We start from the raw sequence: 57,671 nt of genomic DNA, 5'->3' as shown, positions 1-57,671 counted from the left end.
AATAAAAACGATTGGGGTCCAATGGATTTCTCTGTATCAGGTCAACCGCAGGGTTACGCGATCGATTTACTGTCCATTATTGAAACGATGTCGGGCATAGATATTGAATTTGTGAATGGCTTCTCATGGAGAGATCTGGCGAATAAATTCAAAGAAGGCGAGTTAGATGCTCTACATTCTATCCAGAATTATTCCAGTAACGGAGTCAAAGGGCTTTATACGGATCCCATTTTTGAACTGCCGTTTTCAGTTGTGACGCGTTCAGATTCAGCACTGGTTTCAAATTATGCGGATTTAGAGTCTAAAAAAGTCGCCATTCTTTCTGGTTGGTCGATCATCGAACAGTTAAAAAAGGATTTCCCAAATATTGAGTTAGTTGAGTTTCCCAGCCTTGAAAGTGCATATGACTCCGTAGAAAAAGGAGAGTGTGATGCGGTTCTTGATGTCAAACCTGTTTTGGCGTTTGCTCTAGAAAGGTATTTTCATACAGGTTTAAGAATCAATAATGTTCTTCAAGATTTAACTGGTCCTTACTCAACAAAGTTCCATATCGCTTTAAGACCCGAACACGCTGCTTTACTCCCTATCATCAATCATGCAATTCGTAATATCACTCCTGAGCAAATATCGGCTTTAGAAGATAAATGGTTTAATCATGGCTCTGCGGATAAAAACCAAATGGTGCCTTACATTGAACTGTATAACATGGCTGAAACGGCAACAGCTAAAGGGGAAATGATCCAAGTCGAGATCAATGGAAACATTAAGCACCTATATTTAAAAGCGATTCCTAGAGACGAGAATAATAGTGAGTACTTTGCTGTTGTCATTCCTGAGAAAGAAATCTATAGCACAGTGACAAAAAGGGTTACGACTTCTATTGGTGTAACGGTTTTTCTCATGTGTTTGACCTTACCTGTTGCTTGGATATTTGGTGCGCCAATCGTAAGACCGATCAAACAGCTAAGAGAAGAAACCAGCAAAATTAAAAAACGCGATTATGACAATGTTGAACTGGTTGAAACGCGGATTAAAGAGGTATGGGAACTCTCTTCTGCTATCCAAGATATGGCGGCAGAGCTTAAACAACATGAACAAACTCAAGAAGAATTTGTTGAAGCGTTTATTAAGCTCATTGCACAAGCTATCGATGATAAATCTCCTTATACTGCAGGGCACTGTAATCGTGTTCCTGAGCTTGGAATGATGCTAGCGGAAGCGGCGGAGAAGTCGAAAAAAGGCTCATTTAAAGACTTTAGTTTTGCAAATGATGAAGAGAGACGTGAATTCAGAATTGCCGCTTGGTTGCATGACTGCGGGAAAATCACGACTCCTGAACATATTGTAGATAAAGGGTCTAAACTAGAAGCGAACTACAACCGTATCCATGAGATCAGAACTCGTTTCGAAGTGTTGTGGCGTGATGCTGAAATCACAGCATTGAAAGGTTTGATAGAAGGTACGGCGAGTAAAGAACAAATCGAATCTGATTTGAAACAAACGCATCAAAAACTGACTAGTGACTTTGAATTCATCGCGACTTCCAACGTGGGAGGAGAATTCATGAGTGATGATAAAGTCGACAAGATTAAACAAATTGCTGATATTACTTGGCTACGAAATTTTGATGATAATTTAGGTTTGTCACCGATTGAAGAAATGTCGCGAAGCAAGGCAAAGCAAGATTATCCAGTAGAAGAGAAACTACTGTCAGATAAATCTGAGCATATTATCCATAGAACAAGAACATCGGATCTCGATCCTAGCTTTAATATCAAAATGGAAATGCCTGAGCATCAATATAACTTGGGTGAAGTCTATAATCTGTCTATTGCACGAGGCACTTTAACGGCTGAAGACAGGTTTAAAATTAATGAGCACATGATCAGTACTATCAAAATGTTAGAGAACTTACCGTTCCCTAAAGAGTTAAGCAGGGTACCTCGTTATGCTTCAACACATCATGAAACACTCAAAGGGACGGGTTATCCACGTAAGCTGACTGCGGAAGACCTATCTGTACCTGAGCGCGTGTTGGTTATCGCCGATATTTTTGAAGCGCTAACCGCTTCAGATAGACCTTATAAGAAAGCGAAACCTATCAGTGTTGCAGTGGATATCATGCACAAAATGGCGCTGGATGAACATATGGATATTGAGTTGTTTAGGTTGTTTCTAACGAGTGGCACACACATTAAATATGCTCAAGAGTACCTAAAACCAGAACAAAATGACCATGTAGATATCGATAAATATCTGGGGTGAAGCTATCAGTGAATACAATCTGAGCAAGGACGCTTGGGTCACTAAAATAAACTTGATGACAATATTGTAATCTATAAGTTTGTTATATATGGTATGTAATTCTGATGAGTTCAGAAGCAGGTTATAACAATATAAACATGGACGTAAGGCTATATGGATAAAGTCTATAGAGAGAATAAAAAAATTTCGATACGGCTTACTGTCGGAGGGATGTTCATCCTTGCGACAATTATTACCGCAATGCTGGCAATATCACTTCAATATTATTTTAATAATAAATTGGCGACAGAAAATACGCTCACCAAATATTCTATTATTGCGAATAATATCAGCGACTATGTGACAGATTCGGACGGTGAAAGTAGTTACACAACACAATTGCTTGCTTCTATATTGAAGGCGACCGACTCAGAGCTTGATCGTGTCACTATGCGAAATATTTTTTCTGATGTACTAAAAAATAACCCTCAAGTTTATAGTGTTTATATTGGTGGGCAGGATGAAAACTTCTATCAACTTATCAATCTCGAATCTTCTCCTATTGTCCGTGAAAAAATTAATGCTGCTCCTCAAGACCGTTGGGTTGTTATTCATATATTTAATGAAGGCGAGAAACGTTTAAAACAAACCCATTTTCTCGATGATCGTTTTGAAGAACGACATATGACCTCTGTCGATAGCAACTACTTCCCAACGGAGCGTCCATGGTATGAAGGCGCATCTAATGAAGTTTATAAAACTCAGCCTTATTTGTTTCAACACTTAAAAATAACAGGTCAAACTTTTTCGATTGAATTACCAAAATACCAACAAGTACTTGGTGTTGATGTGCTGCTATCTTCAATGTCAGACAGAATGAAGTCGATATTAGAAAGTTCAGGACCAACCACAGGCGTTGAAGCTTTTGTATTTAGACGTAATGGCGAAGTAATCGCGACCAACCTTGCACCTGACTATTCTGACAACATGCCAGAAGGGAATGCACTAGAGCTTACTGAAGAACAAAAAGCACTGGTTAGCCGCACACGTTCACTGAAAGTCTCTAACCAAAATGCTTGGGGCCCAATGGATTACGCTATTTCCGGTGAACCAAGAGGTTATGCGGTTGACTTGCTTAGCGAACTATCTAAAAGAACTGGCTTGAAGTTTGAGTTTATCAATGGTTTTACTTGGAATGAACTACTCCAGCAATACACTGACGGTTCGTTAGATATATTGCATTCATTGCAGAATAATAACCAAGGTTATGCGGTAGGGGAATTTAGTGATCCGATTTACCATTTACCCTTCGCACTAGCCGCTAAGAAGTCTTTTGGTGACATTGATTCGTTAAGTCAATTACGTGACAAAAAGTTGGGAATTTTGGCTGGTTGGTCAATTATCCCTAAATTCCGCCGTCTTTATCCAGATATTGAATTGGTTGAGTTCTCGACAGTCAACGGTGTAATTGACGCGCTAAAAGCTGATGAAGTCATTGCTTTCATTGATACCTCTGCTATTTTGCAATCTGCTGTTCAGCAATACTTTCTGACTGATATGAAGGTTAACCAAGGCATTGCTGAGTTAGATAACAATTTCCCAGCGGCTTACCATATTTTGATGCAGTCTCAGGATAAAGAGATTGTAGATATCATCAATTTGGCGATTTCGAATATTACTCCAGAGCAACGCCAGTATTTAGATAACAAATGGTTAAACCTGAAGAATAAACAAGCAAAAGAAGACATGAGACGAGTTCCGTATTTGGAATTGTATGAACTCGCCCACTCAGACTCTACTCATGGGCAACTACTGAAGCGAAACGTATCTGGTGTAAATAAATACATCTACATCAAGCCGACCAGAGATCACGTGAATGGCGAGTATTTTGCTGTGTTGATTGCCGAGAGCGTAGTGTTGGCTCAAGTGATGGATAAAGTAACAAAATCAGTGCTTATTACCGGTGCTTTCTTGTTGTGCTTGCTGCCTTTGGCATGGCGTTTTGGTTCTCCTATTGTTGATCCGATTAAAGACTTAATCGGTCAAACTCAGTTGATCAAAAATCGTCAATACGAAGAGGTGAAACAGTCGGATACCCGTATTTCAGAAATTTGGGAATTGTCGGCTGCGATTGTGGAAATGTCGAAAGAAATCAAGCGTCATGAAGAAGCACAAGAAGCGTTTGTTGAAGCCTTTATTAAACTTATCGCTCAAGCGATCGATGATAAGTCTGCGTACACGGCAGGGCATTGTAATCGAGTGCCTGAACTTGGTCTTATGTTGGCTGAGGCAGCTGAGAAATGTGACTCCGGCATTTTTGAATCCTTCAAGTTTGAAAATGATGACGAACGCCGTGAATTCAGAATTGCAGCTTGGCTACATGACTGTGGCAAGATCACCACACCAGAACATATTGTGGATAAAGGCAGTAAGTTAGAAGCCAATTATAACCGTATCCACGAAGTGAGAACTCGTTTTGAAGTGTTATGGCGTGATGTAGAAATAATTGCTCTTACCAAAAAGCTTGAAGGCATTGAGGCGGTAGAATTGATCGATGCAGAGCTAAAGGCTAAGCAGTTACAGTTGAAAGAGGACTTTGAATTTATCGCTACATCGAATGTTGGTGGTGAGTTCATGAGCAATGACAAGGTGGTTCGAATTAAAGAGATTGCTCAGATCACTTGGGTGAGAAACTTTGATGATGCACTGGGTTTATCCCCAATTGAAGAGCTAAATAAAGTCACGCATTCATCTTTACCTGCTATTGAGCCACTTCTTACAGATAAACCTGAACATATTGTTAAACGTGATCGCCCACTTGAGTTTGATCCTAAACATGGCATCAAAATGGATGTACCGGAACACCTTTATAATATGGGTGAAGTGTATAATTTAAGCATCGCTCGTGGCACGTTAACACCGGAAGATCGCTTTAAAATCAATGAGCATATGCTTAGCACAATCAAGATGCTTGAGAACTTACCATTCCCGAAAGAATTGAGCCGAGTTCCTCGCTATGCTTCAACGCACCATGAAACATTAAAAGGGACAGGTTACCCACGTAAACTAACGGCGGATGATCTTTCTATTCCTGAGCGTATCTTGGTTATCTCTGACATATTTGAGGCGTTAACAGCCGCTGATAGGCCGTATAAGAAAGCCAAACCGATAAGTGTTGCGGTCGATATCATGCATAAAATGGCGCTGGATGAACATTTAGATATTGAGCTTTTCCGTTTATTCTTATCAAGTGGTACTCATGTTCGATATGCACAGGAATATTTGAAGCCAGAGCAAATTGACTTTGTCGATCTTAACAAATATATGGGAGCCGTCGCGAAAGTGAGCTGAGCTCAAACTGCTAGTTAAGACCGGTCTAATTGAGCTTTTACAAGCGCACTTTATCGTGCGCTTTTTTATTGTCTGAGAGTCTCGTATGTATTAGAGCTATAAATGAGAGAAATAATGTGTGCTTTAAGAGCCGTTATGTATTCATGAAGATAAAATGTCACCGCAATATTGTTCAATAAATACGATTTCATCTTAGTTATTGTGGGTAACGAAGTCGGTCAGTGTCGAGTTTAGCTCTCATGCTTAGTTCTTATGCTTAGTCTTGTTCTAATTTTTAGATCCTGACTATTTAAGACTAAGACTAAGACTAAGACTAAGAGCAAGACAGCTATGGTTTGACTGCTTAAGGCGACATCCAGATTACTAATTAACAAGCCAAGGAGTATTAATGGAACAACTTATCATTGCAATGTCAGCTTTTGCTATTGTTGGCGCAATTTCACCAGGTCCTGTTAACTTGGTAGCGACCAGCACAGCTGCAAATTATGGGTTCATGAAAGCGTTAATGTACGTAACAGGGGCAAGCATCGCTTATAGCGCAGTTGTATTTGTATCGGGCCATTTATTGAGTTCTCTAGTTGATTTGATCCCTAACTTAGCGAAAGGCATGCAAATCACAGGCAGTCTATTTCTACTCTACTTAGCGAAACAAATAGCTACCGCTCCTTTCCAAAGTGTTAGCGAAGTAGAGCAAACTAAAGCTCCGAGTTTACTGCATGGTGCGGTGATGCAATGTATCAACCCTAAAGCTTGGTTAGTTGCTATGTCTGGCATTAGCTTATATGTTGTAGGACATGATTCAGTTCAACTTCAACTGGTCATTTTTACGGGGATCTCTCTGGCGGCTTGTTTTATTGGTGTTTCTTCATGGGCTGCTATAGGTCATGTTATTCGCCGATTTTTGCAGTCAGAAAAAAGGCAAAAACGATTTAATCAAACCATGGCAATGCTCTTAGTTGTGTCTATTTCGAGTATTTGGGTTTAACGGTGACAAGGAATAGCGGTGACAGGGAATGGCAAAGGATAATTCAGTTGCGTTTAAACAAAGCTCGTTATTACCTCAAATTGAAATTCGAGTAGCAAGTGATTCGAAGGCTTGTTACGAAGCGCACTCACATGATGAGTTTTCTTTTGGAATAATCAATAGCGGGCAGGCTGCATATACCAACCTCGGAAGCCAACATAGTATTGGCGCAAATGATGTAGTTACAATAAACCCTGCTGATGTCCATTCCTGTAACCCTGAGCAGGGTCACTGGTCTTATTCCATGTTGTTTGTCGATAGTCTTTGGATGGGAAAGGTTCAGCAGCAAATCTTAGATAGCACAAGCCATGACTATTTTGCTTTTGAAAATGACTTTGAAAGGCGCACTGACCTGCAGCGACAATTTCAAGCTTTGTACCGGAGCCTTATTTGTGGAGAAAGTGCACTTGAAGCTGAATATCAATTATTCGAATTTATACGTAAAGGCTTTACGCTTTCAACTAAGTCTAAAAATAGCAAAGTGTTTACCGCTCCTCATCTTTCAAGAGTGAAAGAAAAACTTATTGATAACCTCGACTCTAACTTGTCTTTAACCGACTTATCCCAAGAAATTGGAGTCAGTCAATATCACCTAATTCGAACTTTTAAGCAGTATTACGGCTTATCCCCACATGCGTACTTATTGGATGAAAGGATTAAGCGAGCAAAAGAGATGCTCAAAACCGGACAAACAATTGTCGACACTTCAAATCAATTAGGTTTTTCAGACCAGGCGCATTTTCAACGCAACTTTAAGAAGAGAACTGCTGTTACACCAAGGCTTTATCAATCATTCTTCCAATAAATACACTTTTCATATTCCACTCTTCAACACTACTACCTTAGTCTAAATTGTCGACAATTCACTTGATTGTCGACACTTTTATCGTCTATTTTATATTCAGAAGAACAAATTGTAGACAATGTGAGTAACCAGATAGCTCACAATGAATGGCTAAGTATAAGGTGTTACCCATGAATAGTGCGCTTTCGGTAAATAACGAAACAAACATTCGTCCAAGCGATAAAGAAACTCGTACAAGTGACAAAGAAAGCAATAAGCCTGAATCTCAAAATACCAAATCAGAAAGTCTTACTGAGTATTTAATTGAAGCCATTGTAGGTGGCTCGATTGCCCCAGGAAGTAAAATCTCAGAGCCAGAATTAGCAAAGCGTTTTGAAGTAAGTCGCGGCCCGTTGCGTGAAGCCATTATGCGCGTGGAAGGTTTGGGGCTGATAGAACGAATTCCTCATGTTGGCGCTCGTGTTATTACTTTCTCTCCAGACAAACTGATAGAGCTGTATGCCGTTCGTGAAGCTCTAGAAGGTATGGCAGCGCGACTAGCTGCGCGCCATATCACCCGAGAAGAATTACTTGCGCTTGAAGGGCTATTGTCAACCCACTCACAGCATATTGATGAAGTAGAAGGATCTTCCTATTTTCATCAACACGGCGATTTTGATTTCCATTATCGCATCATCAAAGCCAGTCGAAATACTCAACTTATTTCCTTATTGTGCAATGAGTTATATCACCTTCTTCGAATGTACCGATATCAAGTGCCGCGATCTCAATCTCGCCCAGAGCAAGCGCTTGATGAGCATAAATATATTCTTCAGGCGATCAAAAATGGTGATGAGGAATTAGCAGAAATGCTGATGAGACGGCACATATCAGGAAGTCGAACTCTAATAGAGCAGCAGATCAGCACAGCGTAATGCTAGTCCTGTATCAGCCAGCCCAATTTTTAACTTACCAAAAGAATAAATAGATAAGCAGTATTAACAGGAGAACCAATGATGAGTTTAAGCCCCGGAGCGAAGTTTCGACGTGCAGTTGAAAACAATAACCCACTTCAAGTCGTCGGCACGATTAATCCGTATTGCGCGATGATGGCGAAAAATTTAGGTCATCAAGCGATTTACCTATCGGGAGGAGGAATTGCCAACGCGTCATATGGGCTGCCTGATCTAGGGATCACAACCTTGAATGATGTGCTGGTGGATGTCGAAAGGATCACCAACGCCTGTAATCTTCCACTGCTCGTGGATATTGATACGGGTTTCGGCGGGGCATTTAATATTGCTCGTACCATTAAAGCGATGGAAAAAGCAGGAGCTGCTGCTGTTCACATGGAAGATCAAGTTGCCCAAAAGCGCTGTGGTCATCGCCCGAATAAAGCCATTGTCAGCCAGCAAGAAATGGTGGACCGAGTTAAAGCCGCTGCTGATGCTCGCATTAACCCTGAATTTGTTTTGATGGCAAGAACTGATGCCCTAGCAGTAGAGGGTATTGATAGTGCCATTGAGCGAGCCATTGCTTGTGTGGAAGCGGGGGCAGATATGATCTTCCCTGAGGCGATGAATACTTTAGAGCAGTATGTTCAATTCTCAACATCTCTTGAATCTGCTACAGGAAAGCACGTTCCTATCTTGGCGAATATTACTGAGTTTGGACAAACACCATTATTTAATACTCAGGAGCTGGCGGATTCAAAAGTAGACATGGTGTTGTACCCGCTAAGTGCTTTTAGAGCCATGAATAAAGCGGCTGAAATGGTTTACACCCATTTACTTGAGCAAGGTAACCAAGAAGCTTTGTTAGGGGAAATGCAAACACGAAAAGAGCTGTATCAGCACCTTAACTATCATGACTATGAAGATAAATTAGACCAGCTTTTCAAAAGTGAATAAGGCTGTAGTAAACATAAGAAAACTAAGCTAAGCAGAATAAAAAGAGCTAAGCAGAACAAAAGTAATTATTAAAAATAACCTAATCCAATAACGTGAAAATTTAGTCTTGTGTTACGTGCGCTAGCTAGCGGTTAAATGTGTCGAAACTCATAAATCGCAGTTAAAAAGCAATCGCTCCAAAGAGAGCACACACGCTAAAACAGAAAAGGAGTTCACAATGCCGAATTCTTCTAATAAGAATCAAGCTATAGGTGGCGCAGGTCTTAGAGGTCAAAGCGCTGGAAGTACATCATTATGCACTGTCGGACAATCAGGAACGGGTCTCACTTACCGAGGCTACGATATATCAGACTTAGCGAATAACGCGGAGTTTGAGGAAGTCGCTCATTTACTTTTGAGAGGGCACTTGCCTAATCAAAGTGAGTTAGACGAATACAAAACGGAATTGATTGGCTTAAGGGGCTTACCAACAGAGCTGAAGCAAGCTTTAGAGCTGATACCTGCAAGTGCGCACCCAATGGATGTGATGAGAACAGGTTGCTCTGTACTTGGTAACTTAGAACAAGAGCAGAATTTCACTCAGCAATTAAAAGCCACTGAACGAATGCTAGCGTTATTCCCTGCAATTATTTGCTACTGGTATCGCTTTAGCCACGATGGTGTTCGCATTGAAACAAAAGATCATAGCGAAGCTTGTATAGGTGGCTATTTCTTAAAAATGCTAACGGGCAACTCACCATCAGATTTACATAAAAAAGTCATGCATTGTTCGCTCATTCTCTACGCTGAGCATGAGTTCAATGCATCCACTTTTGCAGCTAGAGTGTGTGCATCGACTTTATCTGATTTGCACTCCTGCATTACAGGAGCAATTGGCACATTGAGAGGTCCATTACATGGCGGAGCAAATGAAGCCGCGATGGATATGATTCAAGGCTGGCTAACACCAGATGAAGCTGAAGCTAATATTCTCAATATGCTAGAAAATAAAGACAAAATTATGGGTTTTGGTCACGCTATTTATCGTGAAAGTGACCCTCGTAATGCGTTGATTAAACGCTGGTCAAAAGAATTGTCAGAAAGCGTAGGTGATACTCATTTGTATGCGGTTTCTGAGCGAGTTGAATCCGTGATGAAACGTGAGAAAGGCTTGTTCTGTAATGCGGACTTCTTCCATGCATCGGCTTATCATTTTATGGATATTCCCACCAAATTATTCACGCCAATTTTTGTGATGAGCAGGCTAACTGGCTGGGCTGCTCATGTGTTCGAACAGCGTGAAAATAACCGAATCATTCGACCAAGTGCTGACTATGACGGCCCTGAACACCAAGAGTGGTTGCCAATCGAAAAGCGATAGTAACCAGTCGAATGGAGCATGTTGTGATTGTCTAAATTAAGGCAATCGACCATTAGGTTAGATTCATGGATGGAATTATGAGTGATTTAAGTACAAATTCTGCGGCATTGAATTATCAATATCGGAAAATACTAAAAGGAACACAACTTGAGTATTTCGATGCAAAAGCTGCCGTTGATGAGATAGAAAAAGGCGCATACGAAACGCTGCCATATACTTCGCGTGTCTTAGCGGAAAATTTAGTACGACGCTGTGAACCAGAAGCATTAGTCGCTTCTTTAAAGCAGTTAATTGAACGTAAACAAGATCTAGATTTTCCTTGGTACCCAGCTCGTGTCGTTTGCCATGACATTTTAGGTCAAACCGCATTGGTTGATTTGGCTGGTCTCCGTGATGCGATTGCAGAACAAGGTGGGGACCCTGCAAAAGTGAATCCGGTAGTAGAGACTCAACTTATTGTTGATCACTCGTTAGCCGTTGAGCATGCGGGTTTTGAGCAAGATGCGTTCGAAAAAAACCGCGCGATAGAAGAAAGACGAAATGAAGACCGTTTTCACTTCATTGAATGGTGCAAAACGGCGTTTGAAAATGTCAGTGTTATCCCTGCTGGCAACGGAATTATGCACCAAATCAATCTGGAGAAAATGTCTCCGGTTGTCCAAGTGAAAAATGGCATAGCATTCCCTGATACCTGTGTAGGAACCGATAGCCATACTCCTCATGTCGATTCATTAGGTGTAATTGCTATTGGTGTAGGTGGTTTAGAAGCCGAAACCGTGATGCTGGGGCGACCATCAATGATGCGCTTACCTGATATTGTTGGCGTAAAATTGGTAGGAAAACGTCAAGCTGGTATCACAGCAACCGATATTGTTTTGGCGATTACTGAGTTTCTGCGTAACGAACGAGTGGTATCCGCATATTTAGAGTTCTTTGGTGAAGGCACAAAAGAATTAACGATTGGTGACCGCGCCACTATTTCAAATATGACGCCTGAATACGGCGCGACGGCAGGTATGTTCTATATTGATGAGCAAACCATTAACTATTTGAAATTGACGGGTCGAGAGCCTGAACAGGTTGAATTAGTTGAAGCTTACGCGAAACAAACTGGGCTATGGGCAAGTGATTTAGAAACTGCCAAATATGAACGTGTTCTTGAGTTTGATTTATCAAGTGTCACACGAACATTGGCAGGGCCTTCTAATCCTCATAGACGCTTACCTACTTCGGAATTGGTTGAGCAAGGGATCGCCAGAAAGCAATCCAATACAGACAAAATTGACGTTGGATTAGAAGCCAAACCGTTATCTACCAATCCTCAATCTACCGAGCATCTGCCTACTCATTTAACTAGCGAACCGCTACCTGATGGCGCGGTGATCATTGCCGCAATTACTTCGTGTACTAATACCAGTAATCCTAGAAACGTGGTTGCTGCAGCATTGCTTGCTAAAAAAGCCAACCAACTTGGGTTAGTTCGTAAACCTTGGGTGAAAACTTCTTTTGCTCCGGGTTCTAAAGTCGCCAAGTTATATCTTGAAGATGCTGGTCTACTCACTGAATTGGAAAAGTTAGGGTTTGGTATTGTCGCGTATGCCTGCACAACTTGTAATGGTATGAGCGGTGCACTTGACCCTAACATTCAAAAAGAAATTGTCGACCGAGATTTGTATTCAACTGCGGTACTTTCGGGTAACAGAAATTTTGATGGCCGAATTCACCCATATGCCAAACAAGCGTTTTTAGCTTCACCACCTTTAGTTGTTGCTTACGCGCTTGCAGGATCGATCCGTTTTGATATTGAACGTGATTCTCTAGGGAAAGATATGAGCGGTCAGGACATTTATCTCAGTGATTTATGGCCAAGTGATGAAGAGATTGACGCGGTGGTGAACCAGCATGTTAAACCCGAACAGTTTAAACAGATCTATATCCAAATGTTTAAACAAGATAATCAGCAAGCCAATTCTAACCCTCTTTATGATTGGCGAGAGATGAGTACCTATATTCGTCGTCCTCCATATTGGGAATCCGCTTTATCAGGCAACCTTGATCTATTAGGTAAACCCAAGCTATTAGGTAAACTCGATCAAGAAAGAAAACAGAATGCTGCTAATGAAAGCAAGAGCATATTGTCGGGAATGCGCCCGCTAGCCGTTCTTGGCGACAATATCACCACTGATCATTTATCACCTTCAAATGCGATCTTAGCGAGCAGCGCTGCGGGTGAATACTTAGCAAAAATGGGCTTGCCTGAGGAAGACTTTAATTCTTACGCCACTCACCGGGGGGATCACTTAACCGCTCAGCGAGCAACCTTTGCCAATCCGAAACTATTCAATGAAATGGTTAAAGAAGATGGACAGGTCGTTCAAGGTTCTTTTGCTCGAATTGAACCTGAAGGCAAAGTGACCCGAATGTGGGAAGCCATTGAAACCTATATGGATAGAAAGCAACCGTTAATCATTGTTGCTGGCGCAGACTATGGGCAAGGGTCTTCCAGAGACTGGGCGGCAAAAGGAGTTCGCTTGGCTGGAGTGGAAGCGATTGTAGCTGAAGGGTTTGAAAGAATTCACCGCACTAATTTAGTTGGGATGGGCGTGATGCCGTTGCAGTTTAAAGAAGGTGTTAATCGCCATACGCTTGAGTTAGATGGCACAGAGCTTTATGACGTGATCGGTGACATTGAACCAAGAGGCGATTTGGTTTTAGTTATTACTAGAAAGAATGGCGAGAAGATCGACCTTCCAGTGACGTGCCGACTAGATACCGCTGACGAAGTTTTAGTTTATAACGCAGGCGGTGTTCTACAACGCTTTGCTCAAGATTTTTTAGCACAATAAGGAGCGGGAAATGATCAAATTTACAGCTCCATCCATTACTGAAAAATCGGACGCTGGTGGTGATATATACTCGCAAAACCTAATGCCACAAGTGAGAGTTCCCGCCACTTATATGCGTGGCGGAACAAGTAAAGGCGTTTTCTTTAACTTAGAAGACTTGCCAGAAGAAGCGCAAATAGCGGGTGAGGCAAGGGACAATTTACTGCTGCGCGTGATAGGTAGCCCTGATCCATATGGTAAGCAAACCGATGGGATGGGTGGGGCAACGTCAAGTACCAGCAAAACGGTCATTGTTTCCAAAAGTACTAAAGCTGAACACGATGTTGATTATCTGTTCGGACAAGTGGCGATTGATAAACCCTTTGTCGATTGGAGTGGAAATTGCGGAAATCTATCCGCGGCAGTCGGTCCATTTGCTATTCATAGTGGTTTGGTTGCTAAAGAGCGCATCCCAAAGAATGGCATCGTCAAGGTTCGAGTATGGCAAGTCAATATAGAGAAAACCATCATCATCCATGTGCCAATTCATGAGGGAGTGGTACAGGAAACTGGTGGTTTTGAATTAGATGGCGTTACATTTCCAGCGGCAGAAATCCAAGTGGATTTTGTAAAACCTGCAGATGAAAGTGGCTCTATGTTTCCAACGGGTAACTTAATTGATGAACTAGAAGTGCCAGAGCTTGGAGTCATTAATGCGACGCTGATTAATTCAGGAATACCGACCATTTTCATTAACGCTGAAGATCTTGGCTATCAAGGAACAGAGTTACAAGAAGACATCAATTTTGATGAAAAAGCACTGACCATGTTTGAAAGTATTCGCGCTCATGGTGCATTAAAGATGGGGCTAATAGAGCAACTTTCTGATGCAAAAACAAGGCAGCATACGCCTAAGGTCGCGTTTGTGGCTCCGCCTAAACAATATATTTCTTCAAGTGGGAAAGCCGTGAATGCCTCTGAGGTTAATTTGCTTGTTCGTGCACTCTCAATGGGGAAATTACATCACGCAATGATGGGGACTGCGGCTGTCGCGATTGCTTCTGCTGCGGTAATTCCAGGTACAGTTGTCAGCGAAGCAGTTGGTGATGATGTAAAAGATTACGTCACGTTTGGTCATCCATCAGGCACGTTGAAAGTAGGGGCGCATGCTCTTGAAAATGACAACGGATGGGGGGTTGAGAAAGTGATGATGAGCCGAAGTGCTCGCATATTAATGGAAGGTTGGGTTCGAGTCCCATTTTAGTCTCTGTTTTAAGAGATGAATTGAGCATGGAGAGACATCATGTCTGCTTACTTAAAAGAGTATCAATGGGCTCAAACGCAGCCTGAATCATTTTGGCAATCACAATCAGAAAACATAGATTGGTTTGAGAAGCCAAAAACAACGTTATTTTTAGATGAAAATGGTATCGAACGCTGGTTCGCGGATGGTGTCATGAATACAGCTTGGCTGGCTTTGGATTACCATTGCGAGAATGGTCGCGGTAGTAATGTTGCGATCATTTACGACTCGCCGGTTACTCAGACAAAACAAACATTCACGTACTTTGAATTGCGAGATCAAGTCGCAAAACTGGCCGGAATGCTTACTCAGCAAGGTGTTGAAAAAGGTGACAGGGTCATTATTTACATGCCTATGATTCCTCAAGCGGCAATGGCAATGTTGGCTTGCGCAAGAATAGGGGCGATTCATTCGGTCGTTTTTGGTGGTTTCGCGCCTAATGAACTTGCGGTTCGGATCGAAGATGCGGAACCCAAAGTTATTATGACCGCGTCATGCGGTATTGAAATAAACAAGGTGTTGCCATATAAGCCATTGGTTGATAAAGCCATTATGGATAGCCGATGGAAGCCCGAAAAAGTAGTGGTTTTCCAAAGAGAGCAAGCGAAAGCTGAATTGAACAATGAGCGTGATTTAGATTGGGAACAAGAAGTAGAAAAAGCTTCCCCTCATACTTGTGTTCCTGTCGCCGCGACTGATCCTCTCTATATTTTGTATACATCAGGCACTACAGGTAAACCTAAAGGCGTGGTTCGAGACAACGGCGGACATGCAGTTGCGATGAAATATTCAATGCAGACAATCTACGATATGCCACAAGACGGTGTCTTTTGGGCTGCATCAGATGTTGGTTGGGTTGTTGGGCATTCTTACATCGTTTATGCCCCTTTGATTCATGGCTGCACAACGCTTTTATTTGAGGGGAAACCAGTAAGAACACCTGATCCAGGTGCATTTTGGCGAGTGTGTGAAGAATATAGCGTTGATGTTCTTTTTTCTGCGCCGACGGCTTTTAGAGCGATTAAGAAAGAAGACCCAGAAGGAAAGCTACTGAAGCATTATGACTTGTCTAAGCTGAAGTCTATTTTCATGGCTGGTGAGCGTTTAGACCCTCCAACATTGGAGTGGGTGGAAGCACATAGTGGTAAGCCTGTCATTGATCACTGGTGGCAAACTGAAACAGGTTGGGCTATCGCAGGCAATCCCATTGGCTTAGAAAAGATGGCGATTAAATCTGGTTCTGCGACCAAACCTATTCCAGGTTACCAGGTTGAAGTGCTGGATGAGCTTGGTGAAAAATTAGACGTGAATAAGCAAGGTTTTGTTGCACTGAAAAGACCACTTCCTCCAGGGTGCTTACCAACAGTGTGGCGGAATCACGACCGTTTCGAGTCAGGATATCTTAGCCAATTTGAAGGCTACTATGTTTCAGGTGATGGTGGGTATTTTGATGAGGAAGGTTACCTGTTCATCATGGGTCGAATTGATGACGTGATAAACGTGGCAGGACATCGATTATCGACAGGTGAGATGGAAGAAATTGTTGGTGCTCACCCAGCCATAGCCGAATGTGCGGTTGTGGGTGTGCATGATGAATTGAAAGGCCAATTGCCACTTGGTTTCGTTGTGCTCAAAGATGGTGTGAAAGTGGATGACTTGCAACTTGAAGGGGAGCTTGTTGGCAAAGTCAGAAACGAAATTGGTGCTGTCGCTTGTTTTAAGCATGCACTGGTAGTGGAAAGGTTACCTAAAACACGCTCGGGTAAAATTTTGAGAAGAACCATACGTCAAATTGCAGATGGTGAGCAATACGTTGTGCCTTCAACAATTGATGACCCTTCAAGCTTGAATGAAATTGAGAATAGGCTGCGTAAGTAGCTTGTTTTAAATAACATGCTCTTTATTAAAACGGTCGCCAGCAGTGCGACCGTTTTCTTCATAAACTCTTAAGACTCTAAACGAAAAAATGCTCTAAAGGAAAACAGCTAATTGCTTGTTTAGAAACGCTGTATCAGTACACTACAATCTACTTACGTATTTATCTGATTTAAGAAGTTTATTTGTATGGATCTCACCCTACGTGCCGCTCAACATAAAGATTTAGAGCAGCTAAATGAATTGATGTTTGAGTTGCACCATCATCACCACTTAGCAAGCCCTGAACATTTCAAAACCGCAGAAGAAATTGAGCAGGAAAAAAGCATTGCTCGATACTTAGACGATCCGGAATGCATTGTTTACGTCGCTTTAAAAGGGGAATTGATTGTGGGGTTTGTGACTGGGCACTTTTGTGAACTCATTTCTACAGTGAGCAAGCCAGTACAGATGGGAAGTATTGATGAGCTTTATGTCTTACCGGATTACAGAAAAGAGTCCATTGCTGAATCTCTTTTTGAAAAGCTAGAGCGTACATTTGACGATTATGGTGTTCAGCAAGTCTTTGTCGAAGTCTGGGATTTTAATTCACCTGCCAAGCACTTTTATCAAAAAATGGGGTTCATTCCTCATATTCAATGGATGAGAAAGTCGTTGCGTTAAACATAAAGAGCCACGTACAGTTTATTTTATTACACTCGGTTTGTTTTCTATTTCTTTGTTGGTGAATGTATTGTTTTCTCGTTTTTGTTTCATAATTTTACTTTCTCTTTTTAGTGCGTTTTCCGTTACTGCAGATGACTTGCTTCCCGATCATATCAAAGGCGCACTTTGTTTAGTCCGCGCCGATAATCAGATACTCATTGTTGATGAGCTCATTACAGGGCAGCTGTCTCTTCCTGGAGGAACCATCACTCCTGGTGAGCCAGCATCAATTGCAGCCCAACGTGAAACTTGGGAAGAAGCCGGGCTGGCTGTGACTGTTGGTCATGTTTTAGGTTACACCGACGGCGCAGTTGTTTTTGATTGTGTCTCAGACTCTGAAATTATTAGTTTTCAACATAGAAATGAGCTGGGCGGTTTTGAGCTTCCTATCTGGTTCGCACCTCATTATGGGGTAGAAGTAAGCAGAGCAATGCTTATTGAACCAAATGCTATCGTCCCAGAGCAATATCGATACCCTGATGAATGGGGAAGAGTGTCTGAAATGTTTGGTAACGCGAGTGAGCAGCCAGTGACTTATGTTGATGAGCTTATTGGAGCAGCACCAAAAATTCACCAAGCTGAGTTGAGCGGAATCAAAGGGTTTCAAACGGTCATTCAATCACTACCGGCTGCGGTTTCTAACTTGATTTTATCTACCGACCAGTTATTAAAACCTTGGTTGTTTATTGTTGTTATTCCAATGGTTGCTTGGTATTTCGGTCGATCGTTCGCTTTAAAGTTTGGATTTACTTTAGTAGCCGTTACATTGCTAAGCTTGATCGCACATCAAGGTTTTGGTTTTCCTAGACCTCATGCTTATATCCCGTCTTTAAAACTGGTGGACAGTACTGGTTATAGTTTTCCAAGCTTAGTGGCAACTTTATGGGTGAGCTTGGGTTCATTAGTTATTTGGAAATTGAAAAAGCTATCAGATACAAAAGCATGGATTTATTTAGCAGTAGGTTTAGTTTGGATCACCATCTTTAAAACCTATTCTGGCAGTTCATTTCTAAGTGACATAGCAATGGGTGCCATTTTAGGTGGTTTAGGTACGTGGCATATTGTGCGGTTAGATAGCAAGCCTGACGTTAATGTCAGTGAGTTACTAAGTTCTAAGGCTATCTGGTGGGGGCTTACATTGCTAACAGTGATATTGACCGTTATATGGCCGTTGCCTACGTTTACTTTTTGGCTAGCGATGCTGATAACTATTTCTGGCACTATAACCCTACTTAAAGGGCAATTGCTGGCTAAAGCTGTCCCGTTTAATTTTATGATTGGGGTTATCGCTTTATTGTTACTGATTAACTTCTTGATAAGCGTTGCTGGTGGTTACATTGCTTATAGCGGCATTGGGTCGTTAATTGTTGAAACAGTGAGGTTTCCTTTACTCATCTTAATTGGATGTGTCGCAGTGAAAGCAAGTAATAAAACTGTCTAGAACCGAAATCTAGTTGTGTTTATTGATAAGAAACCGAATGTAATATGCATTCGGTTTTTTGGTTCTGTTTCCACTGAACGGCTTTATCTGAAGAGAATTTATTAAAGTTGGTAGCAACTTAAAAGCTGAGGGATGACGGCTTGTGGCGAGTAATCTTGTTTTATGGTGCGTTGAGCATTTTCGCCTATCTGACTTCTTTCTTCTTCTGCTAACGCAAACCAAGCAACCAGCAATTGGTGCATTTCTGATTCATCATGTGCAATAAAGCCATTGTTCTCATGATGGATAAGGCTAGGTAAATTTCCTACCGCCATTGCTATAACAGGAATACCACGTGCCATTGCTTCTAGAGCCGCCATTGGCAAACCCTCATACCGGGATGGAATAACCAACACATCTATTTGTGACCACACTTTACTCATATCAGTTTGATGACCATGGAATATAAGGTTGTCTGGCTTCTGGTTTTGTAAGGCGTTACGCTCTGGACCATCTCCAAACAAATGGAATGAGTACTCAGGAGATAATGACGCAAGCGTAAGAAAGCGATCTGCGGCTTTTTCATGGCTTAATCGCCCGACAAAACCAATTTGTTTTCTATGATGCTTTCTTTGTTGCTGGTTACTGGCAAGTTCGGACGAGGGAAGAGTAACGAAATTATTCAAGAGTGATGATTTGCTTGGCACTTTTTGCTGAATTTTATGGCTTACTACAAGGGAATGATTGGATAGAAAGCTAGAGTAACGGTCAATGAAGTCATAGAGCCAGACTTTTCCTTTAGGTGTTTCACCTGCGTGATAAGTTGATAATTGTTTGAGCTTACTTTTGGCGAACAGTTTGCCCCATTTGCTTATCAGACTCGCTTTGTAGCCATGCGCGTGAATTAAGCTTGGGCAGTATTTATCACAGGCTGATTTTAATTGATGGAATGAAGAAGTGTATTGAGGTGATAAATCAGCTAAATAAGAGTAGGGGACGTTGATTTCATTCAATTTAGCTATGATTGCCGGCTCTGGTGAATATTGAGTCAGCAGAACGACGCGAACCGATTTTTTGAAGGTTAATAGTCCTTGGGCGAGTTCTAATACGTGAGCTTCAATGCCTCCGAATATTTGGCTGTCTAAGAACAGCCAGATTTCATTAATATGAATGGAATGGGAATTAGCTTCGCTGTGTTCAGCATTTTTTCTATCAGAGTTGTTCGGTGCGGATTCAAGTTCAGCTTCCAATGCAGAACGATTATGTGAGCTCAAACTGGAATGAGCCCCTACATTGGAGTGAGTGTCTGATTCTAAATTAGGCTTGGCTGAGCTCATCGTCAGATTCCCAAGCTTGCTTCTTACGATAAACCGTTGATGGACTCAGTTCTAATAACACTGCAGCATTCAATACATTCCCATCACAGTGGTGGATCGCATTTTGAATCGCTTCTCTTTCTATTTTCCACATAGGACGTATTTGTCCATTCGGAGTCATCAAAATATTAGACGCTGTTCCTGTAACGCTATCTCCTGAATGTTGTGGTGTATCTGCGGTGGCTGAATTAGAACCTTGAAACCCCTGTTCTGAATTGCCTATTTGCAAAGAACTGTTTTCTTGTGAAGAGCTATCTGTTTGTGAAGAGTTGTCTGTTTGTGAAGAGTTATGTGCTTGTAAAGTGTTATTGTTTTTTAAAACGTCGTTCTCTTGCAAAGAATTATGCGCTTGTACTGGTTCGGTAACACTTGCTGTTGGCTCAGGTATCGCCTGAGCTACAGACTTCACTTCAGAGGTAACCGCAGAACTTAGTTTAGGCGTAGAGCTTGTTTTCACGCGATTGATAGGCGGTGGAATCATGTCTTTTGAGACACTGCTTTCATTGTTCAAAACCACGATGTTGCGAATGACATTTTGTAATTGACGCACATTACCAGGCCAAGGGTAACGCTTTAGAATTGATTGCGTTTCTTTATCTATCGACTTGAATTTCTTCTTGTCTTGCTTAGCGTAAACTTTCAGAAAGTGGCTAGCCAGCGTGACTATGTCGCTTCCTCTATCACGAAGTGGCGGCATTTCAATTGGCACCACATGTACGCGATAATACAAATCTTCACGGAAACGACCTTCTTCTACTTCAACAAGAGGATCGCGGTTCGTTGCACAGATAATTCGAACATCAACTTTTAACTCACGGCTTCCACCTAGTGGAGTGAAAGTGCCTGTTTGTAGGAATCGGAGCAGTTTCTTTTGCATCTCCAATTCCATTTCGCATAACTCATCAAGGAAAAGCGTTCCTCCGTGAGCTTGCATTGCAGCACCTTTGCGGTCTGTCGTTGCGCCAGTAAATGCCCCTTTTACATGACCAAAGATCTCACTCTCCATCAGATCTCTTGGTATTGCACCGCAGTTAATCGCAACAAATGGCTTATCTCTGCGCTGACTTTCTTGGTGAATGGCTTCTGCACACACTTCTTTACCGGTACCACTTTCACCATTGATGAAAACGCTGGCAGTCGTTGGGGCTACAGCATCAATGGTTTTATATACCGCTTGCATCGGTAAACAAGAACCAATGAAGTTATGAAATTTTTGGCGGTCGAATTTAGTTTGAATGTCGTCTACGAGATGTTCTAGTTTTGCTCGTTTTAGATGAAGAGCAACAGAGGTTTTTAGGCGATCAGCTTGAATAGGTTTTTCTAGGAAATCTTCAGCACCACGCTGAATGAGACTCACGGCAATATCTACAGAACCATGAGCAGTCGCGATGATCACCGCAGTAGGAATTTCACTTTCTGATATCCAGTCGAGTACTTCTTCGCCCGGCATATCAGGCAATTTGAGATCTAAAATGACCAGTTGAGGAGCGTGCCTTTCAATGAAGGTTTTCGCTTCTTTTCCGGTCTCTACGTGGAAGATGTCATAGGGTTCATCTTTGACGTACTGCTTATATAATATGGCAAGGGACGTTGAGTCTTCTACTAATAGTACTTTTGGACGCATTGACAATTCCTTTGAAACTTATCCTAACCAACCAATAGCATAGTGACCTTTGCTCATCAATGCATAACCACTTTATATGTTAGCTTGCGCATAGTTTGCTTAACACTGTTTCTTATATAGATAAAAATAAGGATGAAAGAGTCTATCTGTTTGAAATGTCAGTACTAAGTGGCAGGCTATTGCACTTAAGAAGAGAAGCCTTCATTTTTCCGTATAATCAGCGCATTAATAGACTCGTCGGCTAATGTTTTGAGCTCTTCAACAAGCGGAAATGCCGTGGAATATTGTTTTTCAAGACACAAGCGTTCAATTTTTCTGGCCGCTAAGGATAAAGCATGGTTACCGAGTGCGAGTGAAGTACTGCCAAGAGTATGAGTCTCAAACTCTAAAGTTTCTTGGTCTTTATTTTGGGCTGCTTGAACGATGTTTTCCAACCGGGTGGTTGATTCTTCAACATAATGCTCAATAAGCATAGGAATGATTTCTGCTGAGGTGTCGATGATCATTTGCTGCAGAATTTGCTCATCAACCAATTCAGCTGATCTTTCGATACTTAAGCCAGTTTCGGTTTGAGCTAAAGGGTGTTGTTTACTTTCTTGGTTAAAATTATTCAATGTAAATTCCTTCTATCATTGATATTTTTCTAATGTTTACTGACTCTTATTATTCTATGAGTATGCGACTTTTTCAGTAATTGTGAAGATCTTGTTGTAAATTAAATGGGTAAATTGAGAAATTCATTTCTGACTAGTTTACTTATTAAACTGGTGCGTACTTTTCTTGGAAGAAACCAAGCTTTGTTGATTTGGCGAGTAAGCTCTTGAGAAAAGCTAGGGGTATGTTTCATATTCATGATTGCACCCATCAAGTTAATAGAAGTGCCTGATAATAATGACTTAGCTTGTTCTAAATGATGAGTTGATGTTTCGCCATAAGCAACGACTAATAAGGTTGTATCACAGGCACTTGCTACACTTTGGGCTGGAATATTGCCTTTATTGATATTTAAGATAGGGGAAGTATCAACAATCACTCGATCATAATTCCCTAACCATTGGCTTATAACTTTAGACAAGGTTGTCGGATCTTTATAGGCAAGTTGTGTTGACGCTTGGCGTGGGGCTGGAACACCAACAAACATGCGGTTTGTTTCAACATGTTCAATTAAGTGTTCGCCATCAGGCTCGTGCAGCACATTTACGTCTTTAAATGCTGGGTTGAATAAGTTTAAGTCAACATACAAGGTAGAGTGACCAGCAAGCAGGTAACGCTCTGCTAATGCCGCGGCTACAGAGGTTACGCCGTCACCTGAATGGCATGCCGTGACACAAATTGATTTATGCTCATTTAACTCAGAAGCAAGGTAAAGCTGCTCAATTTCAGCATGGGTTGCAGATATAGTCATTACAATGCCCCTATTAGTACGATGGTGGTGGTTAACCTTAGAATGTCTTCTAGACCAACGCGTGCTTTTTCAAGAAAGCTGTCACGACGGTCTGGAATGAATATCGTATCTCCTGCACGAAGCACTGGAAGGTGATAGATGTTTGCTGTTTTACTGAATTCAATAAGGTCAAAAGTACGAGCTTGACCTTGGCAGCAAGACATATTGACTACTGTTATTTTCTCAAGGTAAGCATTTTCTCTAGGGCCGCCAGCCTCCGCTAAAATATCCAGTACGGTCATGTTGTCATTAAATACGTATCGACCAGGGTTATTGACGGCTCCTAGTACTCGGACTGTCGATTCTTTTGAGCGGTCTAGCCAATTTTTGTCTTTTTCCGGGATGTAGATGGTGTCGCCGGTTGTCACATTTGGAAGTAAAGATTCATCGCCTGTTTCGAAATACAGTGACAAGTTTAATTTGCTAACTTTTGAATAGCTCTTATCTCGATGAGTGATTCGAATATTGTGTATATCTGCATCTTTTGTTGGTCCGTCTGCGGCTGATAATATATCGAGGAAGTGCATGTCTTTGGTAAATCGGTAACGACCCGGAGCGTTGACTTGACCAAATATGTAGATTGAAGCATCAGAACTTTGACGTACCCATTGAGATTTATTGTCAGACGGATCTTGTGGTAAATCATGTACTCGAATGATTGCACCTGCATTAACAAACGGCAGTTGATCTCTTGGAGCGCCATTTCGGATGTAATCATCAAGATTGAAAACGGTTAACTTTCTGCTGGTGACAACTTCGATTTTTGTGGTGTCTGCTCGTAAAGTCGGGCCGCCAACATGTGCAAGTAAGTCCATCAAGTCCATTTCATCTGACCATTCTATTCTTCCAGGTCTTACAACTTCCCCAATCACATTCACTGCTCTATCTGGTGAGATTTTTAACCATGACTTCTCATTCATGTCTGTTTTTTCAGGAACGAAAATCGCGTCACCGGCTTGAATACCAGGAGGGTTCGCGCCTTTTAAACCTTCAGTGTATGCGGTTAAGTCGAATTTCAGCACGCGACCATTGGCTTTGATGACACGAATTTGGCGAGACTCAGCAAACCGTGTTGGACCACCAGCATTTGCAAGGATATCCATGAAGGTTGCGCCTTTTTTTCCTTCATAAGCACCCGGTTCAGCAACCTCGCCCATGATATAAACCGTGTTTGCACCAGACTTAATTTCTTCTTCCTGCTTAGGAACAAAAATGGTTGAACCCGGAAGTAGAGTTGGCAGTAAGCTTGTATCACCACTATCTAAGTACTGTTTTAGATTGAATAGAGTGGGCGTGTTGTTCGAAATAACGCGAATTTGCTCAACACCTGCATAGCGAGTCACGCCACCTGAACGCATCAACACATCAACAAGATCTGTTTTTTCATTGAATGAAAATGAGCCAGGTGCATTAACCTCACCAAAGACTTTGATAGAACTTCGAGAATCGGCACTGTCACCTGAATTGGCAAGTTTAGATGCATCAAATTCTTGTTCGATATTCCCAACTAAAGGGGAGGCTGGTACAAATAAAGAGTCTAATGACTGTAACTCAGGTAAAACATCATCATTGCCTGAATCTAGAAAACGTTTGTAATTGAATTCTTTTTTTACTGCTCCACGCTTTAGCAATAGTTTATCTAATTGTGCACCAGCACGTAGCCCTCCAGCAGCATGTAGAGCCATTTGAATACTTGAGCCTTGTGCCAATGTATATTCACCAGGCTGCTCTACATAGCCTTGAACAGAAATTAAAATTTGTTGTTCTTTAACAAAAACAGAGGCGTTAGAAAGATCTCGAAAAGTAGTGCTTAGAGCGTCTAATACGACACGGTTAAGTTGCTCGTTATCGTAACCTGCAACAAAAATTCCGCCTACTTCAGGTAAGGTGATTCGACCTCGTTTATCAACTTGGAAACCTTTGTTTAGCGTTGATTCACCTGGAACATTTACTTGAATTAAATCACCAACTTGAACGGCATCAGAAAATAGGTCTGAATTTTGGCTAGTAGGGTTTGTATTCTCAGTGTTCGCTAAAGCGGCAGTTACGAAGAGTGCATTGACCAAAATTAGTCCGACAAGTGCCCACTTAGACAACGCTATGACATTAAGGCGTGAGATGTTCGATGGTATGCTCATAGTGCGCCTCCCATGTTATTCAAATTTTCTTGTGAAATGACTTCAATACTGACACGACGATTAGTTAATTGAATACCTTCAGTTTGACCTTCAAAAAGAGGGACGGTTTCACCTAAAGATACGGTATCAATACGCTGTGGGCTCAGCCCAAAAATGGTGAGGTATCGCTCAACTTGTTTAGCTCTGCCCAGAGCGAGCTTGTCGTTATAATCTTCTTCGCCAGTAGAGTCTGAATGCCCGGTAACAACCAGAGTTAATTCTTTATGTTCTTTTAAGATATTTGCGGCTTCTGCAAGCTTTCCCATGTATTTAGGGTTCACTTCCGTTGAATTAAGCGCAAATTGATTATCGACATTTAGAAGCTCATAAAGCTTTTCAATAACCGATAATTGAAGTCTAAATTGAGACTCATTTTTAGGCGGCGCGCAGCGTGTTTGTGAAGTCACATAATCGAGTTGTACTTCGAGTTCGTTAAGGCGCTTACGCTGGATAACAATGTCGTTAGCGGCATCAAGTAACAAGCCACCTTGCAGCTCTCTTGCTATACGATTTTGTTTTTCTATCGCTTGAACAACGGCGGCAGGAAAACACCAACGAGCCCCTTCTCGAATTAGGGAATCTAAATGTAACTTGGTCAGTTGCCAGTCAAAACGTAAACCATGCTCTGGGCCAAGTGGCTCATCAGGCATAACAGGTGAAAAATCTGAATTTTGATAGTTGATAGAGTCATAGCTTTCAGCAAGCCCTCCTGTCCCTTGTTGCGGGTAGCTCGTACACCCAACAACAAGAATAGAGAGAGGAATAGCTAGGTAGCGGTTTAATTTATTCATGCCAACGTCCTTGTTACTATTTTTATTATTATGTTCGAGTGTTTGAGCTGCTTGTTTAATTTTTAAGGTAATGAAAAACAAAGCATCTTAAGTATAGGAAACTAATTGAATAATTAATTGCAGTTACTTTTAGAGTTAACTGGAATAGCATGACCAATTCTAAGTAACTTCATGATTTCTAAGGGTTGTCCCTTAACATTTTCAAGGCGCATATTTCTTTCACGCTCTGTTAAACGCTTGAACATATAAACAATTGCACCCACACCTGATGAATCTAAAAACTCCACCTGGCTAAAATCAATTTCAATTTCAGGGTGACTATCATTTGAGATCACGTCATCAATGTCGGTTTGTACATCACGGCTTCCAATTGCATCTAAGTTTCCGAAAATTGAAAGAGTTAAAGTTGTGTTGTTGAGTTCAATCTTACGTAATTCCATAATTCTATCTCCATGTTTGCTTATGTTTACAAGAGCAGAATATGTGCCAATATTTAAACCTTTAAATATCAATAGCTTAAATAAGTTAAGTTACTCCTTCTCATATTGAGAAATATCCAATTATCAAATTGAGAACGATAAAAGGGTGAGTAGGTGGGGTATCCGCTCAATTAATTAAGAGCTTGAAATGCAAAGTGGAATAAGAATGAAGGCTGGATCGCAATACGATCTATTGATCTAGTGAATGAAAAGTGAAAGGTGTTAAAACAAAGTCCCTGCTTAAGGAGCTTTTTATGAAATTAACCCAACTTGCCATTGCTACTTGCTTGTCGTTTCCGAGTTATGCAAGTCAATCTTATCTACCGCCAGAAAGCTTGGTTTTAGCGAATCAATATGAGCAAGGGGTTAATGTTGATGAGTATTGGAAAAGTGAAAAGCTTGACGGTGTAAGAGCTGTTTGGGATGGCGCTCATTTGTATACACGAAATGGAAATAGAATCTACGCGCCAAGTTGGTTTACACAGAACTTGCCAAATGTCCGGCTAGAAGGTGAATTGTGGGCAGGTCGTGGAAAATTTCACATTGTACAGTCTACCGTTCTTGATCAAACCCCAGATGATGATGCATGGAAAACGATCGATTTAATGTTGTTTGATATGCCAGGGGCTGCGGGAGACTACCAGAAACGTTATTACAATATTTTGCATTGGGTGGCAGTGATTAATGAAGATCACATCAAATACGTAACCCATACTCCTATATCTAGTGAAAAAGTCTTATTTCAGCACTTAGATAATATTGGTAGTGAAGAAGGTGAAGGTTTGATGTTGAGGAAAGTTTCAAGTCGCTACCAAGCAGGGCGCAGTAATGATCTACTGAAATTGAAGCAGCACCATGATGCAGAAGCCGTTATTCTTGGTTATAAAGGTGGAACAGGTAAGTACAAAGGGATGATGGGTTCAGTGCTGGTTAAAACAGATGAAGGTGCGGAGTTTTACATTGGAAGTGGTTTCACTGATGATCTGAGGTTATCACCACCAGAAATTGGGTCGACAATTACTTTTAGATACAACGGCTTTACGCAAAATGGCATCCCTAAATTTGCTCGGTTTGTAAGACAAAGAAACGATTATTAAAAGAGCCCTGCAAATGCAGAGCTCCTTTAGAATAGATAAGCTTTAGACGATCAATCTGATTCGTTTTAGCTTAACCTAAGTAATAATGACAACAACTAGCGCGAACCGAATTCCAGCTGTACATTGTCGTCTTGTTTGTGCATCCAATGAAGGCGAACGCCAAGCATTGCTGCTGCTGAAGACAGCCCCACAATAAATCCAATCCAGAAGCCATGCGCGCCCATAGGCTCTACAATCCAATCGGTCATGCCTAAAATGTAGCCAAGCGGTAAACCAATTAACCAGTATGCAATGAATGTTCGGTTGAAGATCGCTCGCATGTCTTTATAGCCACGTAATGCACCAGCTGCGATAACTTGTATTGCATCAGTACATTGGTAAATAGCTGCAAACAATAGAAGCTGCATAGCAATGGTTATTACGGCTTGGTTGTCGGTGTAAAGCAGAGCAATGTTTTCACTGAATATAACAGTAAGAGCAGCGGTAACAAATGATGTTGCTAAACCGACCAGAATTCCTACATGGGTTGCAATTCTTGCACCTTCAATATTACTTTCACCTAGTTTATGACCTACACGAATACTCACAGCAGTACCGATGCTCATAGGTAACATGAAGATTAAAGATGAGAAGTTAATCGCCACTTGGTGTGCTGCCACTATGAGCGAGCCTAAAGGAGCGACCAGAAGGGCAACAACTGCAAATAAAGTGACTTCAAAGAAGATGGAAGCAGCTACAGGAAAACCAAGTTTGAATAATCGAACTTGAGCTTTGAGCTGAGGTTTATGGAACTCACCGAAAACATTAACCTTCGCTAAACGTTTTGAAGTCACGACATACAGCAGTAACAAAGCAAACATGATCCAATAAACAATAGCCGTGGCAACACCGCAACCCACACCACCAAGAGCCGGTGCGCCTAATTTACCGTAAACAAACATCCAGTTAAGTGGAATGTTAATTAGCAAACCAAGAAAACCAATGACCATTGCAGGCTTTGTGAGTGATAAGCCGTCCGTTAGGCTGCGTAAAGTCTGAAATAGTAGGAATGCCGGCACTGCAAACATAACGGCATCCATATACCCGTTTGTTTTGTCTGCCATGGCAGTTTCAACATTCATCATTTCCAAAATATATTGCGTCTGAAATAGAACCCCAATAATTGGAATGGAGATCAGCAGCGCCAGCATAATGCCTTGCTGTATTTCAAAAGGTATCTTTACTTGGCGACCAGAACCGTTCAGCTGAGCAACAACAGGGACAAGAGCCATTAATAGACCGACACCAAATAATATGGAAGGTAGCCAAATACTTGCTGCAATAGATACTGCGGCCATATCGATAGCACTTACGCCACCTGCCATGACGGTATCGACAAAGCTCATCCCTGTTTGAGCAACAGAGGCGATTAAAACAGGGGTTGCGAGTTTGACTAAATTTGAGGCTTCTTGTTTGTAACGATGCACAAATAACTCCAATAACGTGAAATGGGGTAGGTGAGCGAAGGAGTTAGACGTTCAGAACGAACGAGGTTTAACTGATCTTTAGGCTTCCACTAGGATGAATGATAAAGAAATGTCACAATAACTGCTATGAAAAACTGTTCATTCATCAAGTTTGATAGGAATATTATGTTTACAGGTATTGTACAAGGCGTTGCGACTGTTGTTACTATTGATAAAAAAGACAAATTCCAAACTCATATTATAGAACTCAATGGCGAGCTTGCAGAAGGTTTAGCGATTGGTGCTTCTGTTGCACATAATGGTTGCTGTCTCACCGTCACAAAAATAAACGAGAGCCGTATTTCATTTGATCTTATGCAAGCGACTCTTGCTTTAACTAACTTAGGTGAAGTTAATGTGGGTGATAATGTAAACGTTGAACGAGCAGCAAAGTTTGGTGATGAAATTGGAGGCCACAACATGTCAGGGCACATAGCACTGACGGCGACTATTCAAAATATTATCAAAACAGAAAATAACCGCACCATATGGTTTGAATTACCAGAAGCTTCAATGAAGTATGTCTTAACTAAAGGCTATATTGGTATTGATGGCTGTTCTTTAACGATTGGTGAAGTGGAAGACAATCGCTTTTCAGTACATTTAATCCCTGAAACTCTGAATAGAACATTATTTGGGAAAAGAGAAGTAGGCGAGCGAGTTAATATTGAATTTGACCCTCAAACTCAAGCAATCGTTGATACCGTAGAAAGAGTATTAGCAGCTAAAGGCAGCGTGTAGACCTTCTACATGGTCAGTTTTCTGAAATGAATTATGCATAGGCTGACATTTCAGATAGAAGAAATGCAGTGGATCAAAAAAGAGCACCGATGTGCTCTTTTTACTAAAGTTAACTTTTTACGTTGTGTCTAAAATCAAAAGACCTGTTCATCGTCAGCATCAATGGTTAAGTTGATTCGGTCATTTAACTCATCAACTTGCATATCTAAGTGAATCGCTCGACAACACGCGGGGCAATCATCATAAAAATCCTGACTGCCGTTAGAAGCATCTAAAGTAATTCCAATTGAATGTCCGCAATGTGGGCAATTGACTCTTTTCTCAGTGTAATTATGCATAGAGTACTTCCTCTTACTAACTCGTATTCTTGTACAATATTTAGTGAAAAATTCATGCTGCTAATCGCTACTGTATCTTGTAATTTTTAAGCTAAGACCTGTTTTAGTAACGTTCATTTTGACTACTCGCAGTTCATCGTTAAGCAACTAAAAAGCTTGAATCCTCTCGATACAGGCTTCAGTTTGAGCAAGATAATGACCACCAAACTGATTACAATGATTCAGTAGATGATAAAGATTATAGATCCCTTTTCGTTCACTATAGCCTAAATCTAAAGGCGCGATACTTTCATAACCTAAGTAGAAGTCTGGTTGGAAGCCTTCGAATAGCTCTGTCATGGCAATATCACATTCCCGATCTCCCCAATAACAAGCAGGGTCATAGCAAATTGGACCAAAAGCAGAGTTAGCTACGTTTCCATGCCATAAATCACCATGCAGTAAAGAAGGACGCGGACAGTGCCCAGATAAGCGAGTTTGGATCATATCGACCATTTCATCGATTCTGCCGAACTCCATCCCTTTTTCTTTAAGTAACTGCAATTGATAGCCGATGCGTTGCTCTGCAAAAAATCGTGACCACTTTTTATGCCAAGGATTGGGTTGCAGGGTGCTGCCAATAAAGTTGTCTTGGTCACAGCCAAATTCTTTTTGTTCTCCCCATTGGTGTAATTTGGCGAGTTGGACACCGAAGTCGAAGCTGTTTTTATCCGTTTCTAAAGGCTTGGTTGGTAAATAATTTAATATGATAAACGAGGCTTCTTTCGTTGTGCCTATGTGAACAAGTTCAGGAACAAACACAGTATTGGTTGTTCTGAGTAAACGAAGGTTCTCTGCTTCAATTTCAAATTTAGAGATGAAGTCACGTTGATTTACTTTTACAAAGTAACGTTCATGCCCATCACTGATCATGTAACAGTCATTAATGTCCCCACCAGGGACTTTAACCCGTTCAGTAATTTGAAAGTTAAATAAGAGCGTATTTGAAAGTTGTTGAGAAATGGCCTGCCACATAGGAAATCCTCAATTTGATTATGGTCTCTACAAGTCAGTTTAGGATAAAAAAGAGGAGTTTATCGACACGTTGGTCAATGTTCTTTAGTCTGCTTTCGTCGATAGATAACAATTTCATATAAATGTGATTACGGTCTCTAAACTGTTGTGTGATAAAGCATCATCGAATTTCATCATTTTATATGAGGTAATTAAGCCTGTGGTTTTGTGCTCGAGGGCTTTAAAGTACGTAGAGTGGTAAGTTGAATTAACCTCTCAAAGATGATCTTGATCACTGGTGGTCTGTGTAAAAGGGAATTTAATTTGATATGCTCGACCTTAAATCTTAGATAAATACCGTATATTTATCGTCCTTTATTCATTCTGGTCTAAATTTGCGCATATTACCGTCATTTGTGTTATTAAAGTGCGAATTTTTATAATAAGTAGATGACAAATTCCCATGTTGACTTAATATTACTGATAACAGAATGAATCAATATTTTTTGACAATAATGTCAAACGGAGAAGTATAGTGGTTGTAGAAACCGATGGTTACTTAGCTTTAATCGAGCACCTGTCGTTTAACTTAGATGTATTTGCTTCTGAGACGGGTGATACGGGTACTGAAAGTATTGAAGATATCATTACTGACATGATATCAACGAACATCATGGCAATCTTCGAGCAGAACCCTGAGCTACATTCTAGTGTGCGTTTCAAGTTGTTAAAAGAAGCGGATTCAGTCGTTGCAGATTTAGGTGAAGTACTAGCTGGTGTTTGGAATAAGAAAGCAACAAATCCTCAAATTGAATTTTTAGATGAGTACATTGCTTTAGTTAAAAACTTATTTGATACAGCCGTGGCGAAGTACGACTAATCCACATTTAGAATAATGAAATAATAGAAGCTGACGTGATGTGTGTTTTAAATAATTAATACATATCCATCAGCGAAGTAAGGCGGGTTTACACTCGCCTGAATTGCCAAAACTTTGAAGCCCAATATGGGTTATCCAATCTCGATATAATCACTCCCTTTGATGTCGAAGCATGCAAGAACTGATTCATCCCTAAATAAATGCCCACATGGTTGGTTTTGGGTGAAGTTTTGAAAAATACCAAGTCTCCGTTTTTCACTTCTTTGTAGCTTATCTTAATCCCTTCTCTACTTTGTTCATTGGTTGTTCTGGGGACACTTTGTTTAGTCACATTAAAAACCGCAACTTGAACAAATGCAGAGCAATCTATCCCGCGAAAAGATTCACCCCCAAATCGATAAGGAACGCCTTTCCACTCATCATAAACTTCTAGGTAAGCTTGAGTTATATGAGAATCAGATGAGTGCAGTTGCTGTTTATTTGAGTTGTCGATGTTTGAAGGTGCGGAACTACAAGCACTGAGAGCAAAAATACTGGCGATTACAATAACTCTTTGGATTAACTGCATTTGTCACTCTTTTGAAAAATAAATGAAATATATCTGTCATCTGCAACTTCTAGTATACGACTTAAATTAAGGGTTCTCCTTTACTTCGTCAAACTGGATTCAAAATGACCGACACACAAGCTGCTAGAAAAAGTCTCACTACGCGTCACTCCTTCTCATTAATCAATACTATTAGCGTCGTCTTTCTCTTAATCATCTTACTTGTATCTTTTCTATCATTTGCAAGTATCCGGGGAGTAGAACGGATAGGTAAACATTTTGATAGCTTATCTGAACAGGCATTGCCCCTAGCGCTAAACAACGCAGAACTGACTCAAGGAGTGTTGGAGCAAGTTAAATTACTCTCGTATACGACTCAAACGACAGACCTTAATGAACTCGCACGAGTTGAAAGTTCAATAAACCAGATTTCAGAACAATCGAACGATGTCATTCAAGAACTCTTTACCATTGCTCAAGCCTTTCCTGAAGCGATAACACCCGAACAAAAACAAGCCATATACGATGATGTTAATCAGCTTCAATTGCATGCTTCAAACGTCATATCTAGGCAAATTGAAATTCAAGCCCGACAGACAGAAATTGATAAAAATGTAGCAGGATTTCGGTACGGCTTAAGTTCCATAGGACCTGAGATGAGCCGAATTAGTTCTTTTCTGGTTCAAGATAACCCGGAAGCATTGGACGCTGCGAATCGATTCTCTGCTAGTGCCACTGCGATGAAAGGGCTGTTTCTTGTTCTTATGATGCAAACTGAATTAGAGAAAGCAGAACTTGAATATAAAGAGATGCGTAACCGAAAAGCCAGCGTAAATTTGGCGTTTGATGACTTTAAAGAATGGCATCCAGATATTGTGGAGTTTGCGAGTTTAACCGCACCATATGACATGGTTAATCAAGGGTTTAGCAACGAAGGTGTTTTAAAGCAAATTTTAAGAAAGTTAGGTTTAGTGCAGCAACAGAAAACAGAGTTAACGCAAATCATCACCTTAGCCAATTCTTTAATTGAGACTCTAAATGAAATTTCTTATACCGCGTCAACATTAATTAACCAAAGTGAACAAGTGGTTAATAGCACAATCAGTAATATTAATAAGACCTTGTTAATCAGTGGGATAGTCATCGCAAGTATTGTGTTTATCTCTTGGCTTGTACTAAGGCAATGGACGAATAAAGGGCTGAATAATATTGTTCGACAGCTTAACTTACTGGCTAATCATGATTTTTCTAAAAAAGCCGCTATCGTGGGTCCTAGAGAGTTGCAGTACATTGCAACCAAACTGAACACCGTGGTTATTTCAACATCCGAATCGGTGACTTCGGTAACACGAAACTGTGAAACTCTCTATCAAACCGCAGAAGTCAGCCATGATGCAGCAGCACAAACCAATTCAAGCTTGCTTCAGCAAAATGAGTCTTTGCAAAACATGATTGCCACCATTACGCAATTAGAAGCCTCAATAGGCGAAATTGCGACGATTACTAATGCTTCAAATGAAGATGCTGCTTTAGCGGCGGCTGAGTCAACAAAAGGCAGTGAAGTTGTAGGGCTAAATCAGCAGCGATTGCAAGCTTTAGAGCAATCGCTGAGTTTAAATGAAGTTTCAATGCATGAACTGGATAGCCAGGTTAAACAGATTAGAGAAATGGTCGACATGATCAGTGGCATTGCTGAAAGCACCAATTTACTTGCATTAAATGCGGCTATTGAAGCGGCTAGGGCGGGGGAACAAGGGCGTGGATTTGCGGTTGTGGCTGATGAAGTAAGGAAACTAGCTAGTGATACTTCGCAGCAAACGACTAATATCCGAGAAATGATGAACGAATTGGTTTCTGCTGCCGATAAATCACGAACTTCTGTTACAGAATCACGTAAAGAAATGGCAAGTGCCCTACAAACCAGTGGTGATGTTCAACAAGCATTTGGTCAAATTGAATATGCGGTTGAACAGATTCGTGGGCGTGTTGAACAAATTATGGTGGCTACTGAAGAACAGGCAAGAGCAACGACTGATGTGACCAGTTCAATCACAAGAATTTCGGATCAAGGTGAGCTAACGAAGCATCAGTTAGAGTCTATGGTTGGAAGCTCTCAGCAAGTAGCGCAAATTGCAGGAAATCAGCAAGTTCTACTTCATAAATATGTCTTAGTTTAATGACTAGTGCGTACTAACAAGATTTTACGAACATGGTCGTACTTACAAGCAGGTTACTATTCATGAATTAGCAGATTACGATTAATGTATTGAATAATAACTAAAGTACCTCGCGGATTTTAATAGAAAAGAGTACAACTTTACTTATCAATAGGTTGTACTCTTTTTTATCTATTCATTTACATCACTTTGGTGCAGATGAATCTGCTTCAGAGGCTGTAGGGAATTTGCTGAAAGGCTGACGTAACATTTTATCTAACCTTTGCTCACTACCTTGTGTTATCTCAGGGATTCCAATAATTACACCGTTATGCCCAAGTTTTGGTTGTGCTCTATAGGTGCGAAACATCACATCCCAAATTGATAAAAAGAAACCGAAATTGGAGTGGGTTTCTTTAACGATGATAGAGTGGTGCACGCGGTGCATATCTGGAGTGACAACTATTTTTCTTAGAAATGCATCCAACTTTAGAGGCAGCTTTCCATTGCTGTGATTAAACATTGCACTCGCATTCAGTAAAATTTCAAAGATAACCACTGCGATAGGTGGCACGCCGAGGCTAATTACGATGACGATTTTAATCAGCATAGACAAAATCATCTCAATCGGGTGAAAGCGCGTACCTGTAGTCACATCAATATCTAAATCTGCATGATGTACACGGTGTAAACGCCATAACCAAGGAATGCGATGGAAGACTAAATGTTGCAGATAGATCGCTAAATCTAGCAATACCACACATATGATTAAGCTTAACCCTAAAGGGATTGGTACAAGGTTGAACAGCCCCCAACCATGTTCAGAAGCAATGATAGCAGCCTGAAACGCAGCAATAGGGATAAGAGCAGCGATTAACACGCTGTTTAGCGCAACGAGAGCAAAATTGTTACTCCAGCGGTACCATTTTTTTTGAGTTAATTCCTTTCTTGGAAAGCGGTATTCCCATAGCGCACAAAGGATGAAAACCACGACAAAACAAAGTAACCGAAGATGAGATGGGTCTTGCATAACTAATCCTTTTTTCATTCTATGGCTACTCTATCATTCTGTATGTACTCTAAGTACAATCACGACAATTTTTTAGAACAATAACTGCCTTTCATGAGAATCCACGCTTTTCACCGTTTATACCAACATCGTTTATCACTTTCTACTAAGCCATTTAAAGCGCGTGGATGTAAAGTCGTTCGTTGCCAATATTGCCAAATAGTCGAAACCAATTGTATTTGTGACTATCAGCCAGATGTCGAGACTAAAGTCGCAGCAATGTTGCTTGTGTCTGACAATGAAGTGATGAAGCCAAGTAATACTGGTGGGTTAATTGCCGACGTTGTTAAAGATAGCTACGTTTATCAGTGGCATCGCACAGAACCAAGCAAAGAGATGTTGGATATCCTGAATAGCGATAAGTACCAACCGGTCATCGTGTTTCCTGAAGATTATACCGATGATAAATCACGTGTGGTGGCTGACTTAACCCAAGCCCGAGATCCAAACAAAACGCTGTTGCTGATTTTTATTGATGGCAGTTGGCGTGAAGCTCGTAAGATCTTTCGTCGTTCTGACTATCTTCAAAATTTACCTGTGCTTTCTATTGAGCCTGAATCTGTCTCACAATATATGATGCGAAAATCAGATAACGAACAGCACCTTTCAACGGCTGAAGTCGCGAGCCTTGTGTTAAAGCAAGCTGGTGAGAATAACGCAGCAACGACTTTGCAACTCTGGTTTGAAGCTTTTAGAGAAAGCTACATGCTAAGTAAGACTCGTTATAAGTCTGATCAAACAAGACCTAGCTTAAAATCTTACATTGAACACTGTAAAAGCGAGACGTCACTCTAATCTTTTGCGTCAATGTGCTGCCTTGTTGTGCAAACGATATCATTCGACAAATAAACTGGATTTAAATCACGGTTTGTAGGGTGAGGGATGTGGATAATGCATTTAATATTAATTTTAACCCCTTATTTAGGGAAGAATTTGGAGATATTTCATGTATTACGGCTTCGATGTCGGTGGCACTAAAATTGAATTTGGCGCTTTTAATGAGAAACTAGAACGTGTAGCAACAGAGCGAGTTCCGACTCCAACTGATGACTACCAGCTATTAATCGATACTATAGCGGGTCTTGTAGAAAAATATGACGCTGAATTTTCTTGCAAAGGTAAAGTTGGTTTAGGTCTTCCAGGTATGGAAGATGCTGACAGTGGCACAATGCTGGTGGTGAATGTACCTGCATCTACAGGTAAACCGCTACGTAAAGATTTAGAAGCAAAAATCGGTCGTCTAGTTAAGATTGAAAATGATGCAAACTGTTTTGCTCTTTCTGAAGCTTGGGATGATGAACTTAAAGATGAGCCTTCTGTTGCTGGCCTAATTTTAGGTACTGGCTTCGGAGGCGGACTTGTTTTCGAAGGTAAAGTTTTTTCTGGTCGTAACCACGTTGCTGGTGAGCTTGGTCATATGCGCTTGCCTTTAGATGCTTGGCTTCACCTTGGAGAAAATGCACCGCTACTAGGTTGTGGCTGTGGTAAGAAGGGGTGTTTAGATAGTTATTTGTCTGGACGAGGCTTTGAGCTAATTTATGAGCACTACTTCGGTGAGAAGAAGAAAGCGATTGACATTATTCAAGCTCACGCTCAAGGCGATGCAAATGCGGTTGAACATGTAGAACGCTTCATGGAGCTTCTAGCCATTTGCTTTGCAAACTTGTTCACTGCTTTAGACCCACATGTGGTTGCACTTGGTGGCGGTTTATCAAACTTCGAGTTGATTTACGAAGAGATGCCTAAACGTATTCCTAAGCACCTTCTATCAGTAGCGAAATGCCCTAAAATTATCAAAGCAAAACATGGTGATTCAGGTGGTGTTCGTGGTGCTGCATTCTTAAACATCGCTTAATCTTTTGCTTTACGTGTTTCAATGTGTAGGCAAAGAAAGCTGAAAGATGATGTTTTAGAAGAGTAAACTAAGACTTTAGATAAATAAAAAGGTTGATGCATGAAGCATCAACCTTTTTTAGTTGTATTAAGAGCATGAGTCAGAGACTAACGATCTTTCTTCTTTTTACCTACGCCAAGGTTATCTTTTTGCTTAAGTGTTAACTTAGTAAAGCCTAACTTGCGGAAGTAATTATCTTGGTAGTTTCGAACGGCTTTCGTATCAGAAATTAGCTCTAACTGCTGTTCAGTCTTTAAGTACTCAGATATATCAATGCCTTCTGCTTCAGCTACGGCTTCTTGAATGTTTCTGTGTTCTTGATATGAAAACAACAATTCTTTGTCTTCATCTTTATACGTATATAAAATTGTGCGAGCCATTGTTTATGCTCTCCAATAGAGTCAGTGCTTTGCGCGCACTCTACCTAAATTTTGGAATAGGCTCAAGTGAACTTGAGATTTTTGCCACACGATATTTGGTTGTATATCAATACTCACCAACTTACGGTATGATATGTTGCCAGTATCACGGCTCTTTAGTTATCAATATAAGAAAGCGAACAAAGCTATAATGAATAACACACTCTATTCTCACATTCTTGGCATTATTACGCGCTCACAAAACCTTCCGGGAATTGAGGGGCTGCAAGAAATAAAAACTAAGATCCAGCAAGCGTGCGAGCAATACGATCAAGATATTCCTAAGGTAATCTCAATATTACTTAAAGCCTACACTGCAGATCGCCAAAGTCAGTTGGATGAAGCCATGTCTGGCTATATTGAGTGCCTAGATGCGCTTCATAAAGATGATGTTCAACTGAAAGTGTTTGTGAATGGTTTGTTGGCGTCACTCTATGTCGATATAGAGGATCTTCATTCAGCGTATAAACATTATGAAATAGTCTTAAAAGATTTGCACAAGGTAGATGACAATATCAGTGCGCTTATTTACTGCAATATGAGTGATATGTATTTAAGCCTTGAGAAATTTGATAAAGCGATAGAGTTTGCAGAAAAAGGGGTGACTACCGCTTTGAATGCAAATCGCCAGTTAGGTTGCGCAGTTAGCCTACTCAATTTAGGGTATTCATATGCTCATATTGGCCAGTCACAGAAGGCAATAGAGGCAATTAATGAAGCAAAAGTCATCGCAGATAAATTAGATGATAAACGAACATTAGCATTAAGCTTAGGCTATATGGCACAAGCAATGTGCCTTGATGAGCAATATGATAAACGCATAATCCTAAACCACTTTGAACTCGCAGAGCATAACTACCAACAAATAAAAGACAGTCATAACCGATTAGAAAACTTGTTGCTTTGGGCTAAATTCTTAGAGAAAAACAATGACATGGATAAGGCGAAAAGAATCAACGAGTTCGTCAGTGAAAATTTCGATTTAAAAGCAAATTATTCATTTTATAGCATCCATGCTAAAACTCTGAGCAAACTGAAGCAAAGTGAAAAAGAGTTGGAAGATGTTGTAGCCATTCAATCTGCGCATATCAATTATGCTGAGCAAATATTAAAAGGCTATACGCAACGACAGACCGAATTGATGGTTACGAATGTTGATCAGATACAAATTAATCAACAGAAAGATATTTTAGAGCAAATGCAAAAGTATATGGGTGCGATAACTGAAATCGGTCAGTTTATGGCTACAGCCCCTGATCTGTACGCTGTTCTCCCTGAAATACTAGTGAAAATAAATACAATTCTTCCTACATTTGAGTTTGGTATCGCGCTTTATGATAAACAAACTGATATTTTAGATTACCGATACTTTGTAGATACGTCTGGATTGGTTGAGAATTTAACGGTTGCTTGCCAAGATCACCAAACGGTGGGTACGTACGTTATTCAAAACAAGGCAACAGTGCACTTAAACACAGTGACTGATGACTCTCTTGCTCCTTATGTCGATCAATCCACAAGAACTGAAGAAGACTTTGTCGTTTTAAATGACTCCCCAGTGACTAATTCAATTCTGTTGACGCCTATTTTGTTGAAGGAAGAAGTGATTGGTTTACTGTCTGTTCAGCATCACTTGTCTAGTCAATACCAGCAACATCATCGATATTTAATTGAGCACTTAGCGAGCTTTATAGCGGTTTCACTAGAAAACCAGAAGCAAAGAAAGAAGCTTGAAGATGCGAATAGAACGTTAGAAAAGTTATCTCAAACGGATCCATTAACGGGTCTTTATAATCGTTACCAATTAGGTAAGTTAGCAGGGAAGTTGGTCCATAGTTCAACCCAAGAACGTAAGATGCTAGCCGTGTTAATGATCGATATTGATGAATACAAAAAATACAATGACACCCACGGGCACCTTCAGGGAGATGAAGCGTTAACATCGCTTAGCTTTCTAATGAACGAGATTTTTTGCGATGAAAATGATTACTTATTCCGTTATGGCGGAGATGAGTTTATGGTTATCTGCTCTGGGCAAAACTCTTATTCCATCAAGAACAAAGTAGAAGTGTTACGACAAGCCTTCTATGACATGAACCTATCAAATCCAAATTCTGTTTTATCCGATAGATTAAGTCTCTCAATCGGAGGAGCTAATGTTTTGTTTGAGAAAGAGAGTTGTGCAAGGCGTTCTAAAACAGAGAGTTTCAAAATGGTTTGTGACCAAGCCGATAAGCAATTATATAAAGTGAAGGTATCTGGCAGAGATGGTGTATTACTTGTTGAAAGCACTGTTTAGGTGGGTTCAATGAATTGAAGGTACTCATTTAAAGTAAGGATTTGAAGAGTAAAAAGTTGTTCAGGATTGTATTAAAAAAGCGGAGCCCCATTACGTGGTTCCGCTTTTTATTTAAGACTAAATACGGCCTTGAAGCGGAATAATCGTGACTTTTTCACCTACTTTGACGGTATCGACTGACGGTGAGATCTCAATCAAGCAGTTAGCTTCGCTCATCGAGCGTAAGATTCCAGAACCTTGCTTGCCGGTTGTTTTCACTTCAAGAACACCAGATTCGTTCATGGTAAAGAAACCACGGCTAAATTCAGTTCTACTTTGTCTTGAACGTAACTGCTCGGTGGCAATTGCGTTGGCTTTAACGGGAATCCAATCAAGCTGCCCTTGAAGTTTACGAATGGCAGGCTCTACAAAATTGATGAAAGAAACCATAACGGCTACTGGATTACCCGGCAAACCAAAGAATGGTTTATTTTCTATTTTCCCGTAAGCGAGTGGGCGACCTGGTCGCATGTTGATACGCCAGAAATTAATTTCACCTAATTTGTCGAGTGCAAGTTTGATGTAATCAGCATCGCCAACAGAAACACCGCCGGAGGTCAGTACCATATCTGTCTCTAATGAAGCGCTGTGCAACACTTCCATCATTTTTTGCTCATCATCTTCAATAATGCCGTAATCAACAATCTCACAGCCTAGCTTTTGCAGCATGCCCATAATGGTGTAACGGTTAGAATCGTAGATAGAATTAGGTTGTTGTTCATTACCTGGATCTTGAACTTCATCACCAGTAGAGAAAATACCCACTTTGACTTGTCTGCGAACTGAACATTCGCCAAAGCCAAGTGATGCCATCATTCCCATTTCTGCTGCTTCAATTCGAGTGCCAGCAGTGAAAACAGGTTGACCAATACTAAGGTCTTCGCCAGCCATACGAACATTTTGTCCGTGAGATACTTTAGCGTCAGGGAAACTGACTACACCGTCTTTGTCGATGGCTTGCTCACGCATCACAACGGTATCGGCACTTAAAGGGGTAGGTGCGCCTGTCATGATTTTTACAGCTTGACCGAGTTGCAATTCTTCATCAAAGCTATGACCAGCCATGACTTCTGCCACAATCGTATAGCTCTCACGATCTAAGTCATCACCTCGAATCGCATAACCGTCCATTGCTGAGTTAGTATGCTGAGGTACATTAATCGGCGATACAATATCTGAAGCTAACACTCGACCATAAGCTTGGCTAATCGCGACATTTTCGGTGAGACTTACGTTACTGATAGTCTCTAAAATTTTCTCTTGCCCTTGTGGAACACTAAGCCCAGCAGGAGAGAAAGAATCACAGCAAACGATCGGCTCAGAAGACGATTTTTCTGAGCATAACAGAGTTTTGTTTGAGTCTTCTTCAGGCTGAGTAATTTTCGAAGAATCAGCTTTAGAAATTTTGTCTAACTTAAAATCTTCCGCATATTGAATGACAAAATCCCGAATTGAATTTAGATCATTGATCGACATTTGAGGCAGGGAAGATTCCACTGTGGTGTCGGTTGCAATGGCGATGATGTTGCTATCGTTTGGATAAAGCCAAGGCTTGCCGACTTCATGGCGGTTAAGCTCAATCTTAGGGAAGGCAATATTCTTACAGCCTTCAACTAAAATAAGGTCAAGCTTAGTGATATCAAAGCGAGTAAGTAGGTAGTCAAACTCAGCTTCTGCATTTGGTGTTTCTGTCATTAAAACATGGCGATTACGTGAAGCAATAAGCATTTGGTTTGCACCTGCTTTACGTAATCGATAACTGTCTTTACCTGGCTTATCAACATCAAAATCATGGTGTGCGTGCTTTAAAACACCCACTCTTAAACCTGCCTCTGTCAATAAAGGCAGTAAGACTTCAAGTAGTGTGGTTTTTCCAGTACCGCTGTAAGCAGCAAAACCAAGTAGAGGCAGGTTAGGGCGTTGTTTTGAATCATTCATTATTGGAGAGTTCCAAAGTGTTGTAGTTCTTCTGGCGTATTGAGATTAACAAAGCAGTTCGGAGAGTCGCTGAAATCTACAAACTCAGTCACACAATCTTTGTAAAGTAGAATGATCTTTCGATCACCACGTAGAAGAAACGCTTCTAATTTAGGAAGTACGCGTTTATGAAATAACGTAAAGACAGGCTGTTTGAACTCGCCATCATGAGCGACCAAAATATCGGTGTCTTCTTTGACTTGTGAACAAAAACGCTCGACTAAATCGCTGTTAATTTGAGGGCTATCGCAAGGTACGAAACCGACCCAATCAGTATCTGCTGCCTGTAAGCCCGCGTGAATTCCGCCAAGTGGACCAGGGTAATCTGGGAATGAATCTGAGACGACAGCTGCAAACTCTTGGTAGCGTTCAATATTACGATTCGCATTGATCATAATAGAATCTGTCTGCACCGACAGTTTATCCATTACGTATTGAATCAGTGGTTGGCCGTTTAACTCTACGAGCCCTTTATCTTTTCCACCCATGCGGCTAGCTTGTCCGCCAGCTAAAATAACCCAACTTGTTTGTGCGGGAAGCAACATAAAGATTCTCTTGTGCTTGTTTGAGTTCACGCTATTTTCTAATAGCTTAATGATGATCGTGAACGGCAATTCCAAGCATGATCATTTATATATGAATTTACACTGCTCGGAATGTTGTACTTGTATTAATACTAAACCGTTCTGAATTGGCTGATCCTAACATAGATGAAGGTTCAGAGACGACTTGCAATAATGGTGATTCAGTCAAGGAATTGTCCCTAATCCACCATTGTTTTTTACATAAGTCTGTCAGAGCATTAGTTTGGTGACTCGTTATGACTAAGCTTGCACCTCTTTGTAAGAGATCCTCTGCCATAATGACTAACCTTTCAATCGACTCTTTATCTAATGAAGCGCTAGGTTCATCCATTAATAGAATAGAAGGTTTTAATATCCAAGCTCGTGCCATGGCAACACGCTGGCGCTCGCCACCAGATAAGACAGATATATGCTCGTCAGCAAGAGTTTCTAAGCCTACCATTCTTAGCGCATTGATAATTTGTGCTCGCTTATCTTTTGGGCTCTCTTTCGAATAACGAATACCGTAACCTACATTCTGATAAACCGTCCCATCAAACAAGTAAGGCGTTTGGTGGAGGTAGATAACGTCTTTGAATTTTGCCCTTGGAAATAGAGTATGTCGCCATGTTGTATTGGTTGTTGCTATTTTCCCTGATGACGGTTTAGTCAACCCAGATAAGATCTTGAGCAGGGTGGTTTTACCAACGCCATTATCACCCTTAAGGTAAATGGCGTCATTAGGACCAATCGTTAATTCCGGGATATGGAATAAAACACGCTCTTTATAGCGCATTGAAACTTGCTGCGTTGTTATCGTAATACTCATACAGCGTTCCTAAGTTCTCAAATAACCTTTTCCTCTCACGCTGGAGAGAAAAAAGTTAAGGGCTAAAGCTAAAGCAAGCAACACCATGCCTAATGCAACACCTTGTGCGAAAGCGCCTTTATGGCTTTCCATCGCGATTGCTGTTGGAATATTCCGAGTCATACCCATGATGTTTCCGCCTACCATCATCGAACAGCCTACTTCAGTAACTATTCGAGAAAAGGCTGCTATCACCGCCGCTAATAAAGGAAAACGAGTTTCCCAAATCAGCGTGCTTGCCACGCGGAATGTAGAAACCCCAAGCGTTCTAGCGGTTTCTACTGCGCGGCGATCACTAGCTTGTAGAGCGCCATGCATCATGGAAACTAAGATCGGAAAGCAAATCAGCATTTGGCCCAAAACCATTGCTTGTTGAGTGAAAAGCATTTGCCAATCCCCCAAAGGTCCAGAACGCGATAGCATCATGTACAACAACAAGCCAATGACCACTGTTGGTATGGCTTGTAGAGTATTGATGATAGACAGCATTGCCCACTTTCCAGGGAAGTTGGTGTAAGCCAATATGAATGCCATCACGACAGCTGGAATGATCACTAAAGAAATGGAAGAAAGTGACACGCTAAAAGAAACCGCCACAATCTTCCAAAGTTCATGATCAAAGCTAACTAACAGGTTCAGCGCATCAAGCGTGGTTTGCCATAAGGTCATATTTAGTCAGCACTTGCAGTAAACAGCTGCTTACCATGTAGCTTAAATTCATTAATTAACTTTTGACCTTTAGGGTTAACTAGCCAGTCACTGAATACTTTTGCTGATTGGTAATTGATGGTTGGGTATCGTTCTGGGTTCACGAGAATGACTTGATAGGGATTGAAGAGATTTTTATCACCTTGGAAAAGAACCGACAGCTCTAATTTATTTTGGTAAGCAAGCCAAGTACCACGATCTGTCATCGTGTAACCTTGCATTTCAGACGCCATATTCAATGTCGGTCCCATACCCTGACCAACAGAGCGGTAACCACCGAAGTTAGGTTCCATTTTCGTTTGTGCCCAAATCCCCATTTCTTTTTTATGAGTGCCCGAATCATCACCACGTGAAACGAACATTGCATTGTTATTTGCGATGGATTTGAATACTTCAGCTACAGATTGCTGTGAGTGAATCTTAGCTGGGTCCGCTTGAGGTCCGACAATAACGAAATCGTTATACATGAGCTTACGAGGGAGTACACCATAGCCCTTTTCTACAAAGTTGGCTTCAGCTTTAGGAGCGTGAGTCATAACTAAATCAACATCACCGTTTTGTCCCATGCGTAGCGATTTGCCCGTACCCGCTGCGATGACATCCACTTTAATGCCTGAATCTTTTTCAAATTTAGGCAGTAAGAAATCAAGAAGACCAGAGTGATAAGTACTGGTAGTGGTAGCAAGTTTGATGTGCTGGGCGTCTTCTGCGCTGGTTGCGGTATAGCTAACGATAGATAGCGCGGCAATAGTAAGGGGGAGTGCTTTCATTATTTTGTCCATTTAATGCTAGAAACTGACGATATAAAACAAGATGATTATAACCATAAGATCTACAAGGTTATGTGCGATGTCTTGTGCTTTGTAATTTTTATAAATATAACCAATTGCATGACTGGTTTATCTCTAACAAGCAATCTTGATGCCATAAGTAAACGACTGACCAAACTGTGTAAATTAGCCTCTATTGGGGTAATTATGCCGATTAAATTATGACATAGGACAAAATGTCGCATATTGAACCTGTTGTACTTATTTTTAGTTGGTACACTCTGTCCCATTCTAAGTTAACAGCGTATTCATCATGTCTCTTCAACATCAGAAAGCACCTCATTCAATTTCAAATTCTCAAAATTTTGCCCAATACCAAGCCTTTTCGGTTTTGGTCGTTGATGATGAAGTTGGGATGCAAACCATTTTGAAAAAGGCACTAGGCAAGTTTTTTGGCCGGGTGGAAAGTGCAGGCTCGGTAGAAGAAGCAGAAGAATTACGATGTAAAGAGCATTTCGATTTGATCGTGTTAGATATCAATCTACCTGGACGTTCAGGCATTGAATGGGAAGAAGCATTTAATGACTCGGATAAGCGTGCGGATGTTATTTTCATGACAGGATACGCAGATTTGGAAATGACGATTTCAGCGTTGAAACTCGGTGCCTCAGACTTCATTTTAAAGCCGTTTAACCTTGAACAAATGATTCAAGCGGTTTTACGTTGTATGGATAAACGCTTAGAACAAAGAATGCAATATGCTTTAAAACGAGATGTTAGCAGACACATTACTACCGAGATCATCGGTAGCTCTGACAAAACTAAACAGTTGAAACAGTTAATTACTCAATTTGCTCCTTCAAGAGCATCCGTTTTGATTGAGGGTGATTCAGGCACGGGTAAGGAACTTGTTGCGCGAGGCGTACATGAAGTGAGTAAACGTTCAGGTCCGTTTGTGCCAATCAACTGTGGGGCAATTGCGCCAGAGTTACTAGAAAGTGAGTTGTTTGGCCATACATCTGGTGCTTTTACTGGCGCTAAAAAGAATCGAGAAGGTCTATTTAGAGTCGCAAGTGGCGGCACTTTATTTTTAGATGAGATTGGTGAAATGCCTTTAGCAATGCAAGCTGCTTTGTTAAGAGTGCTGGAGCAAAGAACGATTCGACCAGTCGGCAGTGAGAAGGAAATATCAGTCGATGTAAGAGTCGTTGCAGCAACAAACCGAAACCTGCAAGAAGAAGTGGCACAAGGGAACTTTAGGCGTGATCTTTTCTACCGTTTGAATGTACTGAAAATTGATGTGTCACCACTAAAAGAAAGAACTTCAGATTTGCTTGAGCTTGTGTCGTACTTTACTCGCATGCTTGCTGCTGAGTTAGCAATGCCGGAACCCAACTGGGCGCATGAAGATATTTTAGCCATGAATGAATACGATTGGCCAGGCAATATTCGTGAGCTAAAGAACTTGATTGAAAGATGTATCTTGTTAGGTAAACCACCAGCCCATTATTGGAGAGAGTTAAACGGCGAGTCCACTCCTACGCATGTTTCAGTGACGGTGTCACATGGTGCTGAACTACCTAACATGACTAACCAAGACTGTGCGGAAGGTTACCCAAATAACTGGACTCTAAAAGAAGTGGAAAAGGCGCATATTGAGCAGTTAGTCAGCCATCATGATGGTAATAAATCAGCAGCAGCACGTGAACTCGGTGTTGCACGCAAAACATTAGAGCGTAAATACAAAGAATGGTACCTCGAAGGTTCTGAATATGCTGACTAGCCAGAAAATATTCCGCCTATTAAATCTGGGGAAATGGAAGTTTCGATTTAAAACAATGGTGCGTTACCGCCTTTTATTTCTGACATCCGCGCCTATTATCCTAACTTTATGTGCTTTGGTTGCTATTACCTTGTATTGGTCTGTGCATTATACATGGCAAGGCGCTTTGGTTGATGTGTCTGAACGCCTTGATGTCGCAGATAACAGTATTCACCTGATACAAAAGCAGCAAGCCTACAATGTAAAGTCATTTGCGGAGTCTTATGACTTTCGAACAAACTTGAATGAGCTGTTAAGTTCAGATGAAACCAGTTCTAGTGATGTCAGCTCAAAAGCTGTCAATCAAAGTGGAACAAGAGAAAATAGCAAAGGCGATGAAATAACAAAATCTGAGGGGTTTGCTCAGTGGGTATCCTATAATAAATCACGTTATGAACTGGATTTTCTTGATTGGCGAAGCGTTAGAACCATCGAAGATAAATGGAAATTTCTGGATCTGACGCGAAAAGAGTCATTTTTTGATGTACTTAATGAAGAAGAGCTTGATGGATTAGATGTTGATTTAGCCAAGCGTGCTGAAGTGCCATTATTAAACGGTAATAGCGTAGAAAAAAGAGGGCTTGTTAGCCGTACTGTGCTTACGATTAGAAATGAGCATGACGACATTATAGGATTCCTAGACGGTGGGATCTTACTCAATAATAGTACTGGTTTAGTCGACCAAATACGCAACTTAATTTACCCAGTCAGTGAAGGTTCGATGCGCCGAACGGGCACGGTGACTGTTTTTCTGGATGATTTACGAGTAAGTACCAATGTCCCATTGAGCAGTGATGATAAAGCAGGTAGGGCGATTGGAACTAGAGTGTCTCACGATGTCCACAACAAAGTTTTGAATCAAGGTGAAGAGTGGCTTGATAGAGCGTATGTTTATGATGCTTGGTATATCACGGCTTATCAACCGATCCACGATCAATACAATAATGTCATTGGGATGTTGTACACGGGGTATTTGATCTGGCCTTTGATCGAAACTTACCTAACCAACTTAGGTGAGATAAGCATTACGATCGTTATGCTGCTGCTCGTATCTGGTTTGATCGTTTATCGTGGAGCTCGTGATCTCTTTAATCCAATAGAGCGCATTCATAAAGTAGTGAAGTTAGTTCACATGGGGCAAGAAAAACGAATTGGAGCACTCGGGCTGGATGATCAACATGAATTGACTCAGCTCGCTAAACAGTTCGACAAAATGTTGGATCAACTCTATCAACGCAACCAGGAAATTCAGCAGGCTGCCATCCAGCTGGAATGTAAGGTCAACGCAAGAACTGCCAGCCTAAAAGAAAAAACAGAACAGCTAGAGCATCATATTACGTTGTTGAATCAAGCTCGAGATACGCTGGTGGTGAATGAACGTTTAGCCGCTTTAGGTGAGTTAACTGCCGGAATTGCCCATGAGATAAATAACCCAACAGCAGTTATTTTGGGCAATGTAGAACTAATGAAGTTTGAACTAGGAAGCGACACAAATCGAGTTGAAGAAGAAATCACTGCCATAATGGAACAGATTGATCGAATCAGGAACATTACCCGCAGTTTACTGCAATACAGTCGACATGGAGGGGTACAAGATGAAGTCACATGGCAACATATAAACCCTATTGTTGATGAGAGCATCACTCTTGTTAAAACTGGCGCTAAAAAGAAAGGGATAACTTATGTCTCCGATCTAAAAGCGAAAACATCAGTAGAAATTAACCGCAACCAACTTTTGCAAATTTTAGTGAATCTACAAATGAATGCCATTCACGCAATGGATGGAAAAGGGTCACTGACTGTTTCAAGTGAGGATTGGGTCGAAGGCGGTGTCGCATGTGGGGCGATTATTCATGTAGAAGATCAAGGTTGCGGGATTAAACCAGAACAACTTAAACGTATTTTCTCTCCATTTTATACAACAAAACGAGATGGTACTGGCCTTGGTTTGTCTGTTTCTCAAAGTATTCTGAGCCAAACTGGTGGCGAGATTAAGGTTGAATCTGAAGTTGGGAAAGGCAGTCGATTCAGTGTGTATCTCCCTAAAAAAGCAGAACCACAGCTATTAGTCTCTAATTTGTGAGTAATTAGTAAAATTAAATAATGATAAGTTTGTAGGGTAAGCTTTGTAATCTAAGTTCTCAGGAACGTAGGTTGACGAGCTTATCCTTTTGCTTATGTAACGCTATGTATATTTCCAAATATTGATTCATATCCTCTGGGTTTTATAATTTTTTGTTAGATTGATTCCAAATTATAACTAAATATGAACGACGTCAGATATGAAACTAAGCAACCTTTCTATTAAATCCAAGCTACAGTCCATTGTATTTTTGTCTGTTATCCTACTTGTTATAGCTTGTGCTTATAACCTTTTTGTCCAACGGGCTTCTTCTCTAGAAGAGCGAGAAAGTAAGTTGAGTGCTCAAGTGGAAGCCTCAGTTAGCTTGGCTCAACATTACTACTCTCAACGTAATGTAATCGGCGAAGATGCAGCCAAACAGCAAGCTCTACAAGCCATTAAATCCATTCGTTATGACAGTTCAAACTACTTTTGGATTTTGAATCAAGAGCTACAAGTCGTTATGCACCCTTTAAAACCGGAATTAAACGGTAAGAATGCCAATAATTTTAAAGATGGGGCAGGCAAGTTTCATTGGCGTGAGATGGTGACCATCGCTAAAACACCAGAGCAGAAAGGCTTTCTTACTTATCAATGGAAAAGCCCAAAAGGCGAGCTAAAAGATAAAATATCTTACGTGCAGCTTTTCCCTGAGTGGAATTGGATCATTGGCTCAGGCATTTTAGTTGCTGATATCCAAGAGTCTTTCTATGCCTTAGCCATTAAGGAAGCCTTGGTTGCTACTTTCTTTGTTGGACTGCTAGCGGCGATGGGCTATGTCGTATCTCATAATATTCTCACCCCATTAAATCGACTGATTGAAAATACCCATAAAATTGCCGATGGCGATCTCCGTGTCCGTATGAATATGTCACGCAAAGATGAACTCGGTGATATGAGTAATCAAATTGATAAAATGCTGGATAAACTTCAAGGGACGTTACGTGCTGCGAATGAATCTGCAGTTCAATCTAGCACTATGGCAAGTAACATCGCACAAGCGAGTGAAGAGGCGGCGACGAGCGTTAACTCCCAACATGCGCAACTTGAACAGTTATCAGCGGCAATGACTGAAATGAGCGCAACAATCTCTGATGTGGCAAACAATGCAGAGAACACCTCTGAAAGTACTAACCGAGTTGTGGAACATGCTCAGCGTAATGATCAGAATATGCGCGTAACATCAGAAACGATTTCTCATGTATCTGAAAACATTTCGACAGCCAATGAACTGGTACAAGACCTGCAATCGGGCGTCGCAGAAATAAGCCAAGTAGTGGGTGTTATCCGAGAAGTATCAGAACAGACAAACCTTCTGGCGTTGAACGCCGCTATTGAAGCGGCGAGAGCTGGTGAACAAGGGCGAGGTTTTGCAGTAGTGGCGGATGAAGTTCGTAACCTTGCAAGCCGAACTCAAAATTCAACTAGTGAAGTTCAAACTACCATTGAGAAGCTGACCAAACAGGCTGAACGTACTTACAGCGCGATGCAAAGCAGTAATGAAAAAGTCGATCAAAGTGTTGAAGTGTCTGATAAAACTCGCCAGCAGTTAGATGTAATTGTTGATGAATTAAATAACGCCAATGACATGGTTTCACAAATCGCTGCAGCATCTGAGCAGCAAAGTGCGGTAGCAACTGAAATGAATGAGAACGTGACTGGTATTCATCTGGCTGCCAATGAAGTTTTACAGGCTTCTCAATCTTTGGCTGAAGACAGCCAGCAAATGGCAAACACAACAGAGCACTTAGCTGATCAACTTAAATACTTTAAGGTTTAAGCTTCTAAACTAAACAGTAAGCTGGAAGCTTAAAGGTAAAGCAACATTTAAACGCCTATTAAAATAGGAATTCTAAAATGAAAACACTCTGTCTTGCAGAGTGTTTTTTGTTTAATGGGATTCTAGGATGAAGATGTTTGTTCAATAATCAACTCACGCAACCACTTATGGCTCGGATCATTGTCAAAGTGTTTATGCCATAGCAATGCGCAGCCACCATCTTTTAATTCTAGAGGGAGTTTCTTTGCAACCAGTTCATCACTGCTTGAAAAAGCTTTGACTGAAGAGGCTGGGCAACACATAAACAAATCACTTTTTGCACAAAGCTTCATCGCACTGTTTATATCAGACATATTGACGGCAGTATTAATCTGTTTGTGATCTAAAGAGAGCACTTCGTTGAGTAGCCATCGTTCCATCCCTCCAATTTTTAGCTCTATATGCCGATAACGTAAGAAGGTGTCTAAGTTCCAATCTTCTTTTAGCGCGGGGTGATCTTTTCTCATCAGACACCGAGAACTGTCCTGAACTAACTCCACATAATTCAATTCATTCGGAATATTCAGATAGTGTTTTTCACTTCGATTATCCCACTCGAAAATCCCTAAGCCAAAGTCGACTTCACGCCTTAACAATCGATTAATACTGTTGTCGCTCCAAAGCTGATTATGCACCTTAATACTTGGGGCTTGTTCTATGAGTGAAGGCATAAAGTCTAAAAAGATAGATGAATAGGCGGTTTCACATAAATCAAACTGGAAAGTCCGTTTACTCTGTTTAGGCTCGAAGTCTAACGGAATAGACAATTGGTCCAATTGTTTCAGGATTTCAAAGACTTTTGGGGCAAGTGATAACGCTTTAGGTGTCGGGTTTAAATGAGTCGCTTGTCTTTCAAAGAGTGGGTCATCAAATGTCTCTCTTAACTTAGCCAGTTGCTTGCTCACAGCTGAAGGGCTTTTATACAAACGTTCTGCCGCAGCAGTTACGCTTTGCTCTTCAAGTAAAACGGCCATTACGCGCAATAAATTGGCATCAAAATTCTTCATGAAAAACCTTTATAGCTACAACCTTCATCGCTACATGTCTTGATAGTTCACCTGGTGATAGCTTACTGGCAGATAGTCCACTGACTGATCGTTTACTTGCCTTCATTAACTTGTACTCACGGCTATTTTCGGTGGAATGATATTGTGCTTTTTGAACTCTTTCATCACTCGTAAAGTGATGTCAGTTTCGAATAGCTTCTCGTAAGCGGTATCTACTACATAAGCTTTACATGTTAGCTGAATCGCTAAGTAATTATCGGTAATGGTCTGCTTAACTAATACTGTCACAGGTTTGGGTAAGTGTATGTAGCGGCTAGAAGAAGCGGCTTCTTGAATCAAGTCCCGAGCTAGGGTGATGTCTTCATTCATTCCGACATAAAATGGAATGACCACCTGCATATCTAAGGCGCCATAGTTACCGCTGGTGGTCACCTCATTTAAGAATTTATTGTTTGGAATGGTAATGATGTCATCATTTAGTGTACGCATTCTCACTGATCGCAAACCAATCGTGATGATGTCACCATAGTTGCCTTCAAACGTCACTCGATCACCAACTTGGAAAGGTCTATCAATCATTACGGTTAAACCAGCAATGAATGAAGCAGCGAGATCTTTTAATGCAAAGCCGACCGAAACCGCTAAAGTACCGCCTATAAGCGCGAGGATTTGATCATTAATCCGAAAGCTCATCATAAAGACCACAAGCCCAGCCGTCATATAGATGAAGAATTGTAGGAATGATTGAATCTTCTGTAGCATCATTCTGTACTGAGCGAATTGACTGCCAATGCTTTTCACCATTGAATCCATAAATTTAATTAGGATCCATGTGGCGCCAATCACGAGCACCGAAAGTAATACGCCGCTCCAACGAATTAGACTCGCAAATTGTTGAATGTTATCTACATTGGCTACTTCTTCTGTTGCAGATGCATTGGCTATCAACAGTAGATTCGTCAGTAAGAAAAGTGAGATTACGCTAACTAGATTTTTCATTTTACTTCACCAATAAATGCTGGCGATCTAACACATTCGTGATGTGTCGGAACCAATGGTCGGATACTTTTGCTCTGTCTTCTGTCCATTCAATGTACCCGCGGCTTTGGAAATAACGCAAAGTCCCCGTCACTTCAGAAATGGTTAACTGGGTGCATTCTGATAGCTCATCAGGGGAAGCAATTTCTAATTGAACGATGGAACGTAAAACAGCCAACATAGGCTTTGGCATTTTTTCAAGCTCCTCTGATTCAGGAGCGTGGAATAAACGAACGAGCACTTGGTTAGTTTCTTTATTTCGATTTAGGGAAAAGCGAAAAAACCTAAGGGCAACGGTTGGATTTCCATCCGAGTAGTGCCAAAGAATACGATAAAAGCCTTGTTTGGCTCTCTCTTCTTCTGTTATGTCTTCTTGGTCCCATTGTTTCGGGACGACTAAACCATCAAAGCTGATCGTGTGCGCTTCATTTTGGTTGATTCGGCTATTCAGCAGGTCTTGTACTTGGGCTTCACTCCATTTAGGAAGAAATGATACCCAGTCAAACAGCAGTCTTTCGCCTCTTGCCCGATCGACAAATCGCCAACTGGATTTTTCAATGGCTATCACAGCACGGTGGTTTTTTCTTGAACGTCGGATTAGGTTGGTTAAACGAATAAGTGCGGCTAATCCTCCAACCATTGGTTTTACAAGCCTTTGACCATTATCAACGGCAATAAGGTAGGTGGTTTGACTGCTTCTCAAATGTGCTAGCACTTGTATCTCAGTGGCGTCTTCTTCTAGTCCAATACTCACTGCGAAATGAGCCAGTAATTCGTTGTAACCAGAGTGAGGGCAATTCAAATAAACAGGCTCTGCATTTTTCACTTTAAACAGCATTTGCTTTAAGAATGTCGTTGTTCCAACGCCTCGTTCTCCGGATAAAACGCACAGCGCGGGTGAGTCTGTTAACAGATATTTGGAAAGCTGTTTGAGTTCCGCTTCGGCATAGTTAATCAATTCACTATCGTGAGTCCCAGGTAGAACGTAATCAAAGGCGGCATCTCCTTTAACGCGAGCTAATTGATGATTGTCAGAAGAATTGCTTTTTTGCTTTGCAACCTCAATTTTGAATAAGTACGCGAGTGCTTGGCTGAAGAAAGTGAAGTTAGATAGATTAGAAATGATACGATGTTTTAGGATATGAGTAACGACCCAACAAGCACCAATTGCGGTTGCAAGGATATTCAGGATAAACACATCTTTCTTACTGATAGTCCACTGAACCCACCAAGGTCGTTCAGGGATATTCATGATGGATTCGAATACTTTCTTTCGCCAGATCCTAAGGGCTGAAATAGTGACAAGTACAAACCAAAAGAATAAGGCGCTATAGATCCAATAGTAAATCGTCCCTTTCCCTAGAGTACGTATCGAGATTTGTACAATCACACCCGCGATAATAGCGCTCCAAACGTAACGTCTGATAGTAGATAGACGTAATGCGATGGTCTCTTTACTTGATGAGCGGCTATTACGAAAAGCAAATTCAAGGATGAAGGAAATAGCGATGGAACCACCTAGCACCCACCATGTGAATATTTCTAGGAATATAAGGTGTTGTAAACTTGGTATTCCAGATAAGACCCGTAAAGATAAAGTGATCGCAATTAACCAAGCAAGCGCTTTATGGGCACGGCTTAAATACCAAATGGCTCTAATGAATATTGAAGGTTTCGGGTTTGGGTCTAACACCGTTTCTTTGAAGAGTTGTATAATTTTCTGGCTGTTGGTGAGCCACCACATTAGTGCGAGATAAATGAAGAAGACTTTGGTACCTGTCCAAATAACAGGAATTGGAGATATGAAAAGGTCATCGACGAGAGACTTAAAACTGCGTAACTGAAAATATAACCAGTACTCTGTGTTTAATTGGGTTAATGCCCATTCTTGTTTAAATTGCGTTACCCCGTATGGACCAAACCCTGTCGTTTTATCTCGGGTGGCATTATCAGCTAACTCTAAAAGTCGCTGTTTACTCTTGTTAATACTATTCAGTGTTAAGTAACTGGATTCCACATCAAACCAAGCTTTCTCACGTTGCTCTGCTTTTAGTAGCTTATCTTCTGTATTACTGGTGACAAAAGTGGATAAGTGGTCGGCAAAAATATTGATTTGATTACGCTGTTCGTTTTCTACCGCAATAAGAAGTTGAGAGACTTTTCTTTGGTCACTAAGGGACATGAATAATGGGTCAGGAATGGTGCTTACTTCACTATGTATCTTAATGGCAGATTCATTAATGTTTGGCGATATTTCTTGTTCATATTGCCAACCTACGGCGTGGCTATTGAATGAAGCAATAATGACTCCAAGAAATACCATTTTCCTAAGCCATAATTGTAGAATTGAAGACATACACACCACTTATAACATCCTGATTAGATTGACTTAGTGTAGTTTGTTTATTGGCATTAATCCTTACAAATCGTACATTGTATTAACAAGGCAGGTTTAAGTGATGTTTTATGCATCAATATGAGTGGTGTTTCTATAAATGTAATCTAAAGTTAACTGTGACAAGCTTCAAACTAATGTAGGTTAGTTACTCGCGTGAATATCTTGAAAACTAATCGGCTTTTTATCGCAATCAATGCTTGAAGTTAAGGCTCTGAACAAGTACCGTTGCGACGTTTTTGACATAATTAAGGTAAAGGCATTGATCTCCACAGCAAACATCACTCAACAATTCGGCGCTAAGCCACTTTTCGAAAATATTTCAGTTAAGTTCGGTGAAGGTAACCGCTACGGTTTAATCGGCGCGAATGGCTGTGGTAAATCGACGTTCATGAAAATTCTATCTGGTGAGTTAGAGCCTACAGGCGGTAACGTAAGTTACGATCCTAACGAACGAGTAGCAAAACTAAACCAAGATCAGTTTGCTTATGAAGAATTCACAGTAATTGATACTGTTATCATGGGGCACAAAGAGCTTTGGGAAATCAAAGTAGAGCGTGACCGCATTTACTCATTAGCTGAAATGAGTGAAGAAGATGGCATGAAAGTCGCTGACCTTGAAGTTCAGTTTGCTGAAATGGACGGTTACATGGCTGAAGCTAAAGCCGGCGAACTGCTTCTTGCTGTTGGTATTCCTGAAGAGCAGCATTTCGGTCTGATGAGCGAAGTTGCACCTGGTTGGAAACTTCGTGTTCTATTGTCTCAAGTACTGTTTGCAGACCCGCATATCATGCTTCTTGACGAACCAACGAACAACCTGGACATGGACACTATCAAGTGGTTGGAAGATACGTTAAACCAACGTAACTGCACAATGATCATCATTTCGCATGACCGTCACTTCCTAAACTCTGTTTGTACACACATGGCTGACCTTGATTACGGCGAACTTCGTCTATTCCCTGGTAACTACGATGAGTACATGACTGCTGCGACTCAAGCTCGTGAACGTCTACTGTCTGATAACGCTAAGAAGAAAGCACAAATTGCTGAACTTCAAACGTTCGTGTCTCGTTTCTCTGCTAACGCATCTAAAGCGAAACAAGCGACGTCTCGTGCTAAACAAATCGACAAGATTCAACTAGATGAAGTTAAAGCGTCTAGCCGTCAAAACCCATTCATCCGTTTTGAACAGTCTAAAGAACTATTCCGTAACGCGCTTGTGGTTGAAAACCTAGCTCAAGGTTTTGAAGAAGACCTATACAACAAGTTCGATGCGATTTTCGAAGTCGGTGAGCGTGTTGCTATTATCGGCGAAAACGGCGTAGGTAAAACAACGCTACTGAACACTCTTGCAGGCGCTCTAGAAGCTCGCGAAGGTGAGTTCAAGTGGTCTGAAAACTCAAACATCGGTTACTACGCTCAAGATCACGCGCATGATTTTGAAGAAGATCTAAACCTGTTTGATTGGATGAGCCAATGGCGTCAGGAAGGCGAAGACGAGCAAGTGGTTCGTGGCTTCCTAGGTCGTATGCTGTTTGGTCAAGATGACATTAAGAAATCTGTAAAGGTTATTTCTGGTGGTGAGCAAGGTCGTATGCTTCTTGGTAAGATCATGATGCATAAACCAAACATCCTTCTTATGGATGAGCCAACAAACCACATGGATATGGAATCTATCGAAGCGCTTAACTTGGCTCTTGAGAACTACAAAGGCACATTGTTCTTTGTATCTCACGACCGTGTATTCGTAGACTCACTAGCAACTCGTATTCTTGAAATCAAAGATGGCAAGATCAACGATTTCCGTGGTACATACGCAGAGCTTCTTAAAACTCGCGCTTAACTGTAGTTAGTCGTAGTCTTTTACTTTCGGCATGAATGTAAGTTACGAATAAATGAAAGGCTCCTAA

Annotated in this window: 43 protein-coding genes and 2 pseudogenes (1 of these 45 only partly in view); 23 read left to right on the top strand and 22 right to left on the bottom strand. The window is 41.0% G+C overall.

The features are described from left to right. The 12 genes from F0226_RS06275 to F0226_RS06220 all read left to right on the top strand — a co-directional run. Nucleotides 1-2,265, top strand: partial view of an HD domain-containing phosphohydrolase gene (locus tag F0226_RS06275; RefSeq protein ID WP_171734842.1) — the 3' portion only. 894 nt of this gene lie to the left of the window's left edge; only the last 2,265 of its 3,159 coding nucleotides appear in the window; its start codon lies beyond the left edge, outside the window; it ends in the stop codon at nt 2,263-2,265. 153 nt (nt 2,266-2,418) lie between these two features. Continuing rightward, nucleotides 2,419-5,595 (top strand): HD domain-containing phosphohydrolase, encoded by a 3,177-nt coding sequence (locus tag F0226_RS06270; RefSeq protein WP_171734841.1) that lies wholly within the window; start codon nt 2,419-2,421, stop codon nt 5,593-5,595. Nucleotides 5,596-5,983: 388 nt separating this feature from the next. Next, nucleotides 5,984-6,580: a LysE family translocator gene (locus F0226_RS06265; RefSeq protein ID WP_171734840.1), complete on the top strand. Its 597-nt coding sequence runs from the start codon at nt 5,984-5,986 to the stop codon at nt 6,578-6,580. Between the two features lie 28 nt (nt 6,581-6,608). Next, nucleotides 6,609-7,424: an AraC family transcriptional regulator gene (locus F0226_RS06260; protein WP_171734839.1), complete on the top strand. Its 816-nt coding sequence runs from the start codon at nt 6,609-6,611 to the stop codon at nt 7,422-7,424. A 170-nt stretch (nt 7,425-7,594) separates the two neighbouring features. Then, nucleotides 7,595-8,338, top strand: a complete 744-nt coding sequence (locus F0226_RS06255; RefSeq protein ID WP_171734838.1) for a GntR family transcriptional regulator — start codon at nt 7,595-7,597, stop codon at nt 8,336-8,338. 81 nt (nt 8,339-8,419) lie between these two features. Further along, nucleotides 8,420-9,313, top strand: a complete 894-nt coding sequence (prpB, locus tag F0226_RS06250) for a methylisocitrate lyase (RefSeq protein ID WP_171734852.1) — start codon at nt 8,420-8,422, stop codon at nt 9,311-9,313. Nucleotides 9,314-9,530: 217 nt separating this feature from the next. Then, nucleotides 9,531-10,673, top strand: a complete 1,143-nt coding sequence (gene prpC / locus F0226_RS06245; protein ID WP_171734837.1) for a 2-methylcitrate synthase — start codon at nt 9,531-9,533, stop codon at nt 10,671-10,673. 77 nt (nt 10,674-10,750) lie between these two features. Continuing rightward, on the top strand, nt 10,751-13,519 hold the full coding sequence (gene acnD, locus F0226_RS06240; protein ID WP_171734836.1) for a Fe/S-dependent 2-methylisocitrate dehydratase AcnD: 2,769 nt from the start codon (nt 10,751-10,753) through the stop codon (nt 13,517-13,519). 82 nt (nt 13,520-13,601) lie between these two features. Beyond that, nucleotides 13,602-14,762 (top strand): 2-methylaconitate cis-trans isomerase PrpF, encoded by a 1,161-nt coding sequence (gene prpF / locus F0226_RS06235; RefSeq protein ID WP_171734851.1) that lies wholly within the window; start codon nt 13,602-13,604, stop codon nt 14,760-14,762. A gap of 39 nt (nt 14,763-14,801) precedes the next feature. Next, nucleotides 14,802-16,679 (top strand): propionyl-CoA synthetase, encoded by a 1,878-nt coding sequence (locus F0226_RS06230; RefSeq protein ID WP_171734835.1) that lies wholly within the window; start codon nt 14,802-14,804, stop codon nt 16,677-16,679. A 186-nt stretch (nt 16,680-16,865) separates the two neighbouring features. Continuing rightward, entirely contained in the window at nt 16,866-17,339 is a 474-nt protein-coding gene (locus F0226_RS06225; protein ID WP_171734834.1) for a GNAT family N-acetyltransferase, read from the top strand. Nucleotides 17,340-17,409: 70 nt separating this feature from the next. After that, nucleotides 17,410-18,822, top strand: coding sequence for a phosphatase PAP2 family protein (locus tag F0226_RS06220; protein ID WP_171734833.1), 1,413 nt, complete (start codon nt 17,410-17,412; stop codon nt 18,820-18,822). A gap of 101 nt (nt 18,823-18,923) precedes the next feature. On the opposite strand, the gene F0226_RS06215 is transcribed toward F0226_RS06220, so the two are convergent. From F0226_RS06215 to F0226_RS06180, 8 genes and pseudogenes are all read right to left on the bottom strand, one after another. Beyond that, the gene (locus F0226_RS06215; RefSeq protein ID WP_171734832.1) at nt 18,924-20,138 is read right to left on the bottom strand and encodes a glycosyltransferase family 4 protein; all 1,215 of its coding nucleotides are present in this window, start codon (nt 20,136-20,138) and stop codon (nt 18,924-18,926) included. After that, nucleotides 20,119-20,289 (bottom strand): annotated as a pseudogene (locus F0226_RS22740) (helix-turn-helix domain-containing protein); the annotation flags it as partial. The gene F0226_RS06215 and the pseudogene F0226_RS22740, both read right to left, overlap by 20 nt. 342 nt (nt 20,290-20,631) lie before the next feature. Beyond that, nucleotides 20,632-21,801, bottom strand: a pseudogene (locus F0226_RS06205) (sigma-54 dependent transcriptional regulator); the annotation flags it as partial. Between the two features lie 185 nt (nt 21,802-21,986). Next, a complete protein-coding gene (locus F0226_RS06200) occupies nt 21,987-22,415 on the bottom strand; it encodes an Hpt domain-containing protein (RefSeq protein ID WP_253820777.1) in 429 nt (142 codons plus the stop codon). 101 nt (nt 22,416-22,516) lie between these two features. Continuing rightward, a complete protein-coding gene (locus F0226_RS06195; protein WP_171734831.1) occupies nt 22,517-23,206 on the bottom strand; it encodes a chromosome partitioning protein ParA in 690 nt (229 codons plus the stop codon). Continuing rightward, nucleotides 23,206-25,347, bottom strand: a complete 2,142-nt coding sequence (locus F0226_RS06190; RefSeq protein WP_345776509.1) for an SLBB domain-containing protein — start codon at nt 25,345-25,347, stop codon at nt 23,206-23,208. Before F0226_RS06190 ends, F0226_RS06195 begins: the two co-directional genes overlap by 1 nt. A gap of 32 nt (nt 25,348-25,379) precedes the next feature. Then, nucleotides 25,380-26,213, bottom strand: coding sequence for an OmpA family protein (locus F0226_RS06185; RefSeq protein ID WP_171734829.1), 834 nt, complete (start codon nt 26,211-26,213; stop codon nt 25,380-25,382). A gap of 113 nt (nt 26,214-26,326) precedes the next feature. Continuing rightward, complete coding sequence (locus F0226_RS06180; RefSeq protein WP_171734828.1) at nt 26,327-26,653, bottom strand: STAS domain-containing protein; 327 nt, start codon at nt 26,651-26,653, stop codon at nt 26,327-26,329. Between the two features lie 293 nt (nt 26,654-26,946). Between F0226_RS06180 and F0226_RS06175 the strand changes: the two genes are divergently transcribed. Next, nucleotides 26,947-27,789, top strand: coding sequence for a DNA ligase (locus tag F0226_RS06175; protein ID WP_171734827.1), 843 nt, complete (start codon nt 26,947-26,949; stop codon nt 27,787-27,789). 95 nt (nt 27,790-27,884) lie between these two features. Here the strand turns inward: F0226_RS06175 and F0226_RS06170 are convergent, their stop codons facing one another. Then, nucleotides 27,885-29,255, bottom strand: a complete 1,371-nt coding sequence (locus F0226_RS06170; protein ID WP_171734826.1) for an MATE family efflux transporter — start codon at nt 29,253-29,255, stop codon at nt 27,885-27,887. Nucleotides 29,256-29,420: 165 nt separating this feature from the next. On the opposite strand from F0226_RS06170, the gene F0226_RS06165 reads away from it, so the two are divergent. Further along, entirely contained in the window at nt 29,421-30,035 is a 615-nt protein-coding gene (locus tag F0226_RS06165; RefSeq protein ID WP_171734825.1) for a riboflavin synthase subunit alpha, read from the top strand. Nucleotides 30,036-30,169: 134 nt separating this feature from the next. On the opposite strand, the gene F0226_RS06160 is transcribed toward F0226_RS06165, so the two are convergent. Further along, nucleotides 30,170-30,373: a CPXCG motif-containing cysteine-rich protein gene (locus F0226_RS06160; protein WP_171734824.1), complete on the bottom strand. Its 204-nt coding sequence runs from the start codon at nt 30,371-30,373 to the stop codon at nt 30,170-30,172. 147 nt (nt 30,374-30,520) lie between these two features. Beyond that, entirely contained in the window at nt 30,521-31,387 is an 867-nt protein-coding gene (locus tag F0226_RS06155) for a fructosamine kinase family protein (RefSeq protein ID WP_171734823.1), read from the bottom strand. A gap of 514 nt (nt 31,388-31,901) precedes the next feature. Here F0226_RS06155 and F0226_RS06150 point away from each other — a divergent pair. Continuing rightward, the gene (locus F0226_RS06150; RefSeq protein WP_171734822.1) at nt 31,902-32,246 is read left to right on the top strand and encodes a DUF3802 family protein; all 345 of its coding nucleotides are present in this window, start codon (nt 31,902-31,904) and stop codon (nt 32,244-32,246) included. An 88-nt stretch (nt 32,247-32,334) separates the two neighbouring features. Here F0226_RS06150 and F0226_RS06145 read toward each other — a convergent pair whose 3' ends face one another. After that, entirely contained in the window at nt 32,335-32,814 is a 480-nt protein-coding gene (locus F0226_RS06145; RefSeq protein ID WP_171734821.1) for an NlpC/P60 family protein, read from the bottom strand. A gap of 104 nt (nt 32,815-32,918) precedes the next feature. Between F0226_RS06145 and F0226_RS06140 the strand changes: the two genes are divergently transcribed. Further along, entirely contained in the window at nt 32,919-34,970 is a 2,052-nt protein-coding gene (locus F0226_RS06140) for a methyl-accepting chemotaxis protein (RefSeq protein WP_171734820.1), read from the top strand. A gap of 184 nt (nt 34,971-35,154) precedes the next feature. Here the strand turns inward: F0226_RS06140 and F0226_RS06135 are convergent, their stop codons facing one another. Further along, nucleotides 35,155-35,979, bottom strand: a complete 825-nt coding sequence (locus F0226_RS06135; protein WP_171734819.1) for a sterol desaturase family protein — start codon at nt 35,977-35,979, stop codon at nt 35,155-35,157. Nucleotides 35,980-36,072: 93 nt separating this feature from the next. Between F0226_RS06135 and F0226_RS06130 the strand changes: the two genes are divergently transcribed. Further along, nucleotides 36,073-36,813 (top strand): tRNA-uridine aminocarboxypropyltransferase, encoded by a 741-nt coding sequence (locus tag F0226_RS06130; protein WP_171734818.1) that lies wholly within the window; start codon nt 36,073-36,075, stop codon nt 36,811-36,813. Between the two features lie 151 nt (nt 36,814-36,964). Further along, on the top strand, nt 36,965-37,873 hold the full coding sequence (gene nagK / locus F0226_RS06125; RefSeq protein WP_171734817.1) for an N-acetylglucosamine kinase: 909 nt from the start codon (nt 36,965-36,967) through the stop codon (nt 37,871-37,873). Between the two features lie 146 nt (nt 37,874-38,019). Here nagK and F0226_RS06120 read toward each other — a convergent pair whose 3' ends face one another. Next, on the bottom strand, nt 38,020-38,292 hold the full coding sequence (locus F0226_RS06120) for a DUF2960 family protein (protein WP_137373189.1): 273 nt from the start codon (nt 38,290-38,292) through the stop codon (nt 38,020-38,022). Nucleotides 38,293-38,482: 190 nt separating this feature from the next. Here F0226_RS06120 and F0226_RS06115 point away from each other — a divergent pair, with 190 nt between their 5' ends. Beyond that, complete coding sequence (locus tag F0226_RS06115) at nt 38,483-40,630, top strand: diguanylate cyclase (protein ID WP_171734816.1); 2,148 nt, start codon at nt 38,483-38,485, stop codon at nt 40,628-40,630. A 117-nt stretch (nt 40,631-40,747) separates the two neighbouring features. Here the strand turns inward: F0226_RS06115 and F0226_RS06110 are convergent, their stop codons facing one another. The 5 genes from F0226_RS06110 to F0226_RS06090 form a co-directional block, all read right to left on the bottom strand. Beyond that, nucleotides 40,748-42,607 carry a bifunctional molybdopterin-guanine dinucleotide biosynthesis adaptor protein MobB/molybdopterin molybdotransferase MoeA gene (locus tag F0226_RS06110; protein WP_171734815.1) on the bottom strand — a complete coding sequence of 620 codons (1,860 nt, stop codon included), beginning with the start codon at nt 42,605-42,607 and terminating at the stop codon, nt 40,748-40,750. Next, complete coding sequence (gene mobA, locus F0226_RS06105) at nt 42,607-43,191, bottom strand: molybdenum cofactor guanylyltransferase MobA (protein ID WP_171734814.1); 585 nt, start codon at nt 43,189-43,191, stop codon at nt 42,607-42,609. Before mobA ends, F0226_RS06110 begins: the two co-directional genes overlap by 1 nt. 97 nt (nt 43,192-43,288) lie before the next feature. Further along, on the bottom strand, nt 43,289-44,038 hold the full coding sequence (locus F0226_RS06100; protein ID WP_171734813.1) for an energy-coupling factor ABC transporter ATP-binding protein: 750 nt from the start codon (nt 44,036-44,038) through the stop codon (nt 43,289-43,291). Nucleotides 44,039-44,047: 9 nt separating this feature from the next. After that, the gene (locus F0226_RS06095; protein WP_171734812.1) at nt 44,048-44,746 is read right to left on the bottom strand and encodes an ABC transporter permease; all 699 of its coding nucleotides are present in this window, start codon (nt 44,744-44,746) and stop codon (nt 44,048-44,050) included. Nucleotides 44,747-44,748: 2 nt separating this feature from the next. Further along, nucleotides 44,749-45,555 carry a substrate-binding domain-containing protein gene (locus F0226_RS06090; protein ID WP_171734811.1) on the bottom strand — a complete coding sequence of 269 codons (807 nt, stop codon included), beginning with the start codon at nt 45,553-45,555 and terminating at the stop codon, nt 44,749-44,751. Nucleotides 45,556-45,868: 313 nt separating this feature from the next. Between F0226_RS06090 and F0226_RS06085 the strand changes: the two genes are divergently transcribed. The 3 genes from F0226_RS06085 (at nt 45,869) to F0226_RS06075 (ending at nt 51,279) form a co-directional block, all read left to right on the top strand. Continuing rightward, nucleotides 45,869-47,338 carry a sigma-54 dependent transcriptional regulator gene (locus tag F0226_RS06085; RefSeq protein ID WP_171734810.1) on the top strand — a complete coding sequence of 490 codons (1,470 nt, stop codon included), beginning with the start codon at nt 45,869-45,871 and terminating at the stop codon, nt 47,336-47,338. Beyond that, nucleotides 47,328-49,460, top strand: coding sequence for a HAMP domain-containing sensor histidine kinase (locus F0226_RS06080; protein WP_171734809.1), 2,133 nt, complete (start codon nt 47,328-47,330; stop codon nt 49,458-49,460). Before F0226_RS06085 ends, F0226_RS06080 begins: the two co-directional genes overlap by 11 nt. A gap of 199 nt (nt 49,461-49,659) precedes the next feature. Next, nucleotides 49,660-51,279 (top strand): methyl-accepting chemotaxis protein, encoded by a 1,620-nt coding sequence (locus F0226_RS06075; protein ID WP_171734808.1) that lies wholly within the window; start codon nt 49,660-49,662, stop codon nt 51,277-51,279. A gap of 122 nt (nt 51,280-51,401) precedes the next feature. Here the strand turns inward: F0226_RS06075 and F0226_RS06070 are convergent, their stop codons facing one another. The 3 genes from F0226_RS06070 to F0226_RS06060 all read right to left on the bottom strand — a co-directional run bounded on the left by F0226_RS06070 (nt 51,402) and on the right by F0226_RS06060 (nt 55,719). Further along, nucleotides 51,402-52,325 carry a LysR family transcriptional regulator gene (locus tag F0226_RS06070; protein WP_171734807.1) on the bottom strand — a complete coding sequence of 308 codons (924 nt, stop codon included), beginning with the start codon at nt 52,323-52,325 and terminating at the stop codon, nt 51,402-51,404. A gap of 105 nt (nt 52,326-52,430) precedes the next feature. Continuing rightward, entirely contained in the window at nt 52,431-53,324 is an 894-nt protein-coding gene (locus F0226_RS06065) for a mechanosensitive ion channel domain-containing protein (protein ID WP_171734806.1), read from the bottom strand. 1 nt (nt 53,325) lies between these two features. Next, the gene (locus tag F0226_RS06060) at nt 53,326-55,719 is read right to left on the bottom strand and encodes an ATP-binding protein (RefSeq protein ID WP_171734805.1); all 2,394 of its coding nucleotides are present in this window, start codon (nt 55,717-55,719) and stop codon (nt 53,326-53,328) included. 301 nt (nt 55,720-56,020) lie between these two features. On the opposite strand from F0226_RS06060, the gene F0226_RS06055 reads away from it, so the two are divergent. Further along, nucleotides 56,021-57,604, top strand: a complete 1,584-nt coding sequence (locus F0226_RS06055) for an ABC-F family ATPase (protein WP_171734804.1) — start codon at nt 56,021-56,023, stop codon at nt 57,602-57,604. Nucleotides 57,605-57,671 lie beyond the last annotated feature (67 nt).

It is taken from the genome of Vibrio sp. 99-70-13A1, from assembly GCF_013114625.1.
Lineage (GTDB): Bacteria > Pseudomonadota > Gammaproteobacteria > Enterobacterales > Vibrionaceae > Vibrio.
Note: the sequence above shows the minus strand (reverse complement) of the source record. Positions and strands in the feature narration are given on the sequence as shown.

Bases quoted from the DNA above. Each gene is read 5' to 3' on its own strand.
- F0226_RS06270 (WP_171734841.1), top strand. From the start codon at position 2,419: ATGGATAAAGTCTATAGAGAGAATAAAAAAATTTCGATACGGCTTACT.
- F0226_RS06265 (WP_171734840.1), top strand. From the start codon at position 5,984: ATGGAACAACTTATCATTGCAATGTCAGCTTTTGCTATTGTTGGCGCA.
- F0226_RS06260 (WP_171734839.1), top strand. From the start codon at position 6,609: ATGGCAAAGGATAATTCAGTTGCGTTTAAACAAAGCTCGTTATTACCT.
- F0226_RS06255 (WP_171734838.1), top strand. From the start codon at position 7,595: ATGAATAGTGCGCTTTCGGTAAATAACGAAACAAACATTCGTCCAAGC.
- prpB (WP_171734852.1), top strand. From the start codon at position 8,420: ATGAGTTTAAGCCCCGGAGCGAAGTTTCGACGTGCAGTTGAAAACAAT.
- prpC (WP_171734837.1), top strand. From the start codon at position 9,531: ATGCCGAATTCTTCTAATAAGAATCAAGCTATAGGTGGCGCAGGTCTT.
- acnD (WP_171734836.1), top strand. From the start codon at position 10,751: ATGAGTGATTTAAGTACAAATTCTGCGGCATTGAATTATCAATATCGG.
- prpF (WP_171734851.1), top strand. From the start codon at position 13,602: ATGCCACAAGTGAGAGTTCCCGCCACTTATATGCGTGGCGGAACAAGT.
- F0226_RS06230 (WP_171734835.1), top strand. From the start codon at position 14,802: ATGTCTGCTTACTTAAAAGAGTATCAATGGGCTCAAACGCAGCCTGAA.
- F0226_RS06225 (WP_171734834.1), top strand. From the start codon at position 16,866: ATGGATCTCACCCTACGTGCCGCTCAACATAAAGATTTAGAGCAGCTA.
- F0226_RS06215 (WP_171734832.1), bottom strand. From the start codon at position 20,138: ATGAGCTCAGCCAAGCCTAATTTAGAATCAGACACTCACTCCAATGTA.
- F0226_RS06195 (WP_171734831.1), bottom strand. From the start codon at position 23,206: ATGACTATATCTGCAACCCATGCTGAAATTGAGCAGCTTTACCTTGCT.
- F0226_RS06185 (WP_171734829.1), bottom strand. From the start codon at position 26,213: ATGAATAAATTAAACCGCTACCTAGCTATTCCTCTCTCTATTCTTGTT.
- F0226_RS06180 (WP_171734828.1), bottom strand. From the start codon at position 26,653: ATGGAATTACGTAAGATTGAACTCAACAACACAACTTTAACTCTTTCA.
- F0226_RS06175 (WP_171734827.1), top strand. From the start codon at position 26,947: ATGAAATTAACCCAACTTGCCATTGCTACTTGCTTGTCGTTTCCGAGT.
- F0226_RS06165 (WP_171734825.1), top strand. From the start codon at position 29,421: ATGTTTACAGGTATTGTACAAGGCGTTGCGACTGTTGTTACTATTGAT.
- F0226_RS06160 (WP_171734824.1), bottom strand. From the start codon at position 30,373: ATGCATAATTACACTGAGAAAAGAGTCAATTGCCCACATTGCGGACAT.
- F0226_RS06155 (WP_171734823.1), bottom strand. From the start codon at position 31,387: ATGTGGCAGGCCATTTCTCAACAACTTTCAAATACGCTCTTATTTAAC.
- F0226_RS06145 (WP_171734821.1), bottom strand. From the start codon at position 32,814: ATGCAGTTAATCCAAAGAGTTATTGTAATCGCCAGTATTTTTGCTCTC.
- F0226_RS06140 (WP_171734820.1), top strand. From the start codon at position 32,919: ATGACCGACACACAAGCTGCTAGAAAAAGTCTCACTACGCGTCACTCC.
- F0226_RS06135 (WP_171734819.1), bottom strand. From the start codon at position 35,979: ATGCAAGACCCATCTCATCTTCGGTTACTTTGTTTTGTCGTGGTTTTC.
- F0226_RS06130 (WP_171734818.1), top strand. From the start codon at position 36,073: ATGAGAATCCACGCTTTTCACCGTTTATACCAACATCGTTTATCACTT.
- nagK (WP_171734817.1), top strand. From the start codon at position 36,965: ATGTATTACGGCTTCGATGTCGGTGGCACTAAAATTGAATTTGGCGCT.
- F0226_RS06120 (WP_137373189.1), bottom strand. From the start codon at position 38,292: ATGGCTCGCACAATTTTATATACGTATAAAGATGAAGACAAAGAATTG.
- F0226_RS06115 (WP_171734816.1), top strand. From the start codon at position 38,483: ATGAATAACACACTCTATTCTCACATTCTTGGCATTATTACGCGCTCA.
- F0226_RS06110 (WP_171734815.1), bottom strand. From the start codon at position 42,607: ATGAATGATTCAAAACAACGCCCTAACCTGCCTCTACTTGGTTTTGCT.
- mobA (WP_171734814.1), bottom strand. From the start codon at position 43,191: ATGTTGCTTCCCGCACAAACAAGTTGGGTTATTTTAGCTGGCGGACAA.
- F0226_RS06100 (WP_171734813.1), bottom strand. From the start codon at position 44,038: ATGAGTATTACGATAACAACGCAGCAAGTTTCAATGCGCTATAAAGAG.
- F0226_RS06095 (WP_171734812.1), bottom strand. From the start codon at position 44,746: ATGACCTTATGGCAAACCACGCTTGATGCGCTGAACCTGTTAGTTAGC.
- F0226_RS06090 (WP_171734811.1), bottom strand. From the start codon at position 45,555: ATGAAAGCACTCCCCCTTACTATTGCCGCGCTATCTATCGTTAGCTAT.
- F0226_RS06085 (WP_171734810.1), top strand. From the start codon at position 45,869: ATGTCTCTTCAACATCAGAAAGCACCTCATTCAATTTCAAATTCTCAA.
- F0226_RS06080 (WP_171734809.1), top strand. From the start codon at position 47,328: ATGCTGACTAGCCAGAAAATATTCCGCCTATTAAATCTGGGGAAATGG.
- F0226_RS06075 (WP_171734808.1), top strand. From the start codon at position 49,660: ATGAAACTAAGCAACCTTTCTATTAAATCCAAGCTACAGTCCATTGTA.
- F0226_RS06070 (WP_171734807.1), bottom strand. From the start codon at position 52,325: ATGAAGAATTTTGATGCCAATTTATTGCGCGTAATGGCCGTTTTACTT.
- F0226_RS06065 (WP_171734806.1), bottom strand. From the start codon at position 53,324: ATGAAAAATCTAGTTAGCGTAATCTCACTTTTCTTACTGACGAATCTA.
- F0226_RS06060 (WP_171734805.1), bottom strand. From the start codon at position 55,719: ATGTCTTCAATTCTACAATTATGGCTTAGGAAAATGGTATTTCTTGGA.